Source organism: Stenotrophomonas sp. 2YAF26, from assembly GCF_052114625.1.
GTDB lineage: Bacteria > Pseudomonadota > Gammaproteobacteria > Xanthomonadales > Xanthomonadaceae > Stenotrophomonas > Stenotrophomonas indicatrix.
The window spans coordinates 1-57671 of record NZ_JBFRFC010000009.1; the positions used below are offsets into that span (position 1 = coordinate 1).

Below are 57671 nucleotides of genomic sequence, written 5' to 3' on the forward strand. Positions count from 1 at the left end.
CCTCAGCACTCGGCTGTTGCCTTTGCTCTTGCTCTTCTTCTTTTTATTACTGCGGTGGCGGCCGCAGGGAACTGTCAGGGGCCGGGCGGGTGGGCTGGACGGGGGTGTCAGCCACATGGATGCGGCTGCCAAGCCTCCAGGGACGGATTCACGGCGTCCCCCGACCAGCCCACCCGCCCGGCCCAATTACATGATCCCGCTTCTACGAACCCCCACCGCAGAGGGGGCTCAGCCCGTTGGCCGGGAAACCTCAGTAGCCCGCCGCCTGCCCATCCTTGCGGCTCTCCGATGCGCCGTAATACACGCCCGTTTCCGGATCACGCAGGATCGCCTGATAACCACCATACGGACCATCGGCGAACACCACCCGGTGCCCCTTGCGCATCAACGCACGCACCGTCTCGTACGGGAACCCGGTTTCCAGGTTGACCTCGCCACCATCGGTCATCGCCGTCGCCTGCCCGGTCGGTTCGGTCGAACCCTCGTGCTGGATGCGCGGCGCGTCGCCGGCTTCCTGCAGGTTCATGCCGAAATCCACCAGGTTCATCACGATCTGCGCGTGCCCCTGTGGCTGCATCGCACCGCCCATCACGCCGAAGCTGGCATACGGCTTGCCGCCCTTGGTGATGAAGGCCGGAATGATGGTCTGGAACGGACGCTTGCCTGGTGCGTAGCCATTGGGATGATTCTTCTGCAGCACGAACATCTCACCGCGATCCTGCAGGATGAAGCCCAGCCCCGGCGGTGCCATGCCGCTACCCATGCCGCGGTAGTTGGACTGGATCAGCGACACCATCATGCCGTCGGCGTCGGCCACGGTCATGTAGATCGTGTCGCCCTCTTCCAGCTGCTTGGGCGTACCCGGCTGCACTTCCTTCAGCGCCTTGTCCATCGAGATCAGCGCGCGACGCTGCGCGGCGTACTCCTTGGAAATCAGCTTCTGTACCGGTGCAGGCTGGAACGCCATGTCGGCGTAGAAGCGCGCACGATCGGCGAAGGCCAGCTTCTTTGCTTCCACGAACAGATGCACGTGCTCGGGTGAGCCGAACGGAATCTTCGAGAAGTCGTAGCCTTCCAGTACGTTGAGGATCTGCAGCGCGGCGATGCCCTGGCTGTTGGGCGGCAGCTCCCACACGTCGTAGCCGCGGTAGTTGCTGCTGACCGGCTCGACCCACTCGCCATGATGGTCGGCCATGTCCTGGTAGCTCAGGTAGCCGCCGTTCTTCTTGAAGTAATCGCCGATGGTGTGGGCGATGTCGCCCTTGTAGAAGGCATCACGGCCGCCGTCGGCAATCTTCTGCAGGGTGTCGGCAAGGTTGGGGTTCTTCCACATCTCGCCCTTGCGCGGCGCGTGGCCATCGATCGTGAACTGTTCCTTGAAACCCGGATACTGCGACAGCTTCGGCACCGAGCGATCCCAGTAATAGGCAATCACTTCGGCAACGGGATGACCGTCGCGCGCGTAGCGGATGGCCGGGGCCAGGTTGTCGGCCATCGGCTTGCGGCCGAAGCGCTCGTGCAGCGCGAACCAGCCATCAACCGCGCCCGGCACCGATACCGGCAGCGGGCCGGTCGGGGGGATCTCCTTCAGGCCACGACGCTGGAACTCGGCCAGGGTGAGTGACTTCGGCGAACGGCCCGAGCCGTTGTAGCCGTAGAGCTTCTGCGTCTTCGGGTCCCACACGATGGCGAACAGGTCGCCGCCGACGCCATTGCCAGTCGGCTCCATCAACCCCAGCGCTGCGTTGGCAGCAATGGCGGCATCGACGGCCGAGCCACCGGCCTTCATCACGTCCAGCGCGATCTGGGTAGCCAGCGGCTGCGAGGTGGCGGCCATCGCATGCGGGGCGATCACCTCCGAACGGGTGGAGAAGGTGTGGCCGGTAATGCGGTCGGCGGCCTGGGACAGCATGGGCACGGCAGCCAGCACGGCAGCCGCCAGCAGGGAACGGGCAAGACGTCGGGACACGGTAGGGTTCCGAATGGAAGGGTGGTGACCCGATCTTCGCTGCTGCGGCGATCAGGGGCTATCGGGCATAGGTCATGGACGACAGTCCTTTGGTGGGTGCGGACCTTGGTCCGCACTGCTTTCGGCTTCGATGACTCCGGCGCGGACCAAGGTCGGCACCTACCAAGGCGAAATCACCCGGAATCCGCGCAAAAAACCTGATGAAAAGAGTGAATTCGGGTTCACCGAAACACTTTCAGCAGCAACCATCTTTGTGCCACAAGCGATTGCACTGCATGCAGCGGAAACTGACGGGAATAGTGCTGCGAGGGTTGACACAGCGGAAATGGCTGTGGTTTTCTCGATCACATGTTGCATCACAACACACCACCGCGAACCCACATCGAAGCCGCCGATACCGGCGCCGCCTCGCTGCGTTCGATTCTTGTGCTCGTACTTATTACCCAACCAACAGGTGCGGGACGAGCCAGCGTGTAAGCAACAAACACACCGGAACTCTTCAAAAACCCGCACCCGCCCAGGTGCGGGTTTTTTCATTTCAGGACCTGGTTTCAGACGCAACCACCATGACCACCGCCTCCTCCACAACCTGGACCTGCTGCACCACGAACTCTCGTGGTGGCAGTACCTGTGCGATGCGCGGCGCTGCCCTCCCCACTTTTCCCTGACCGGCCGGTACGTCGCTTCGACTGCCGGCCGTCTTTTTTCTTCCCACCCGCAAGGAACCTCCCCCATGAGCACCAACGAACTGCCCCAGACCAAGATCGCCGTCATCGGCTACGGCAGCCAGGGCCGCGCGCACGCGCTGAACCTGCGTGAATCCGGCTTCGATGTGGTGGTAGGCCTGCGTCCGGGCGGCCCCACCGAGGTCAAGGCACAGGCCGATGGCTTCACCGTGAAGGCACCGGCCGATGCGGTGAAGGATGCCGACCTGGTCGCGGTGCTGACCCCGGACATGGTGCAGAAGAAGCTGTACGAGGACGTGCTGGCGCCGAACATGAAGCAGGGTGCGGTGCTGCTGTTCGCGCATGGCTTGAACGTGCACTTCGACATGATCAAGCCGCGCGACGACCTGGACGTGGTGCTGGTCGCACCGAAGGGCCCGGGTGCGCTGGTCCGTCGCGAATATGAAATCGGCCGCGGTGTGCCGTGCATCTGGGCGGTCTACCAGGACAAGAGCGGCAAGGCAGCTGAGTACGCGCTTGCCTATGCAGCCGGCCTGGGTGGCGCGCGCGCCAACCTGATCCAGACCACCTTCAAGGAAGAAACCGAAACCGATCTGTTCGGTGAGCAGGCGGTGCTGTGCGGCGGTGCTTCGGCACTGGTGCAGGCTGGCTTCGAGACGCTGGTGGAAGCCGGTTACCAGCCGGAAATCGCCTACTACGAAGTGCTGCACGAACTGAAGCTGATCGTCGACCTGTTCTACGAAGGCGGCATCTCGCGCATGTTGGAGTTCATCTCCGAAACCGCGCAGTACGGCGACTACGTCAGCGGCCCGCGGGTGATCGACGCCGGCACCAAGGAGCGCATGAAAGAAGTCCTGAAGGACATCCAGGACGGCACCTTCACCAAGAACTGGGTGGCCGAGTACGAAGCGGGCCTGCCGAACTACAACAAGTTCAAGCAGGCCGACCTGGAGCATCCGATCGAGAAGGTAGGCAAGGAACTGCGCGCCAAGATGGTCTGGTTGCAAGGTCAAGCCGCGTAACAACGCGGCACCCCCACCCGCTCTGCAAGGTTCCCCCATGAACTCTCCCACACACCGCAGCGCGCCGCCCAACGGCGCGCGCTGGCTGACCCAGGCGCTGGAGGCCGAGGGTGTCCGTACGCTGTTCGGCTACCCGGGCGGCACCATCATGCCGTTCTACGACGCGCTGGTGGATTCGTCGCTGAAGCACATCCTGGTGCGCCATGAGCAGGGCGCGGCACTGGCCGCCAACGGCTTTGCGCGTGCCAGCGGCCAGGTCGGCGTCTGCGTGGCGACGTCCGGGCCGGGCGCGTCGAACCTGGTCACCGGCATCGCCGATGCGATGCTCGATTCGGTGCCGATGGTCTGCATCACCGGCCAGGTGGCCACGCCACTGCTGGGCACCGATGCGTTCCAGGAACTGGATGTGTTCGGTTTGACGATGCCGATCGTCAAGCACAGCTGGCTGGTGCGCAGCGTCGATGATCTGCCGCGCGTGGTGGCCGATGCCTTCCGCATCGCCCGCGAGGGCCGTCCCGGCCCGGTGCTGATCGACCTGCCCAAGGATGTGCAGCTGGCCGATGCCAGCCACCTGCCGGCGCATGTGCCGGCCAACGTGGAGCCGCCGCCGGCCGCTGCCGACGCCGCCATCGCCGAGGCCATCGCCGCATTGGCCGCTGCCGAAAAGCCGGTGGTCTATGCCGGTGGTGGCATTGCCCTGGGCGATGCCGTGCAGGACCTGCGCGCGTTCGTCGAAGCCAGCGCCATCCCCACCGTGATGACCCTGCGTGGGCTGGGCGCGCTGCCTCCGCAGCACCCGCAGTCGCTGGGCATGCTGGGCATGCATGGCACCCGTGCGGCCAACATGGCCGTGCAGGAGAGCGATCTGCTGCTGGTGCTGGGTGCACGTTTCGATGATCGGGCGACCGGCAAGCTGGCCGAGTTCGCACCGTTTGCCCGCGTGGTGCACATCGATGCCGATGCGTACGAGATCTCCAAGCTGCGCAGCGCCGATGTCGCCGTGCCCGGCAACGTCGGCCACGCCATCCGCGCCCTGCGTGCGGCCTTCCCCTCCCCCAAGGCCCACCAGGACGCATGGCGCAAGCGCTGCGCACAGCATCGCGATCGCTTCGCCGCACGCTACGACGCACCCGGCCAGCACATCTACGCGCCGGCGCTGCTGAAGCGCCTGAGCGAACTGGCGCCGGCCGATACGGTGGTGGCCTGCGACGTCGGCCAGCACCAGATGTGGGTTGCGCAGCACTGCCGCTTCACTCATCCGCGCAACCACCTGACCAGCGGTGCGCTGGGCACGATGGGCTTCGGCCTGCCGGCGGCGATGGGGGCGCAGTTCGCCTGCCCCGAGCGCACCGTGGTGCTGGTCTCCGGCGATGGCAGCTTCATGATGAACGTGCAGGAGCTGGCGACCATAGCCCGCTGCCGCCTGCCGGTGAAGATCATCCTGCTGGACAACAGTTCGCTGGGCATGGTGCGGCAGTGGCAGGAACTGTTCTTTGCCGAGCGTTACAGCGAGATCGATCTGTCCGACAACCCGGACTTCGTCGCCCTGGCCAAGGTGTTCGGCATCGCGGCCACGCGCATCGATGCACGTGATGACGTCGAAGGCGGCCTGGCCGCGCTGCTGGCCGAACCCGGCCCGGCCCTGCTGCACGTGGCCATCGATGCACGCGCGAACGTGTGGCCGCTGGTGCCGCCCAATACCGCCAACAGCACCATGCTGGAAAGCAACCCCGCACATGCACGCCAGGAGATCCCCAATGCAATACCGGCTTGACCTGGTGCTGCAACCGGCCGAGGGCGCGCTGCTGCGCGTGATCGGCATGGCCGAACGTCGCGGTTTCGCGCCGCGCGCGATCACCGGTGCGCCGGTGGCCGCCGATGATGGTCGTTGGCACCTGCAACTGGTGGTGGACAGCCAGCGCCCGCCGGAAACACTGTGCCGGCAGATGGAAAAGATCTACGACTGCGTTTCGGTGCAGATGACCGCACTGGAAGGAGTATCCGCATGAACGCCCGTACCGTATTCACCACGGTGCCGGTACGGAGGCGTCTTCTTCGCCGCGCGTGCCCGCACGCGGTGGTCGGCAACACCCTGCTGGTGGCCCATGCCGGCCGCTGATGCCAGCAAGGAAAGCGATGTCGGCGACGTAACCGTTGCCGACGTACTGGCTGCGCAGGCCCGCCTGCGCCGCTTCCTGCCGCCCACTCCGCTGCACCATGCCGAGCGCTTCGGCACCTGGCTGAAGCTGGAGAACCTGCAGCGTACCGGTTCGTACAAGGTACGCGGCGCGCTGAATGCCCTGCTGGCCGCCCGCGAACGTGGCGATACCCGGCCGGTGATCTGTGCCTCCGCCGGCAATCACGCCCAGGGCGTGGCCTGGGCTGCTTATCGCCTGGATGTTCCGGCCATCGCCGTGATGCCGCATGGCGCACCGGCCACCAAGATCGCTGGCGTCGCCCACTGGGGCGCAACGGTGCGCCAGCATGGCAACAGCTATGACGAGGCCTATGCGTTCGCCGTCGAACTGGCGCAGCGTCATGGCTATCGCTTCCTGTCCGCGTTCGACGATGCCGATGTCATCGCCGGCCAGGGCACTGTCGGCATCGAGCTGGCCGCACATGCGCCCGACGTGGTGATCGTACCGATCGGCGGTGGCGGCCTGGCATCCGGCGTCGCTTTGGCGCTGAAGTCGCAGGGCGTGCGCATCGTCGGTGCGCAGGTCGAGGGCGTTGATTCGATGGCCCGCGCGATCCGCGGCGACGTGCGCGAGATCAATCCTGTGCCGTCGCTGGCCGATGGCGTGCGGGTGAAGATCCCCGGGTTACTGACCCGCCGCCTGTGCACGTCGCTGCTGGACGATGTGGTGATCGTGCGCGAAGCCGAGCTGCGCGAGACCCTGGTGCGGCTGGCACTGGAAGAACACATCATCGCCGAAGGCGCAGGTGCACTGGCCCTGGCCGCCGGGCGTCGCGTCGCCGGCCGCCGCAAGTGTGCGGTCGTCTCCGGCGGCAACATCGATGCCGGCGTGCTCGCCGGCCTGCTCACCGATATCCGCCCGCGTCCGCCACGCAAACCGCGCCGACGCCGGGCAGAAACTCCGCGCTCGCCCAGCAAAGCGGTCGCTACCGTTTTCCCAACGCCTACCCCTTCCCCCCTGCAAGCCGTCGCACCCGCTGTCGAGGAGATTTCCCTGTGAACACCATCGAACGAATTACCACCCCGCGCATCCGCATCTTCGACACCACCCTGCGTGACGGCGAGCAGTCCCCCGGCTGCAGCATGAGCCCGCCGCAGAAGCTGGTGATGGCGCGTGCGCTGGACGAACTGGGCGTGGACATCATCGAGACCGGCTTCCCGGCCAGCTCGCAGTCCGACCGCGAGGCGATGGCCCTGATCGGCCGCGAACTGCGCCGCCCGAGCCTGAGCCTGGCGGTGCTGTCGCGCTGCCTGCAGGCAGACATCGAGACCTCGGCGCGCGCACTGGAAGCGGCGGTCAACCCGCGCCTGCATGTGTTCCTGTCGACCAGCCCGCTGCACCGTGAGCACAAGCTGCGGATGACGCGTGAGCAGGTACTGGAATCGGTACGCAGGCACGTGTCGCTGGCACGCTCCTACATCGATGACGTGGAGTTCTCCGCCGAGGACGCCACCCGTACCGAGCTGGATTACCTGATCGAGGTCTCCCGCGTGGCGATCGCTGCCGGCGCCACCACCATCAACCTGCCCGACACCGTCGGCTTCACCACGCCGGAAGAAATCCGCACGATGTTCCAGCAGGTCATCGCCGGCGTCGCCGATGTGCCGAACGCAGGCAACGTGATCTTCAGCGCACACTGCCACAACGACCTGGGCCTGGCCGTGGCCAACTCGCTGGCCGCCATCGAAGGCGGCGCGCGCCAGGTCGAATGCACCGTCAACGGCATCGGTGAACGCGCCGGCAACTGTTCGCTGGAAGAAATCGCGATGGTGTTGAAGGTGCGCCAGGCCTTCTACGAGCAGGACACCGCCATCGACACCCCGCGTATCGTCGGTACTTCGCAGCTGCTGCAGCGCCTGGTCGGCATGCCGGTACAGCGCAACAAGGCCATTGTGGGTGCCAATGCCTTCGCCCATGAATCGGGCATCCACCAGCACGGCATGCTGCGCCACCGCGGCACCTACGAAATCATGCGTCCGGAAGACGTGGGCTGGGAGGACTCGCAGATGGTGCTGGGCCGCCACAGTGGCCGTGCTGCCGTCGAAGCGCGCCTCCGCGCCTTGGGCTTCTGGCTGGAGGAAGACGAGCTGAAGCTGGTGTTCGAGCAGTTCAAGGGCCTGTGCGAGCAGCAGCGCGTGGTCACCGATGCCGACCTGCAGACGCTGATGCAGGGCGGCTCCAACGCACAGGGCTACCGCCTGGCTTCGATGACCATCAGCGATGTCGGCAGCCGTGCCAATGCGCTGGTCGAACTGTCCGACCCGGACGGCAACCGCGTGGCCGAGACCGCGCAGGGTGATGGCCCGGTCGACGCACTGTTCGGCGCCCTGTCGGCCGCCACCGGCGTGCAGCTGATGCTGGACAGTTACCACGTGCACAGCGTCGGTATCGGTGCCGACGCGCGTGGCGAAGCCAACCTGAGCGTACGCCACGAAGGCGTGGAGTACGACGGCACCGGCACCAGCAAGGACATCATCGAAGCGTCCGCGCTGGCCTGGCTGGACGTGGCCAACCGCCTGCTGCGCCAGCGCCAGGCCAACGCCGGCATCAGTACTGAATCACCTGCCACCGCCATTGCCTGAGGAATGTGAGATGAGCGCCTTCGACACCGCAACCACCACCAGCAGCGCTGGCCAGCAGTGGAATGCCCAGGACTATGCGATCGATGCCGGCTTCGTGCCGACCCTCGGTGGCGCCGTAGCGCGTCTGCTCGACGCGCGGGCCGGCGAGCGCATCCTCGACCTGGGCTGTGGCGATGGCGTACTCACCACCGAACTGGCCCTCAGCGGCGCACACATGCAGGGCGTCGATGCCTCGCCGGAAATGGTGATCGCCGCACGTGCACGAGGTGTCGATGCGCAGGTGATGGACGGCCACGCCCTGGCCTTCGATGGTGCGTTCGATGCGGTGTTCAGCAATGCAGCCCTGCATTGGATGCCCGACCCGGACCGCGTGCTGGAGGGCGTGCGCCGCGCCCTGCGCCCCGGCGGGCGCTTCGTCGCCGAGTTCGGCGGCCATGGCAACGTGGCCACGATCGTTGCTGCCGTGCAGGCCGCGCGCGTCGCCCATGGCCATGGTGCCAGCGCATTCCACTGGTACTTCCCCAGCGCTGATGCCTACGCAGACCGCCTGCGCCAGCATGGCTTCCAGGTGCAGCTGATCGAATGCCTGCCGCGACCGACCGCGCTGCCGACCGGCGTTGCCGGCTGGCTGCGTGTGTTCGCCGCTCCGCTGCTGGACGACCTGCCGGCCGAGACGCGCGCCACGGTGCGCGATGCCGCTACGGCCCTGCTGGCCGACCTGCCGCGCAATGCTGCCGGCCAGCCACTGGCCGACTACGTGCGCCTGCGCGTGCTCGCGCGGCGCCGCTGACCTGCCCCTGTTACTTTCTCTCTCTTCGATGTCCGCTACTCCGTACTCCTGCCAGGCAAACGCATGACTTCCGCACCCCGCACCCTGTACGACAAACTGTGGGACGCCCACGTGGTGGTTCCAGAAACCGACAGCGCGCCCGCCGTGCTGTATATCGACCTGCACCTGATCCATGAAGTGACCTCGCCGCAGGCCTTCACCGAGCTGCGCGAGCGGGGCCTGAAGCCGCGCCGTCCGGATCGGACCAAGGCCACGATGGACCATTCCACGCCGACCCTGCCGGCCGCTGCCGACGGCACGCTGCCCTACGCCAGTGCCGCCTCCGAAGCACAGGTCGCGATGCTGGCGCGCAACTGCGCCGAGCACGGCATCGAACTGTTCGACATGGCCTCGGACAACCGCGGCATCGTCCACGTGATCGCACCGGAACAGGGCTTCACCCAGCCGGGCATGACCATCGTCTGCGGCGACAGCCACACCTCCACCCACGGCGCATTCGGGTCGCTGGCCTTCGGCATCGGCACCAGCGAAGTCGGCCATGTACTGGCCACGCAGTGCCTGCTGCAGCGCAAGGCGAAGACGCTGGCGATCACCGTCGATGGCAAGGTCGCGCCGGGTATCGGCGCCAAGGACGTGGTCCTGCACATCATCGGCGTGATCGGCGTCAATGGTGGCACCGGGCACGTGATCGAGTTCCGCGGCAGCACCATCGAAGCGATGGACATGGAACAGCGCATGACCCTGTGCAACATGTCGATCGAAGCCGGTGCACGCGCCGGCATGGTCGCGCCCGACCAGGTGACGTTCGACTTCGTCGCCAATACGCCGCGTGGCCCCAAGGGCGCCGACTTCGACGCTGCCGTTGCCCGCTGGACGCAGCTGCGCAGCGATGAAGGCGCGCGCTTCGACAGCGAGGTGCACATCGATGCCGCCGATATCCGCCCGACCCTGACCTGGGGCACCCACCCCGGCACCGCCATCGCGGTGGATGCGCCGATCCCGGCGGCTAACGATGCCGCCGCGCAGAAGGGCCTGGATTACATGCACTTCCAGGCGGGACAGACGCTGGCCGGCACGCCGGTGGACGTGGTGTTCGTCGGCTCCTGCACCAATGGCCGGCTGAGCGACATGCGCGAAGTGGCACAGGTGCTGCGCGGCCGTCGCGTCGCCGAGCGCGTGCGCATGCTGGTGGTGCCTGGTTCTGAGATCGTCAAGCGCCAGGCCGAGGCCGAAGGCATCCATGAGATCGTGCGCGCGGCCGGTGCCGAATGGCGCGAACCGGGCTGTTCGATGTGCATCGCCATGAATGGCGACCTGGTCGCCCCCGGCCAACTGGCGGTCAGCACCAGCAACCGCAACTTCGAAGGCCGCCAAGGCCCGGGCTCGCGCACCCTGTTGGCCTCGCCGATGAGTGCTGCCTGGGCCGCGGTGCAGGGCCACGTTGCCGATGCCCGTGAACTGTTCGCCCAGGAGGTGGCCTGATGAGCGGCTTCCGCACCCTGAGCTCGGCCAGCGTGGTGCTGCGCCAGACCAACATCGACACCGACCAGATCATTCCGGCGCGGTTCCTGTCCACCACCGAACGTGCTGGCCTGGGCCGCAATGCGTTCAACGACTGGCGCTGGCAGGCCGATGGCTCGCCCGTGGCGGACTTCGCCTTCAACCAACCGCACAATGCCGGCCGCAGCATCCTGCTGGCCGGGCGCAACTTCGGCTGCGGCTCATCGCGCGAACATGCGCCGTGGGCACTGACCGATCTCGGCCTGCGTGCCATCGTCAGCAGCGAGATCGCCGACATCTTCCGCGGCAATTCGCTGAAGAACGGCCTGCTGCCGATCGTACTGGACGAGGCCGACGTGCAGCTGCTGATGCAGCGCCCTGACGATGAGCTGACCATCGACGTTGCGGCGCGCGAGCTGCGCACGCCCGATGGCCGCGTCTACTCCTTCCCGTTGGACGGCTTCTCGCAGACCTGCCTGCTGGAAGGCGTCGATCAACTGGGTTATCTGTTGGGCCGTGTCCCTGAAATCGAACGTTACGAGAGTGAGCATGCACGCTGAAATTGTTGTCCTGCCCGGTGATGGCATCGGCCCGGAAGTGGCCGCCGCCGCGGTCGCCGTTCTGAACGCCGTCGCCAGGCGCTTCAACCACACCTTCACCTTCAGCGAGCACGACATCGGTGGCATCGCCATCGACCGCCATGGCGAACCGCTGCCGGCATCGACCCTGGCCGCCTGCCAGGCCGCCAACGCTGTGCTGCTGGGAGCCGTGGGCGGGCCGAAGTGGTCCGACCCGAACGCCAAGGTGCGCCCGGAACAGGGCCTGCTGGCGATCCGCAAGGCGCTGGGCCTGTATGCCAACCTGCGCCCGGTGCGCACCCATGAAGCCGCACTGCACGCCTCGCCGATCAAGGCCGAGCTGCTGCAGGGCGTGGACTTCGTGGTGGTGCGCGAGCTGACCGGCGGCATCTACTTCGGCGACAAGACCCGCGATGCCGACAGCGCCAGCGATCTGTGCCGCTATACCGTGGCCGAGATCGAGCGTGTGCTGCGCAGTGCCTTCCGGCTGGCGCAGCAGCGTCGCGGCAAGGTCACGTCGGTGGACAAGGCCAACGTGCTGGAAACCTCACGTCTGTGGCGTGACGTGGCCGCGCGCATCGGCCGCGAGGAATTCCCGGACGTGGCGCTGGAACACCAGCTGGTCGATTCGATGGCGATGCACCTGCTGGCCAAGCCGCGCGAGTACGACGTGATCGTGACCGAGAACATGTTCGGCGACATCCTCACCGATGAAGCCTCGATGCTGGCCGGTTCGCTGGGGCTGCTGCCTTCGGCCTCGCTGGGCGAGCCGGGTGCGGTGGGTATCTACGAGCCGATCCACGGCTCGGCCCCGGACATCGCCGGCAAGGGCATCGCCAACCCGTACGCGACGATCTTCAGCGCGGCGATGCTGCTGCGCCATTCGCTGGGGCTGGAAGCCGAAGCCGCAGCGGTGGAAGCGGCGGTGCATGCGGTGCTTGACGATGGCGTGTTCACGGCAGACCTGGCGACGAAGGGCACGGCGGTGAGTACGGCGGCGGCTACCGACGCGGTGCTGGCCAAGCTGGGCTGAAGCAGGCGGGTGCCGGGACATGCCCGGCACCCTTTGCATGTCAATCGGTAGCAGCGAGCCCTGCCCGGCGTGCTGCTGATCGCCCGGCATGAGATCCGCTCAGCGCGAAGTGCTGCGCGCGTAGTCGCTGGCGCAACCGGCAACAACGCGACCTTCGTCGGTGCGCATCACGATGTGCTGCGGGATCCAACTGCCACCGCTGAAAGCAACCGGAGGCAACAGGCGCTGCCAAGCGTCCTTGCCGACCGCGTGCGAGGTGTCCATGCCCGCTTGGGCAAGCACTGGCGCCACTGCAACGCCACCGAGATCCGCGCCGAAGAAACCACCGAACGCCAGCGCAATCGTGTGCGTGGAAACGCCGTACGCCTGGATGGGCGCCTGCAGCCCGATCAGCAGCAGGTGCAGATCATCATCACCAACGGTGTAGTTCACCTCGTTGACCGAACGGACATCCTGCGGCCATTCGAACTGCGGCTTTTCGGAAAGCCGCTGCCAGAACGCCTGCAGCCGGCGCATGCTGCCTTCGTCGGCGCGGCAGTGGATGGCATCCTGCAGGTCCTGGACGTCAACAGCCGGTACCTGAGGTACGGCTGCCTTGCTATCTTTCGTGGAAGGCGCGCAGCCCAGTCGATAGCCGTCGCCCGCACTGCGCACGATGATCGACGTGGTGGGCGCCGACCACAATTCGAACGGCTCCCGCAGCGAGCTCGACTGCAGCCGCAAGCCGTGCGCAGCGACGATACGATCGCGCTGTGCCGGGTCGAGCGCAACCGAGAACCCGAACGCATCAGCAAACAGCCGCGGCACTTCGACACCGTGGACCGTCATCGACTGTGGCGGAGTGATGACGGTCACCCGGTGATCGTCATCCTCACCCTCCTGCTCGAATCGCCAGTCGCGCAGGTACGGCGGTCGTTCCGCAGCGTCGGCATAGCGTGCCGCACGCAGTCGGCTGACGACGGCCTGCTGGACGTCCGCACTCGCGCCGCACTCAAGTACGTCCCGCAGGCCGTGCTGGAACAGCAGAGCATCGGCGTCAGCCGGCTGCGCAATGGCAGAGCCGCTGCAGGCGATCAGCAGCAGCGCCGAGGCGCAGGTCGTGCGGAAGAACATGGCAGGCGCTCCGGCCCTGGAACTGGCCGCTATTGTGCCCGTGAACGCCCTGAAGCTGTCCACTTGGGGATCAACAGTAGATCCACGCCATGCGTGGATGAAGCCAGGAGCATCCACGCATGGCGTGGATCCACGGCACGAACTCAAGCCTCGCGTGTCTCTACTTTGTGGTGTAACCACCGTTTACGAGGATGGTCTGCCCGGTCATCCACCAGCCGTCGGTCACCAGGAAGCGGATCCACGGCACGATGTCGGCGATGTCGGTCAGGCCGGTACGGGTGAATGCCGACAGCGCCGCGGCGGTCTTGTGATACGCCTGCGCATCGGCACTCTCGGCCGGATAGAAGAACGGCGTATCCATGGGCCCGGGACCGATCGCAGTCACCGAAATCCCACGCTCGCCAAATTCCTTCGATGCTGCGCGGGTGAAGTGTTCCACTGGCGCCTTGGTGCCGGCGTAGCTGGAATAGAACGGCGTGAACGCACCGAGCAGCGACGTCACCAGCGTGCAGATGCGGCCACCGTCGTTGACATGGCGTCCGGCCTCCTTGAGAAAGAAGAACGCCGTCTTCGCGTTGACCGCGCTCATCTGGTCGTACTCCGCTTCGCTGATCTCCAGCATCGGCTTCTTCAGCACTTTGCCGACAGTGTTGATGGCGATGTCAGGGCGACCGACGGCGGCAACCGCGTCGGCGAACAGCCGCTCCATCGCTGCGGCCGAGGTCAGATCGGCCTGCAACGCCACGGCCTTGGCACCTGCGGCCTGCACGGCTGCAACGGTCGCCTCGGCATCGTCCTGTGTAGCGGCGCTGTTGTAGTGGATGACGATGGCCTTGGCGCCCTGCTCGGCGAAGTCACGGGCGATCAGCCCGCCGAGGTTCTTGGCACCGCCGGCGATCAACACGGTCTTGCCCTGGATACGGTGGTCGGTCATGGCATCGGTCCCGGAAAGGGGCTGCCGGACTGGCAACCCTGTGCTGACGACGATATCGTGCAGAAATCGCGGATAAAGCCCGCAACATTGACTTAACTTTCCAGAGCGGGCGAACAATGGACCGGATCGAGCGTTTCCGCATCTTTGCCAGGGTGGTGGAGTGCACCAGCTTCACCCGCGCCGCCGACCAGCTCGGCCTGCCCCGCTCCACCGTCTCGGCGGCCGTGGCAGAACTGGAACAGCGCCTGGGTACGCGCCTGCTGCAGCGCTCCACCCGCAGGGTCTCCACCACCCACGATGGCGACACCTTCTACGCGCGCTGCCTGCGCCTGATCGCCGAAATGGAAGATGCCGAGTCGCTGTTCCGCACGGACGACGCGCAGCCGAGGGGCTTGTTGAAGATCGATGTACCCAGCCGGATCGGCCGCCGCATCATCGCCCCGGCCCTGCCGGACTTCTTCGCACGGCACCCCCAGGTCGAGCTGGACCTGGGCATGACCGATCGCGCGGTGAATCTGATCGAGGACGGCTGCGATGCGGTGCTGAGGGTGGGCCAGCTGGGTGACTCCAGCCTGGTGGCCCGCACGCTGGGCCAGCTGGACTTCGTCAATGTTGCCGCGCCGGCGTACCTGCACGCGCACGGCGTACCGCAGCACCCCACCGACCTGCAGCAGCACCGCGCGGTGAACTATGCGTCGCCGACCACGGCGCGGGTGGAGCCGTGGGAATGGCAGGACGGCGCGCAGCTGCGCACGCTGCCGATGCCCGGCTGGGTGCGGGTGAACAGCGCCGAGGCGTCGATTGCCTGCTGCGTAGCAGGGCTGGGACTGCTGCAGATTCCACGCTACGACGTGCAGGCCGAACTGCAAACCGGTGCGCTGGTGGAAGTGATGCCCCAGTACGCGGCGCAGCCGCTGCCGGTGACCCTGTTGCTGCCGCACCGGCAGCATCGCGCGCAACGTGTGCAGGTGTTCCTGGATTGGCTGGTGCCGCTGATGCGTGAGCGGCTGCAGTTGCAGGGGTGATCGGCCGGGCGGCTGCCCGGCGCCCGCAGATGCAACTGCAACTACAAAAGCCAGAGCGGCTCTGGGTTGTTGCTTGGTTGGCGGGGAGGGGGGCAGCTGGCGGGACACGCCGCAAGTACGTCCCTGTAGGCTCGGCCACGGCATCCATGCCGTGGACGGTCCCGCCAGCTGCCCCCTCCCCGCCTTCGACAATTTCCCGATGACGGTTGGTGGATCCACGCCATGCGTGGATGAGGTGTATCGGAAAGCAAGAAGGGGTCGGATCCGTTTTCCAATGGAAAACGGATCCGACCCCAACCMTCAGCACGCGGCTGTTGCTGTTGCTGTTGCCGTTGCTTTTCGCTCTTCTTCTTTCTCTTCCTGCGGTGCAGGCCACAGGACACTGTCCGTGGCCGGGTGGGCAGGTGGGCTGGGGGCGTAAGCGCCATGGATGGCGCGCCCGAGCCTACAGGGACGTACTTGCGGCGTCCCCCAGCCCACCTGCCCACCCGGCCCAACAAGCGATCCCGCTTCTGAACCCACCGCAGAGGGGGCTCAGCCCGGTGGCCGGGAAACCCGGGGCATCACGCCCCGGATTCATCCGGCTTGACCCGGAACCACGCCGCGTACAACGCCGGCAGGAACACCAGCGTCAGCACCGTGCCCACGATCAACCCACCCATGATCGAAATCGCCATCGAGCCGTAGAACGCACTGCGCGACAGCGGAATCATCGCCAGCACCGCCGCCAGCGCGGTCAGCACGATCGGGCGGAAACGCCGCACCGTCGCATCGATGATCGAATGCCAACGGTCATGCCCGGCATCGATGTCCTGCTGGATCTGGTCGATCAGGATCACTGAATTACGCATGATCATGCCGGCCAGCGCGATGGTGCCCAGCAGCGCCACGAAGCCGAACGGCGCGCGGAACAGCAGCAGGAACAACGTCGCACCGATGATGCCCAGCGGTGCGGTCACCAGCACCATCGCCGCACGCGAGAAGCTGCGCAGCTGCAGCATCAGCAACGTGGCCACCACGATCAGGAACAGCGGCATGCCGGCCTTGATCGAGTTCTGCCCGCGTGCCGAATCCTCCACCGAGCCGCCGGTTTCCAGCAGGTAGCCGCTGGGCAGCTCGCCGCGGATGCCATCCAGCGTCGGCACGATCTGCTGCACCACGTCCAGCGGCTGCATGCCATCGCTGATGTCGGCACGCACGGTCACCGTCGGCAGGCGGTTGCGGTGCCAGATGATGCCGTCCTCGAAGGCGTATTCCAGCCGCGCGACCTGCGACAGCGTCACCGCGGTACCACTGCTGGTCGGGATCGCCAGGCTGCCGAGCAGATCCAGCTGCGCGCGCTCGTTGTCCGGGCCACGCAGCAGCATCTCGATCTGGCGATTGCCCTCGCGATAGGTGCTCACGCTCATGCCCGACAACGAGCTGCTGAGGAACTGGCTGACCTGGGCACTGCTGACACCCAGTGCGCGTGCACGGTCCTGGTCGATCACCAGCCGCACCACCTTGCTCGGCTCGCTCCAGTCCAGGTTCACGTTCATCACGTGCGGGTTCTCGCGCACCTTGGCCTCGACCTGGCGTGCAATTGCCTGCACCTGTGCGATGTGTTCGCCGGACACGCGCATCTGCACCGGATAGCCGACCGGCGGCCCATTCTCCAGGCGCGTCACGCGCATCTGCACATCGGGGAACTGCTTTATCACTTCCTTCAGCATCCAGTCGCGGGTCGATTCGCGGGCCTTGGCGTCTTCGGTGAGCACCACGAACTGGGCGAAGTTGGTCGCCGGCAGCTGCTGGTCCAGCGGCAGGTAGAAGCGCGGCGAACCGGTACCGACGTAGGCCACGTAGTTACTGATGCCTTCGCGGCCCTTCAGCAGCTTCTCCAGTTTGTCGGCCTGTGCCTGGGTCGCGGCCAGCGATGCACCTTCGGCCAGCTCGATGTCCACCATCAGTTCCGGGCGGGTCGAATCGGGGAAGAACTGCTGCGGCACGAAGCGGAACAGCATCAGCGAGCCGATGAACAGGGCGATGGTCGCACCGATCACCCACCAGCGATGGCGCAGGCAGGTATCCAGGAACGACCGGAAGCGGGTGTAGAACGGCCGCTGGTACGGATCGTGGTCGTGTGCATGTTCCTTCGGTGCGATCCAGCGCGCCAAGGCCGGATGCCGGTCGGCCCACTGCAGGCGCTTGGCGCGCCAGCGGCCGGCCAGACTGTCCGGCTTCGGCAGCTGCGGATTGAACAGGTCCGGCAGCATCTTGTCGCCCAGGTACGGGATGAACAGCACTGCGGCAATCCACGACACCACCAGCGCGATGGTCACCACCTGGAACAGCGAGCGGGTGTATTCACCGGTGCTCGATGCAGCAGTAGCGATGGGCAGGAAGCCAGCAGCGGTGATCAGGGTACCGGTCAGCATCGGGAAGGCCGTGGACTCCCAGGCGAAACTGGCCGCGCGCAGGCGGTCGTAGCCCTGCTCCATCTTGGTGGCCATCATCTCCACCGCGATGATCGCATCGTCCACCAGCAGGCCCAGTGCCAGCACCAGTGCACCCAGCGAGATCTTGTGCAGGCCGATGTCGAAGTAGTGCATGACGAAGAAGGTCATCGCCAGCACCAGCGGAATGGTCACGCCCACCACCAGGCCGGTACGCAGGCCCAGCGAGAAGAAGCTGACCAGCAGCACGATCACCACCGCCTCGGTGAGCACCTGCACGAACTCGCCCACCGACTCTTCCACCGCATGCGGCTGGTCGGACACCTTGCGCAGCTGCATGCCGGCCGGCAGGGTCTTCTGCAGGCGTTCGAACTCGGCATCCAGGGTGGCACCCAGCTTGAGGATGTCACCGCCGTCCTTCATCGCCACCGCCAGGCCGATCGCATCCTGGCCCATGAAGCGCATCTTCGGCGAAGAGGGATCGGCAAAGCCGCGCTTGACCTCGGCGATGTCGCCCAAGTGCAGCGTGCGTTCGCCCGCCTGGATCGGGAACTTGCGGATGTCCTCGATCGAATCGAACTGGCCGGTCACGCGCAGCTGCACGCGGTCGGTCGGGGTTTCAAAGAAACTGGTGGCGCTGATCGCGTTCTGGTCAGCCAACGCCTGCTGCACCTGCTGCAGCGATACGCCCAGCGTGGCCAGCTTGGTGTTGGACAGCTCGATCCACACCTTCTCGTCCTGCAGGCCGACCAGGTCGATCTTGCCGACGTCGGGCACGCGCTGCAGCTCCAGCTGGATGCGGTCGGCATAGTCGCGCATCACCGCGTAGTCGAAGCCTTCGCCGGTCAACGCGTAGATGTTGCCGAACGTGTCGCCGAACTCATCGTTGTAGAAGGGACCGACGATTTCCCTCGGGAGCGTCGCGCGGACATCGCCCACGCGCTTGCGCACCTGGTACCACAGGTCGGGGATCTGCTTGGAGCGCAGGCTGTCGCGCGCCATGAAGATCACCTGCGATTCGCCCGGCCGCGAGTACGAACGGATGAATTCGTACTCGCCGGTGTTCATCAGCGCTTTTTCGATCGGCTCGGTCACCTGCCGCGAGACCTGCTCGGCGGTGGCGCCCGGCCACATCGTGCGTACCACCATCGCCTTGAAGGTGAAGGGCGGATCTTCAGACTGGCCCAGGTGCTTGTACGACCAGGCACCGATGACGGCGAACGCCAGCATCGCGAACAACACCAGCGCACGGTTGCCCAGCGCCCATTCGGAGAGATTGAAGCGGCGCACGGGTCAGTGCCCCTTGCCTGCGGCCGGCGCCGGCTTGGCAGCCGACGGTGCCAGCACCGGGCGGTTCTGGCGGTCGACCGGCGTCACCACCTGGCCTTCGCGCAGCAGATGGCCGCCGGCAGCGACCACCCAGTCCGACGCGCCCACGCCGGACACGACCGGCACGGCCTGCGCGCCGTAGGCACCCACCTGCACCGGCGTTGCCTTCAATGCACCATTGGACGGATTGACCACCCACACGCTGGCCTTGCCATCACTGCCGCGCAGCACGGCCGCCAGCGGCAGCTGCAACGCACCACTGCGCCCGGCGGTGGCGAACACCCGCGCACTCTGGCCCAGTTCCACTTCGCTCAGTGCTTCCGGCGCCAGGCTGACCCGCGTGGCATAGGTGCGCGCCTGTGCATCGGCGGCCGGGGCGATCTCGCGCAGGGTGCCCGGCAGCAGCTGGCCCGGGCGGTTCCACAGTTCCACCTGCACCGACTGGCCGACCTTGTAGTCACGGATGCTGCTTTCCGGCAGCGCGATCAGCACCTCACGGCCACCATCGGCGGCCAGGGTGAACACCGTCTGCCCAGCGCTCACGACCTGCCCGGCTTCGGCCTGGCGGCTGGCAATCACGCCATCGGCGGGCGCGCGCAACTGCGCGTACTCGGCCTGGTTGCGGGCCACGGCGAGGTTTGCCCGGGCGGCGTTGGCCTGGCCCTGCGCGGCCTTGAACGCCGCCGTCTGCTGGTCCAGTGCCGAGCGGCTCACCAGCTGGTCTTCAGCCAGCTTGGCGTAGCGCTTCTGGTCATCGCGGGCGCGCACCAGGTCTGCTTCCGCCGCCGCCAGCTGCGCCTGCGACGCCGCCGCCTGCGAGGCATAGTCGGCCGCGTCCAGCTCAGCCAGCAGCTGGCCCTTCTTCACCCGCTCGCCTGCGTCGACGTGACGCTTGACCAGATTGCCGCCAACCCGGAACGACAGGGGGCTTTCCTGGCGGGCACGCACCTCGCCGGGGTAGGCGGCCGCGGCTTGTCCATCCTGCGTGGTGGGATGCACCACCAGCACCGGGATGGCCGCCACCGGCTCGACGGCCTGCTTGCCGCACGCTGCCAACACCACGACCAGTACGCCTACGCCCAACCAACGCATGTTTTTCATGAGGTACAGGACCTGAAAAGAAATCCGGGGGGAACGCGCCGGCAACATACTGTTGCAACGCGGACATTAGTGAACCAGCCGGTATAGTATAAATATCGAACCGCTTGGTCTAGTATTAGCGGGATGAGTTCTCCCACTTCCCGAAAGCCGTCGGCCAAGCCCGCTGCCAAGGCTGCCGGTCCCGGGCGCCCCAAGGATCTGGGCAAGCGCGCGGCGATACTCGAGGCAGCCAAGACACTGTTCATCGAACAGGGCTACAGCGGCGTGAGCATGGACAGCATCGCGGCCCAGGCCGGCGTCTCGAAGCTGACCGTATACAGCCATTTCGGCGACAAAGAGACCCTGTTCTCCGAAGCTGTGCAGTCCAAGTGCATCGAGATGCTGCCCGACGCGCTGTTCGTGGCCGACGTGGAAGGCCCCCTGCGCGACCAGTTGCTGGGCATCGGCATGGCGTTCTTCGAGATGATCACCTCCGACGCGGCCCTGTCGATCCAACGGGTGATGATGGCCCCGGAGACCGACGAACGCCTGCGCGAACTGTTCTGGCAGGCGGGGCCCCAACGCACCTGCGAGGCGCTGGCCGACTTCATGCGCATGCGTGCCGAGCGCGGCGAACTGGACATCCCCGACTGCTACATCGCCGGCCAGCAGTTCCTGACCCTGGTGAAGGGCGAAGTGCACATGCATATGATGTGCGGCATGCCACTGTCACCCGTCGAGACCGATGCTGCGATCCATGTGGCCGCCAGTGTGGATTTCTTCCTGCGCGCCTACGCGCCGCGGGGGGCTGGGAACGCTGGATAACCAAAACTGAACGAACCGGAGGTCGCGATGACTTCCGGCACTGCGACCCCGGCCACCCCGCAGCTGATGCTCTGGGCGCGCCGCCGGCCTCCGGCACCGGTAAAATGGCCGGCCCACTGCGCTGGATTTGAACCTCATGACGATTGATTACGCCCACGCCCGCGAACTGATGGTGGAACAGCAGATCCGTCCCTGGGACGTGCTGGACATCAAGGTGCTCGACGTCCTGGCCCGCCTGCCGCGCGAGGCCTTTGTCGCCGACGCGCACCGGGCGCTGGCCTATGCCGATGTCGAACTGCCGATCGGCAACGGCCAGAAGATGATGAAGCCGGTCATCGAGGGCCGTACCCTGCAGGCACTGGATCTGCAGCCGGGTGACGAAGTGCTGGAAATCGGCACCGGCAGCGGCTTCCTGTCGGCCTGCATCGGCGCGCTGGCGCGCGACGTGCTGAGCCTGGAAATCGATCCGGAACTGGCCGCCGCTGCGCGCGCCCGCCTGGATGCCACCGGCCTGGGCACCAACGTGCGCGTGGAAGTGGCCGATGGCCTGGCCTGGCAGACCGAACGCCGCTTCGACGTGATCTGTGTCACTGGCGCCGTCGACGTGGTGCCGTCACAGTTTGCTTCGTGGTTGCGTCCGGGTGGTCGCCTGTATGTCATCCAGGGCCGTTCGCCGGCGATGGAAGCACTGCTGGTGAAGGCCGATGGCAGCACCGAGTCGCTGTTCGAGACCGATATCGATTACCTGCGTGGTGCCGCCCCGGCCCCCCAGTTCCACCTCTGAGTCCAAGGAAGCCGCAATGATCCGCCGATCCCTCGCTGTTGCGCTGGCCACTGCTCTGCTGCCGTTGTCCGCCCATGCCGCCGACCTGCTGCAGGTCTATGAAATGGCGCGCAATGGTGACCCGCAGCTGTCCGCCGCCGAATCCACCCGGCTGTACGACAAGGAAGGCGCCGTGCAGGCGCGTGCTGCCCTGCTGCCGCAGATCAATGGCCGGGCCCAGTTGAACCGTTCGCGCAGCGAGCCGAATGCCGACGCCAACTCCGGCTCGTTCACCAGCAAAAGTCGCAACTATACGGTCGATGGCACCCAGACGCTGTTCAATTGGACGCAGATCAACAACCTGCGTTCGCAGCGCGAGCTGAGCAAGGCGGCTGATTTCACCCTCGACTCGGCCAACGACAACCTGATCGTGCGCACCTCGGCGGCCTACTTCAACGTGCTGGTGGCGATCGAATCGCTGAACGCAGCACAGACCAACGAAGCGGCCGCGAAGAAGCAGTTCGACTTCGCCGACAAGCGCCTGGAAGTGGGCCTGGCGCCGATCACCGACGTGCACGAAGCACGCGCCCAGTACGACCAGGCGCGCGCCAACGCGATCGTTGCGCAGAACACGCTGGCCGACAACTACCAAGCCCTGACCGAACTGACCGGCCAGCCGGTGATGAACCTGAAGGGCCTGCCGGCCGATTTCCGTCCGGAAGTGCCGGCCAACCGCGGCAATCTGGACCAGCTGGTTCAGCAGGCGACCACGCAGAATCCGGCGCTGAAGGCGCAGGAGCTGAAGGTCGGTGCCGCCGAAGCCGGCGTGCAGGCCGCCCGTGGTGGCCACTACCCGACCCTGTCGCTGGGCGGCAGCTGGGGCAAGAGCGCGACCTGGGGCGACAGCGTCGGTGCCGGTTCGCTCTCACCCGATGCACGCACCAACAGCATCGGCCTGACCCTGAGCGTGCCGATCTTCTCTGGCGGCGCCACCCAGTCCGGCGTGCGCCAGGCGCTGGCCCAGCGTGACATCGCCCAGGATGGTTTCGAGCAGCAGAAGCGTGCCCTGGACCGCAATACCCGCAACGCCTACCAGACCCTGGTGCAGGGCATCAGCGAAGTGGAAGCCCGCCGCCTGGCCGTGGTTTCCGCACAGAGCGCCTACGATGCCTCGCAGGTCGGCCTGGAAGTGGGTACCCGCACGGTGCTGGACGTGATCCAGAACCAGCGCATCCTGTTCTCCGCACAGCTGGATTACGCGCAGGCCCGCTACAACTTCCTGCAGAACCGCCTGCTGCTGAGCCAGGCCGTGGGTGGCCTGGATGTCGCCGAGCTGCAGGACATCAACCGCCTGCTGACCCAGGACGCGGGCAACCCGTCCACGACCACGAACTGAGTCGGCGCCACCGGTCTGATCGAAAAGCCACCCTCGCGGGTGGCTTTTTTTTGGCTCGCCACGCCGGCAGGTCTACCTGGAACACCAGACATATCGGTGGACGAGCCTGCCGCCCAGCAACACAAGCAGGACCATCAGCACCGGTACGAAAGTGCGGGCCATGACGGCCGGCAACAAGCACAGTGCGGTCGCCACAGGTGCGAGCACCATCGGGAGGAGCCTGCGCTCGTCGGTCGCCGCCCTTGCCTGGCATTGGCTGCGGGCAACGCCGGCGCACATGGCGGCCAGTACCAGCAGGCCTGCAGGCCCCGGCAGCTGTGGAAGCCAGCTCTCGGCAGCAACAACGCCAATACCGCGCCCAGCACGGTCAGTGCAAGCGTCAGCAACAAGCGTGCGTTGGCGCCCGCATTGCCGCACGCCGACGGGCAGACCTCCAACCCCAACCGCGCGGCCAGCAACAGCAACACGATCTGCAGGGCCGCCAGCCCCGCGCCGCCCGCCAACGGCAACAGTGGCAGCAACCATTGCAGCTGCGGCACACCCTGCAATGCCACCGACAGCGGTCGCGTGCTGGCCAGCGCGGCAAACTCGACCAGGCCCGACTGCAACGCAGCCAGTACCATCAGCCACACCATCGCCAACAGCACCGCTGCGCCGGCAGCTCTGGAAATCTGCGAACGAGCGCGCGGGACCGTGCCGCAGAATCCCGCCAGCAGGCCTGCACCGAGCAGCACACCGAGCAATGCCACGCTCGCTGCAAGCACGCCGCCCAACCCAAAGCGATAGGGCGCGATGGCCGAGGGCAGCCACGGAATCCAATGGGCGTAGTGCACATGGCGAGCCGCCAGCAACAACAGCAGCAAGCCAACGCCCAGCTTCACCGTCAGCAATGCACAGGCCAGCAACAGCGCGCGCGGGATCCGCAGCAAAGCGGTGGCCGCCCCCAGCAGCAACAGCATGATCGACGCCGCCATCGGCAACGGCATCCACTGTGCGGGCACGGCATCGATGACCTCCGCGGCTGCGTACAGATGGCGTGCCATCGATTGCGCCAGGCCTGCGGTGGTCGCCGTCAGTTCCAGCAGCAGGGCGATCACCAGTACATCCGCAAGCGGCTTGCCCCACGCGGCACGGAGCAGACCGTGCAGACCGGAAGGATTCGGCACGCGCCGCATCGCCACACGCAGGCAATACAGCATCGGCAGCGTGCCCAACGCCGCCAGCAACAGGCTGAGGACGATGGCGGGCCCGGCCTGTGCCGCCGTGTGCTGGCCGACCAGCGCGACAACGCTGCCGCCCATCAGCAGGGTCAGCGCCACCACCAGCAGATGGTCGGTGCCCAGCCCTCCGGTCTTCGCACTGCCCCGCAGCGCGCCTCCGTTGTCGGCAATCATTCAAAGCTCCCTTGATGTCGTCCAAGCGTGGTCGACAGCAGGCTGGCAGCCTGATGGGGAAAAGCGGAATCGGAATCGGCGCCGTAGGCACCATGATGTGACAGCCTGCACGCAGCCGACGGCACAAGCGGTCCGGCTACGACAGATTCAACACCGTCAAGCAGACTTAATGCAGGCGATCACGACAGAGCCACCTGGGAAGACGCCTGGCGGCAACACGCGGGCTCAGGCCAGCGGAGGCGGCAAATGCGGAGCCACCAGCTGCAGCGTCCGTTGCAGCGCGCCGCGACCATTGCTGACCAGCGTGCAACCCGCGCGGGCCATGTCCTCACGCGCCTGCGCGTCGTCGAGCAGGTGCAGCAGCAGATCACCCACCGCCTGCACGTCCTCACCGATCAGCAGTGCGCCGGCCTCACGCATGCGCCGCGAGATCTCGGCGAAGTTGTGCAGGTGCGGGCCAGTCACCGCTGCGGTGCCCATTGCCGCAGGCTCCAGCAGGTTGTGGCCGCCGATGGCCTGCAGGCTGCCCCCGACGAAAGCGACCTGGGCGCAGCCATAGAACGGCATCAGTTCGCCCAGCGTGTCGATGACGAATACATCGCTGCCTGCCGCTGGCCACTGCTGCGCGCGCCGCGTCGCCACGCTCCAGCCCTGCTCGCGGGCCAGCGCCTCCACCTTGGGGAAGCGCTCCGGGTGCCGCGGCGCCCACAGCAGCAGCAGGTCCGGATGCTGCTGGCGCAGGCGGCGGTGCAGGTCGATCACTGCCTGCTCTTCGCCGTCATGTGTGCTGGCCGCGATCCACACCGGGCGCGTGGCAGGCACATGGGCATGGAACTGTTCGATGAAGGGCTGCACGTCCGGCGTGGCGATGTCGAACTTCAGGTTGCCCAGTGCCTGCACCTGTTCCGGCGCCGCGCCCAACTGCACGAACCGCGCAGCGTCATCCTGCGACTGTGCGGCCACGCAGGTGACCGTGCGCAGCGCACGCCGGATCAACGCCGCCAGCACGCGGTAGCCGCGCAGCGATCGGGCCGACAGGCGCGCATTGAGGATGTAGACCGGAATGCGACGGTCGCGGCAACCGAACAGCATGTTCGGCCACAGCTCGGTTTCCAGGATCAGCGCCAGGCTGGGCTGGAAGTGCCCCAGGAAACGGTTGACGCTGCCCGGCACGTCGTACGGCAGGTACACGTGGTCCAGCGCATCGCCCCACAGCGCGCGCACCCGTTCCGAGCCGGTCGGGGTGATGGTGGTGATGACCCAGCGGATATCCGGCCGCTGCTCGCGCAGCGCATTGACCAGCGGCGCAGCGGCGTTGACCTCGCCCACCGAGACCGCATGCAGCCAGACCCGCGGCTGGCCGCTCGGCTGCGGATAGGACGCATACCGTTCATCCCAGCGCCGGAAGTATTCACGGACCCGGAAGCCGCGCCAGACCAGGTGGTACACGGTGATCGGCAGCAGGAGGTACAGCACGGCCGAGTACAGGCCACGCAGGATCCATTCGACAGGGTCTTTACGCATGCGGCAAGGATACGGGAGCCCCCCGGGAAAGACACGCGGCCGGGTTGGTAGAATGGCGGCATGTCCGATGCCACCACCGCCGTCCGTCCGTCGCTGCGTGATCCACGCAACTGGCCGATGTTTGCCGTCATGTTCACTGCCTTCGGGATCGCCCGGCTGCCGTGGATGCTGCAGCGCGCGCTCGGCCGCGGGGTCGGCTCGATCGCCTGGCGCCTGGCCGGCAGCCGCCGCCATGCCGCCGAGGTCAACCTCAAGCTGTGCTTCCCCGAGAAGGACGAGGCCTGGCGCAAGCGCCTGGTGCGCGACAGCTTCGATGCGCTGGGCGTCGGCATCTTCGAATGCGCGCGCTCCTGGTGGGGCAGCATCGACAGCATCCGCCCGCAGGTCCACATCGAAGGGCTGGAACACCTCAAGCAGATGCAGGCCGAAGGCCGCGGCGTGCTGCTGGTTTCGGGCCACTTCATGACCCTGGAGATGTGCGGCCGCCTGCTGTGCGACCACGTCGACCTGTCGGGCATGTACCGCAAGCACAAGAACCCGGTGTACGAGTGGGCGGTGAAGTTCGGCCGCCTGCGCTACGCCAAGGCGATGTACGCCAACGAGGACATCCGCGCGACGGTGCGCCACCTGAAGAAGGGCGGCTTCCTCTGGTACGCGCCCGACCAGGACATGCGCGGCAAGGACACCGTGTTCGTGCCGTTCTTCGGCCACACCGCATCAACCATCACCGCAACCCACCAGCTGGCGCGGATGACCGGTTGTGCGGTCATCCCCTACTTCCATCGCCGCGAAGGCGGGAAATACTTCCTGAAGATTGGTGCGCCGCTGGAGAATTTCCCCAGCGAAGACGTCGAGGCCGATACCGCGCGGGTCAACCAGGCCATCGAAGAGATGGTGCGCGAGGCACCGGACCAGTACCTGTGGATCCATCGCCGTTTCAAACGCCAGCCCGGTGGGCGGAGCGATTTCTACAAGTGACGGGTGGTAGGGAAGGAACGTCCCATCCACGCATGGCGTGGATCTACTCGGCGGCTGGTTTCATCCACGCATGGCGTGGATCTACTGGGAATGCCGATCGGCAGCCAGCCGCCGATCAGTAGATCCACGCCATGCGTGGATGTTCTCTCTTCCGATGCCGGAATCTACAACGGCCAACGACACCAGGCGTGAGGGTAGTCCCCCACCCCACCAGCCAATCCGGCCCGCACCGGATTGCCCAGGATGTACATCGCCTTGTCATGAAGGGATTCATCGGTACGCACCGCATGGTCCTGATAGCCGTGCTGCCAGAGCGGCCCTTTTCGTCCCGATATCCGGTTCAGCTGCCGGCTGCTGCGTGATTTCAGCAACGCCATGCACTGGGCCAGCGTTCCCTTCTGCAGCTCCATCAACCAGTGCAGGTGGTCGGGCATCACCACCCAGGCGAGGCTGTGGCTGATGCCGCTGCGTTCGACGAAGCGCAGCGCGTCCACCAGCACAGCGACATTGCCTGCGTCGGAGAAGAATGGCTCCCGGCCGTGTGTTGTCGTGGTCAGGGAATAGACATTCCCTGTGCGGGAGTAGCGACCGTAGCGAAGTCTGGGGCTTGCCATGGGGATAGACTGCGGCTTGCCCGGTCATCCCGGCATTGGCGGACCACCCTGCGGCCAGTCGGGAAAAGCCGCGACACCGGCCAATGTTCACGAGAATGCCCATCCACGCATGGCGTGGATCTACTGCTCCCCCGCCAGACACGTCCCTGTAGATCCACGCCATGCGTGGATACGACCAGCCACCCCACACAATCCAGTAGATCCACGCCATGCGTGGATAGGCCCCAACCCGCACACGCAAGTAGATCCACGCCATGCGTGGATACGCCCAACCACCCCGAGCAATCCAGTAGATCCACGCCATGCGTGGATGCGGAGATTACCCGGCGCCCGGCTGATCATCCGGTTCACGCGCCAGCAACGTGCCGACGAACAGCGCGGCGAGCAGGACGGTCAAGCCGCCCCAGAACGCGGAATAGAACGCCAGGTGCGTATTGAGCGGGAACACGGTGACCGCCAATGCCAGCATCGCCGGGCGTGCACGTTCGCGCGCCGGGGCCGGGGCGAAACGCCATGCCCGCCATGCCTGTGCCACCGCCGCCAGCCACAGCAACAGACCCAGCACGCCGGTCTCGGCAAGAATCTCCAGCACGATCTGGTGGGCGTGCAGCGCCGGCATCGTGCCCCACACCGCCGGCCCTTCATCCGCAACGCAATGGGGATAGGCATCGCGGAAGCCACGAGCGCCGACACCATTGATCGGATGCGATTCGATCATGCAGGCCGCCGCACTCCAGATGCGGGTACGGCCGGACAGCGCCTGTTCGACCCCGTCATCGCCACCTTCCCAGGCCATTGCCGTGCGCGCCACACGCTCTCGCAACTGCGGCACGCTGGCGGTCAGTACGCCCGCCGAGAGAACACCCACCAGCGCCAGCAGGCCCAGCCGCTTCCATCCCAGTTGGCGCACGCCGCTGTAGACAACCACCAGGCCGAAGGTGATCCATGACGCTCGCGAGCCGGCCAGCAGCAGCACCACGCCCACCGCAGCGACGGCCAGCAGCCAGCCCGCATTGCCGAAACGGCGCGCCACTGGCAACAACAGGAACGGCGAAAGACTGGCCAGCACCTGGCCGAACTTCAGGTTGCACGGTCCCAGCGCTCCGCTGAGACGATCAGCCAACGCGGCTTCTTCAGCCGGGCACAATGCGTGGCCGCTGATGGCCAGCTTGATCTGCTGCAGCGACCAGAACCAGGGGCTGGTGCCTGCCAGTGCCTGCACCAGCGCGTCGAGCGTCCACAGGCCGGTGATCACCGCCAACCCACCCAGGGTCAAGCGCCGCCGCTGCGGCGTGGCCACGGCGATTGCCACCAGCCACATGAAAGGCAGATAGCGCAGCCCCGCCGCCGCCTTGGTCCACGACGCCGCCGGGTCCACGGCATCGAACGCCGAGAACGCCTGCGGCAACCAATAACCAAGGAAAAGGATCGATGTCAGCGCCCACGCTGCCGGGCTCAGCAGATGCGGTCGATGCTGCACCCGGCGGATGACCATGCGTGCCGCGGCGTACAACGCTCCCAGGCCCAGCACCGTTTCGGCGATGCCTGGCAGCGGCCACAACGCAACGTAGGCCAGCACCCACCAGGGCGCCCAGCGTCCGGCGCGCTCATCGCGCAGGGGCTGCGTGGCGTCAGCCAGCGAGGTCGGCATAAAGGCGGAGGGTATCGCGCTGCATGGCCTGCAGGGTAAACGGGATACGGCCCGGCAGCGATGGCGGCTGTGCCAGCAGGGCCAGCGCACGTTCACCCAACAGCTGCGCATTGCCCAGCGGCACGGCGCCACTGGGCTGCAGCTGCTGCAGCAGTTCGCCGACCCCACCATGGTTCCAACCCAGCACCGGACGGCCGACCGACAACGCTTCGACCACGGTGCGACCAAAGGCTTCCGGTTTGTCCGACAGCTGCAGCACCAGATCGCTGGCGGCGTACGCCTGGGCGATGCGCGCAGTCGGCGTGCTGACGTGCACCGCCCCGGTCACGCCCAGTGCGGCCGCCTGCTTGCGCAGCTCTGCCACATAGGCTTCCCGGCCAGGCTCGTCGGTGCCCAGCATCCACAGCTGCGCCGGCACCCCGGCTTTGCGGACATCGGCAAGCAGCTGCAACGCGTGGGCGTGGCCTTTCAACCGGGTGCCGCGCCCCGGCAACAGCAACAGCGGTCCATCGACCTGGGCCAGCCACGGGTAGTCCGCCGCCAGCGCCAGCCGGGGACGCCGATCAGCGCGTGCCACGCGCGGGAACTGGCTGACATCCACCCCGCGCGGGATCACCTGCAGCCTGTCGTGCGGCACCGTCGGGTAGTGCGTGTGTACGTAGTCGCGCACGCTGTTGGAGACACAGATCACGCGTTCGCCGCTGGTCATCACCGCGCTGTAGCGGCTGGGCGAATTCAGCCCATGCACGGTAGTCACCCAATGCGGCCGCTGTGCCGGCTGCATCGCACGGATCGCGTACAGCCCCAGCCACGCCGGCAGGCGCGAACGGGCGTGGACGATGTCGGCGCCCACTTCGGTGAACAGGCGACGCAGGGTAGGCAGATGGCGCAGCGTCAGCAGCGACTTGCGGCCGATATCCAGGGTCAGGTGCTCGGCACCGCTGTCGAGCAGCGGCTGCACCAGGCGACCACCAGCGGACACCACCAGCGCGCGATGGCCGGCAGCKACCAGGGCCGCGGCGATTTCAAGGGTCGAGCGCTCGACACCGCCGGAGTGCAGCGCCGGCAGCAACTGCACCACGGTCAATCGGCGCATCGAGGGGGCAGCCGTTTAGTCGGCCAGTACGAACACGGCACCGCAGTAAGCACACTGCGCTTGCCCGTTGGGTTCGTCTTCGATCGGCAGGTACACCCGCGGATGCGAGTTCCACAGCGCCATTTCCGGGGTCGGGCAGCTCAGCGGCAGATCGCTGCGGTGCACGGTGTAGCGCTTTTCGGCGTTGGCGGGCGCGGTGGCGGTATGGCTCATGGCGGATGTCGATGAACGGATTGCGAGGCCTGCGATTCTAGCATCTGGGCCCGGCAAACACCGTGCGCTGCGTGGCCGCTGCGCGCGGCGGCCCGCTTGCAGCCTTCGCCGGTGCAGCCGCGTGCGACCGTCCTGCACCTCCCGCGCCGCCGTCGCCCTGCCCCCATCGGCGGGAAATCCCAGGCAGACCAGTCAGTTCCGCGCGGAATCGGTCGTCGTTCGAATTTCCCGCATTTGGATCGAACTAAATGGCACTTGTCAGGGCGCTGCCGGCTGTTGCAGCATCGGCAGCGATCCATTCCTGACCCGATCGCATGGCCCGCCCCCCACCGGACCTGCATCGCCCCCCGACTGCCCTGCGGCGGACGGGGCGATGCTGTCCGTGGTGTTCGCCGATGCGGGTTCTGCCTGCCGCCTGCCCTACCGGGAGACCCTGCATGACCCTGTCCGATCCGCGCCGCGCCCTGCTTCCGCTCGCCCTGGCCCTGGCCTGTGCGACCACTGCGACGCCGGTGCTGGCGCAAGGGCTGCAGACCTCCTTCGAGCCGGGCGAACCGGCACCGGCCAGGTCCGCTGACGCGCTGTCCGTCGAGGTCGGCAGTGGTCCTGCCGCGCCGTACGCGGCCAAGCGCAACGTCGGCTACAGCGGCCTGCATGCGTTGCATTACAGCGCCAGTGGCGGCCAGGCGCGCCGCGAACTGTTCAAGACCGATCTGCCCATCGACACCGACACCACGCTGTCCTGGCTGGTACTGCCGGAGATCGTCGGCAAGGACACCGTGGCCTCCACCTATGTCTCGCTGGACCTGCTGCTGGACGATGGCAGCCGCGTCTCCGCCAGCGGCGCGCGCGACCAGCACGGCGTAGCGCTGGGCGCACAGGCGCAGGGCGATTCGAAGACGCTGTACCCGCAGCAGTGGGCGCGCAAGGCGGTCAGGCTGGGCGACATGCCGGCGCTGAAGGGCCGCCGCGTGCTGGCCATCGAGCTCGAGGTGGCCAGCGCCAATGGCGCGCCTGTGTCGGGCTGGATCGACGACGTGCGCCTGGACGCGCAGCCACGGCAGGCGCCGCAGCGCGTCTCTGACTGGGTTCTGACCACGCGCGGAACCCAGGCCAACGGCACCTTCTCGCGCGGCAACAACTTCCCGGCCACTGCGGTACCGCACGGTTTCAACTTCTGGACGCCGGTGACCGATGCCGGCGCACTGAACTGGCTGTACCGCTGGAACGAGCAGAACGATGCGAAGAACCGGCCGCAGCTGCAGGCGTTGGCGCTGAGCCACCAGCCCAGCCCGTGGATGGGCGACCGCCAGACCTTCCAGGTGATCCCCTCCGCCACGCGCGGTGTGCCCGAAGCGGACCGCAGCAAGCGGGCGTTGTCCTTCGACCGCACGCAGGAAAACGCGCGCCCGTACCGCTACGACGTGCGCTTCGACAACGGCATCGCCGCGTCCATCGCCCCCACCGACCATGCCGCGCTGTTCCGCTTCGAGTTTCCCGAAGGTGGCGACGCCAACCTGCTGTTCGACAACGTCGATGCCCGCGGCGGACTCACCCTCGATGCCGCCACGCAGACGTTGACCGGCTACACCGATACCCGCAGCGGCCTGTCCAACGGCGCTACCCGCATGTACGTGGTCGCCAGCTTCGACAGGCCGTGGCGCAGCAGCGGCCAGATCGGCACCGGCCGCCCGACCGGCTACATCAAGTTCGACCCAGGCAGCGAGCGCCGGGTGACGATGCGCATCGCCACCTCGTTGATCTCTGTCGAGCAGGCGCGGCACAACCTGGCACTGGAAATCGCCGCCGCCGATACGCTGGAAAGCGTGGCCGGACGTGCACAGGATGCGTGGGATGCGCGCCTGGCCCGCTTCGACATCGGCAATGCCAGTGACGACCAGAAGACCACGCTGTACTCCAGCCTGTACCGGCTGTACCTGTACCCCAATTCCGGCCACGAGAATGCGGGCACCGCCGCCGCGCCCGAGTGGCGCTATGCCAGCCAGGCCAGCGCCGCCGATGACAACACCGACGGCAGCGCGACGCGCAGCTTCGCACCGGTGCGCGACGGCAAGGTCTTCGTCAACAACGGCTTCTGGGACACGTTCCGCACCACCTGGCCGGCGTATGCGCTGTTCAACCCGGATGATGCCGGGCAGCTGGTACAGGGTTTCATCGAGCAGTACCGCGCCGGTGGCTGGGTCGCGCGCTGGTCCTCGCCGGGCTACGCGGACCTGATGGTCGGCACCAGCTCGGACGTCGCCTTCGCCGATGCGTGGCTGAAGGGCATCGGTGGCTTCGATCCGGAAGAGGCCTACGCCGCAGCGCTGAAGAACGCCACCGTGGTGCCACCGGACCGCCACGTCGGCCGCAAGGGCATGGATCGCTCGACGTTCCGCGGCTATGCCAGCGCCGACGTGCATGAAGGCATGTCGTGGACGATGGAAGGTGCGCTCAATGATTTCGGCATCGCCAACATGGCCGATGCCCTGGCCAAGCGCGCGACGACACCGTCCGCACGCGAACGCTACGCCACCGAGGCCGACTACTTCCGTCACCGCGCCGGCAGCTACGCGACGTTGTTCGATCCGGCCGCCGGCTTCTTCCAGGGACGCAGGCCCGATGGCAGCTGGCGCCTGCAGGCCAAGGACTACGACCCGCGCGTGTGGGGCCACGACTACACCGAATCCAATGGCTGGACGTTCGCCTTCACCGCCGCCCAGGATGGCGAAGGCCTGGCCGCGCTGTACGGTGGCCGCGACAAGCTGGCCGCCAAGCTCGATACCTTCTTCGCCACCCCGGAAACCGCCGACGCCGCATTCGCCGGCTCCTACGGCGGCACCATCCATGAGATGACCGAAGCGCGCGACGTGCGCATGGGCATGTACGCGCACAGCAACCAGCCGGCACACCACATCCCGTGGATGTACCTGTATGCCGGGCAGCCGTGGAAGACCCAGCAGCATGTGCGCGAGATCCTGTCGCGGCTGTATGTCGGCAGCGAGATCGGCCAGGGCTACCCGGGCGACGAGGACAACGGCGAGACCTCGGCGTGGTACGTGATGGCCTCGCTGGGCCTGTATCCGCTGCGCATGGGTGCACCGGAGTACGTGATTGGTTCGCCGGCGTTCCAGCATGCGCGCGTCGAGCTGCAGGGCGGCGCGGCGTTGACCGTCAATGCACCGCAGAATTCGCCGGAGAACGTTTACGTGCAGTCGCTGAAGATCAACGGCAAGCCGTGGACCAAGACCTGGGTGCCGCACGAAGTGATCGCCAGGGGTGCAACCCTGGACTTCGTGATGGGCCCGCAGCCGTCACGCTGGGGCAGCGGCGTCGATGATGTTCCGCGCTCGCTGACCGCGCGCGGCCAGCGCCCGCAGTTGCTGCACGATCTGCTCGGCAATGGCGCGCAGGCGGCACTGGCTGATGGCCGTGCCCTGCCCGCGCTGATCGACGACGATGCCAACACGGCCGTGCCGCTGGGCGGCGGCGTGACCATCGCACTGAGCCACGTGGGCGATGGCGTACCGACGATGTACACGCTGACCAGCGGTGACGGCACAATCCGTGGCGGTGAGTGGACACTGGAAGCGCGTGCCGGCAACGGGCGCTGGGTAACGCTGGACCAGCGACGCGGCGAAGATTTCACCTCGGCGCGGCAGACCCGCCCGTTCCGTATCGCCTCGCCCTCACGCTACGCCGAGTACCGTCTGCGCCTGGCTGCGCCGGGGCGCCTGCAGCTGGCCGAGATCGAACTGTTGGCGCCCTCCCCCCTACAATGACGTCCATGCGCCTACGTTTGCTCCCCCTCGCTCTTGCCGCCCTTGTATTTCCCAGCCTCAGCCACGCACAACCGCAGACCCAGGCCTTCGATGGGCAGGTCAGCCGTGACGGGGTGACCCTGTACTACCAGGATGCCACCGGCGCGCTGGCCGCACCGGTGCGCARGCGCATCATCGATACGTTCTACTTCGCTTACCTGCGCGAGCGTGCGGACTTCCGCCCGGCCGCGCCGAACGAGGTGCGCATCGTGATCGATCCGGCGTACAACGGCGTCGCCTTCGTCGGCGACAAGGACAAGGCCAGCACGATCACGATCAATCCGGGCTGGCTGGTCCAGCACCCGGATGACATCGATCTGGTCACCCACGAAGCGATGCACATCGTGCAGGGCTACCCCAGCTATGGCGACAAGCGCGTGCCGGGCTGGCTGGTGGAGGGCATTGCCGACTACGCCCGCGATCGCTACGGCATGAACAACGCCGCTGCCGGCTGGGCGTTGCCGGACAAGCTGAGCCAGGGCCAGACGGTGGAAAGCGGCTATCGGGTAACTGGTGCCTTCCTGAAGTGGGCCGAAGCGGCGCACCCGGGACTGGTGCTGGCACTGGACAAGGATCTGCGCGACGGGCGCTATGCGCCGGCGCTATGGCAGAAGCACACTGGCAAGACCCTGCCGGCGCTGTGGGCGGAGTATGCCAAGCCGCGCTCCCCGGCCCCTGCGCCGCCGCCCGCGCGGCGCGCGAAGCGGCGGTAAGCTCGACGTTGCCGGGGCGATGCCCCGGCCTTCAACGCGACTGCACGAAGCCGGCGTACAGCGCGAACAGCTGCTGGAAGTACCGCTTGCTCACTCGACTGCGCATGACACTGCTCCGCCCATGGAAAGTTGGTCGGGCCCAGGGTGGGAAGGCCGGTCCGGTCCCTTCCCACGGCCAGGCCGCGTAGGCGTATTGGGCCGCAGCGAGGTTGCAGGGCGATTACCGGGCGGCGTAGCGGGTGTGGCAGGCGCCTGCGGGTAGAGCCGGCCGCTGGCTGGCTGTCGCGGTGTACCTGGACATGATGGCGGTTGCCGGCCAGCGGCCGGCACTACCGTTTCCGCGTTGCGAAAACAGAAACGCGCCCCGTGGGGCGCGTTTCTGCAGATCGCATCGGAACGAAGGCTTATACCTTCTTTTCCGCTTCGATCTGCTTGCGGATCTGCGCATCGACCGCGGCGATGGCGGTCATGTTCAGGATCCGGCGCGAGGTCGCGCTGGTGGTCAGGATGTGCACCGGCTTGTTGACGCCCATCAGGATCGGACCGATCGCCACGCCATCGGTGAACACGCGCACCAGGTTGTAGGCGATGTTGGCCGCTTCCAGGTTCGGCAGCACGAACAGGTTGGCACGGCCCTGCAGGGTCGAGCCCGGCAGCAGCTTTTGGCGCAGGGCTTCATCCCATGCGGTGTCGCCCTGCATTTCGCCGTCCACGTTCAGACGCGGGTTGCGCTTGAGCAGCAGCTCGCGCACCTGGCGCATCTTCAGCGCATCCTTCGAATCGTGGCTGCCGAAGTTGGAGTGCGACAGCAGTGCCACCTTCGGTTCGACGCCGAACAGCTTCATGCGATACGCGGCCTGCAGGGTCGCTTCGCACAGCTGCTCTGCGGTCGGGTCTTCCTGCACGTGGGTATCCACGAAGAAGAACACACCCTGCTGGTTGATCACGCCGGTCATCGCCGAGGTCGAGGTGACCTTCGATTCCAGCGGCAGCACGCTGCGCACGTAGCCCAGCTTCTTGTGGAAGCGGCCGACGATGCCGGTCAGCATCGCATCGGCTTCGCCACGGGCCACCATCACCGCAGCGATCAGGGTCGGGCGCGAACGCATCAGGTTCTTGGCGGCGGCCACGGTGACGCCACGACGGCCGGTCAGGCCGTGGTAGTACTGCCAGTATTCGTTGAAGCGCGGGTCGTCATTGATGTTGGTGACTTCAATGTTCTCGCCGATCTTCAGGCGCAGGCCGAGGCGCTCGATGCGCGATTCGATCACTTCCGGGCGGCCGATCAGGATCGGATGTGCCAGGCCGTCGTCGACCACGTTCTGCACCGCCTGCAGCACCACTTCTTCTTCGCCTTCGGCATACACCACGCGCTGCTTGTCGCTGCGCGCGCGGTCGTAGACCGGCTTCATCATCAGGCTGGTGCGGTAGACGAACTGCGACAGCTTCTGCCGGTAGGCTTCCATGTCGGCGATCGGACGGGCGGCCACGCCCGAATCCATCGCGGCCTGGGCCACGGCGGCCGACAGTTCCACCAGCAGGCGGCGGTCGAACGGACGCGGGATCAGGTATTCGCGGCCGAAGCTGGGGGTCTCACCGCCATAGGCAGAGCCCATGTCGGTGGCGGCGCGGCGGGCCAGCGCGGCGATCGCGCGCACGCAGGCGATCTTCATTTCCTCGTTGATCGCGGTCGCACCGACGTCCAGCGCACCGCGGAACAGGTACGGGAAGCACAGCACGTTGTTGACCTGGTTCGGGTAGTCCGAACGGCCGGTACCGATGATCGCGTCCGGACGCGCGGCGCGCACCAGTTCCGGCATGATTTCCGGGGTCGGGTTGGCCAGGGCGAAGATCACCGGGTCCGGTGCCATCGTCTTGACCATCTCGGCGGTCAGGATGCCCGGCGCCGACAGGCCCAGGAAGATGTCCGCGCCATCGACGATCTCGGCCAGGGTGCGCTTGTCGGTGTCGCGCGCATAGCGCAGCTTTTCCGGGTCCAGGTCGGTACGGCCGGTGTGGATCACGCCTTCGCGGTCGAAGGCCAGGATGTTCTCCGGCTTAAGGCCCAGCTGCACCAGCATGTTCACGCAGGAAATGCCGGCCGCGCCCATGCCCGTGGTCGCCAGCTTCACTTCTTCGATCTTCTTGCCGGTGATCGCCATGGCGTTCAGCACCGCAGCACCGACGATGATCGCCGTGCCGTGCTGGTCGTCATGGAACACCGGGATCTTCATGCGCTCGCGCAGCTTGCGCTCGACGATGAAGCACTCCGGTGCCTTGATGTCTTCCAGGTTGATGCCGCCGAAGGTCGGCTCCAGCGAGGCGATGATGTCGACCAGCTTGTCCGGGTCGTTCTCGTCCACTTCGATGTCGAACACATCGATGCCGGCGAACTTCTGGAACAGCACGCCCTTGCCTTCCATCACCGGCTTGCCGGCCAGCGCGCCAATGTTGCCCAGGCCCAGCACCGCGGTGCCGTTGGAGATCACCGCCACCAGGTTGCCGCGGGCGGTCAGCTCGCTGGCCTGCTGCGGATCGGCCTTGATCGCTTCACAGGCGTACGCCACGCCCGGCGAATACGCCAGCGACAGGTCGCGCTGGGTCAGCATGGGCTTGGTAGCGGAAACCTTGATCTTGCCGGGCGGAGACATCCGGTGGTAATCGAGGGCGGCCTGTTTGAAATCTTCGTTGGACATCGATGTGGGTTACATGAATGGGCAGAAGGGACAGGGGATCATACCCCCGTTGGAGCGGTCGGACCTGTCGCTATGCTGTCGCAGTGATGCTGCGACCGCACAATTCCATGGCGTATGCGACGTTACCAGAGCACAGCTTCGGCGCTGGCGATGACAGCCGTGGGACGCCTTGAAACGCTGCGGGGCCGTGCCACTGTCGTGACCGGCCCCGCAGTACCACACACCCGGATCAGCCCTTGGCGGGCAGCGCCTCGGTCATCGCCAGCGGCACGGCATCGACCGGCGGCGGCAGTTCGCTTTCGCGACCATCCAGCGCCAGCTTCAGGCGGTCGCGGTCCAGCGCACCTTCCCAGCGCGAGACCACCACCGTGGCCACCGCGTTGCCGATGAAGTTGGTCAGCGAGCGGCACTCGCTCATGAAGCGGTCCACGCCCAGGATCAGCGCCATGCCGGCCACCGGCACTTCCGGCACCACCGCCAGGGTGGCGGCCAGGGTGATGAAGCCGGCACCGGTGACGCCGGCAGCGCCCTTGGAGCTGAGCATCGCCACCAGCAACAGCGCGATCTGGTGGCCCAGGGTCAGCTCGGTGTTGGTGGCCTGGGCGATGAACAGCGCGGCCAGGGTCATGTAGATATTGGTGCCGTCCAGGTTGAACGAGTAACCGGTGGGGACCACCAGGCCGACCACCGACTTGCTGCAGCCGGCACGTTCCATCTTCTCCATCAGCGACGGCAGCGCCGACTCCGACGACGAGGTGCCCAGCACCAGCAGCAGCTCGGCCTTCAGGTAACGGGCCAGCTTGAACACCGAGAAGCCACACAGACGGCAGACCACGCCCAGGATCACCGCAACGAACAGGAACGCGGTGAGGTAGAACGAGCCGACCAGCCAGGCCAGGTTGACCAGCGAGCCGACGCCGTACTTGCCGATGGTGAAGGCGATGGCACCGAAGGCACCGATCGGCGCAGCCTTCATCAGGATGTGCACCAGCTTGAACACCGGCGCGACCAGCGCTTCCAGGAAATTCTGGATCGGCTTGCCCTTCTCGCCCACCGAGGCCAGCGCGATGCCGAACAGCACCGCCACGAACAGCACCTGCAGGATGTTGCCGTCAACGAAGGCGCTGATCAGCGTCTTCGGAATGATGTCCATCAGGAAGCCGACCAGGGTCAGGTCGTGCGACTTCTCGACATAGCTGTGCACCGCGGTCTGGTCCAGCTCGGCCGGGTTGATGTTCATGCCGGCGCCGGGCTGCACCACGTGCGCCACGATCATGCCGACGATCAGCGCCAGCGTGGAGAAGAACAGGAAATACGCCATCGCCTTGGCGAACACCCGGCCCACCGTGCGCAGGTGGGTCATGCCGGCGATGCCGGTGACGATGGTCAGGAAGATCACCGGGGCGATGATCATCTTCACCAGGTTGATGAAGGCATCGCCGAGCGGCTTCATCTTCTCGCCGATCAGCGGCTCGTAATGGCCGAGGACAGCACCCAGGACGATCGCCACGATCACCTGGAAGTACAGCTGGCGGTAGAGCGGCAACGGCTTGCTGGGCATCGGCGCAGCGGTCGGGATGTGCATGGCGGACTCCGGAAGGGGCGTTTTCAGGCACGTACGGCCCCGGAAGTGCACGGGAACCGTTACCGTGGAAACTGACCGCACGCCCCTTGATTACAGCCGCGGGGTGCGACCAATGGACGCCTTTGTACGCGCCACGCACCGCCACGCAGATAACCTATTGGTACTAGCCCCCCGGTTCAGGTGGCTGCGCTGCCTACACTGGCGCCGCACCGCTGATCGCGGGGATGCCGGTGGCCCGACCTGAACGGCCGGGCGCGTCATTGCGAAAGTTCCGGCCATTGCGGCCGTTGTTGTCCTGTCCACACGCAATCTGAGAGAGCCGCACCATCATGCGCCCGATTCCCACCTTGCTCGCCCTTTCCCTGGCGGCGCTTCCCGCCTTCGCTTCGGCTGCCGATTTCGACAACTGGCCGACCAAATACGCCTTCGGCGACGGCACGGAACTGGCCGCCACCGCCAACATCGCCTACGACTACAACGACTTCACGTCCGCCAGCGGCATCGAGGATGACGACGCGGTGCGCCGCAAGGAATTCGGCGCGACCCTGAAAAAGAAGGGCGTGTACGATGCAATGGTCTACTACGACTTCCAGGCCGATACCTGGCTGGACGTGTTCGTGCGCTTCGAGAGCAAGGCGTTCTTCGGCCGCGATGTCGGCCGCTTCCGCTTCGGCTACATGAAGACCCCGGTCGGCCTGGATGCCAACACCTCCTCGCGCGCCGGCAGCTTCCTGGAAACCGCGCTGCCCGTGCAGGCGTTCTACGCAGGCCGCCGCACCGGCGTGGAATGGGTGCTGGAGCGTCCGCAATACCTGCTGCAGGCCGGCGCCTATGGCGGCAAGGACCTGCAGGGCGACAACCCCGGCACCACCCAGGCGGTGCGCGCGGTGTGGACGCCGGTGAAGGCACCGGGCGACGTGATCCACCTGGGCCTGGCCTATTCGCAGGAAAATCCGCGCGGTTACCACGATGGCCGCGACGTGCACCACGAAGCCAGCGCGCGCCTGCGGGCCCGTCCGGAAGCCGGCCTGACCGATATCCGTCTGGTCGATTCGGGGGCCTTGGTCACCGCCGACCAGATCCGCCGCACCGGCCTGGAAGGTATCTGGATCCGCGGTCCGTTCTCGCTGCAGGCCGAAGCGCTGCAGGCCACCGTCACCCGCAATGATGGCAAGCCCGACTACACCGGCCACGGCCAGTACGCGATGGCCAGCTGGGTGCTGACCGGCGAATCGCGCCCGTACAACGCCGGCGCCGTTGCCAACATCAAGCCGGCGCACGACTACGGTGCGGTGGAACTGGTGGCCCGCTACAGCCGCCTGGACCTGGACGACGGCAGCATCCTCGGTGGCCGCCAGCACGACCTGACCCTGGGCGCCAACTGGTACCTGACCAGCCACTTCAAGTTCCAGGCCAACTACGTGAAGGTCGACGCCAGCCGTCGCGGTGTGCGCAGCACCCCGGAGATCTTCGAACTTCGCGCGCAGATGCACTTCTGATCCCTTCCACGTGTCAGATCCCGGCGGGCGTGCATGCCACGCCCGCCGGCCCTGCGTAGACTGCCGCCATGTACTGGCTCAGCCGACACCGCCTGCAGTTGCTGACCGTTCTGGTGATGGTGGCCGGCACCGTGCTGTGCGCGGCCGCCGCAGGCCACTATGCCTGGCGTCGCGCGCTGGGCACCGAAAGCGCGCAGGTGCAGCGCCAGCTGCAGCTGTATGGCCAGGGACTGCAACAGCGCATCGACCGGTTCGGCACCCTGCCGCAGGTGATGGCGCTGGATCCGGACCTGCTGCAAGCACTGCAGGTGCCGCCCTCGCCCGCCGAGCGGCAACGCCTGAACCTCAAACTGCAGCGCGCCAACCAGGTCACCCGCACCTCGACACTGACCCTGGTCGGTCGCGATGGCGTGGCCGTGGCCGCCAGCAACTGGGACCAGCCGACCAGCAACGTCGGCGAGGATTACAGCTACCGCCCCTACTACCAGCAAGCGCTGGCCCATGGCCGTGGTCGCTTCTACGGCATCGGCATGACCACCGGCGTGCCCGGCTACTTCATGTCCGAGGCCATCCTCGATGCCGACAGCCAGCGCATCGGCGTGATCGTGATCAAGATCGAGCTGTCGGCACTGGAACAGGAATGGTTGAACAGCCCGGACGTGGTGCTGACCAGCGACAACCACGACGTGGTGTTCCTGGCCAACCGCGATGCCTGGCGCTACCGCCTGCTGCGCCCGCTCGGCACGGAGGAACGCAACGAGATGCGCGCGGCGCGGCAGTATGCCGACCGCTCGCTGCAGCCGCTGCGCGTGCGCACCGAAGATGTGCTGGCCGATGGCGGCCGCATGGTGCGCCTGCTCGACCCGGCACTGCCGCAGGCGATGCTGTGGCAGACCCTGGCGCTGCCCGACGAAGACTGGAGCCTGCACCTGCTGCACGACGCCAGCGCGGCCACCAGCGCCGGCCGCGGCGCGGCAGTGGCCGGCGCCGCCGCTTGGCTGGCGCTGGGTTTCCTGCTGCTGTTCGTGCAGCAACGGCGTCGCCTGTCCAAGCACCGCCAGCGCAGCCGGCGTGAACTGGAAACCCTGCTCAAGCAGCATGCACAGGAACTGCGGACCGCCCAGGACGGCTTGCTGGAAGCCGCGACCGATGCCGACGTTGGCTTGAGCCGCAGCCTCGAACATCTGCCGCAGGGCGTGGTGGTGATCGACAAGGAACAGCGTCTGGTCGCGTGGAATTCGCGCTATCTGGAGCTGTTCCGCTTCCCGGCGGGGCTGGTGCGGGTGGGCCGTCCGATCGAGGAACTGTTCCGCTTCAACGCACGTCGCGGCCTGTTGGGGCCCGGCCCGATCGACGAGGCCATCGAACGCCGCCTGACCCACCTGCGCAGTGGCCGCCCGCACATGCGCGAGAGCGAGAAGGACGACGGCACGGTGCTGGAGATCCGCGGCAACCCGTTGCCCGATGGCGGCTTCGTCACCAGCTATGCCGACATCACCAGCTACAAGAACGCCGCGCGCGAATTGCGTTCGCTGGCCGATGCGCTGGAACACCGCGTGGCCGAACGCACCCAGGATCTGGACGAAGCCCGCCGCGAAGCCGAGCAGGCCAACCGTTACAAGACCCGCTTCGTCGCCTCGGCCGTGCACGACCTGCTGCAGCCGCTGAATGCCGCGCGCATGTTCGTGTCGGTGCTGCGCGGCAAGCTCACCGACCCCGAACAGCAACAGACCAGCGACCACATCGACGCCGCCTTGGCTGCACAGGACGCGATCCTCAACAGCCTGCTGGACATCGCCCGGCTGGAGTCAGGCAGCCTGCCCACGCGCGTGCAGGCCTTCCGCCTGGGGCCATTGCTGCAGGCGCTGGCACGCGAATCCGGCATTGGCGCGCAGGCGCGCGGTCTGCGCGTGGACTGGGTAGATACCGATGCGGTAGTGGTCAGCGATGAAGCACTTCTGCGCCGCATCCTGCAGAATTTCCTGTCCAATGCCGTGCGCTACAGCGAACGCGGCCGCGTGCTGCTCGGCTGCCGGCGCCGCGATGGCCTGCTGTGGATCGAAGTACACGACCAGGGTCCGGGCATTCCCGATGCCCTGCAGGGCGAGATATTCGAGGAGTTCCGGCGCCTGCACGATGGCCAGCAGCGTGGCGCTGGACTGGGCCTGGCAATCGTGGATCGCATCGGTCGCCTGCTCGGTCATCCCATCGCGCTGCGCTCGCAGCTTGGCCAGGGCAGCGTGTTCGCGGTGGGTGTTCCGTTTGGCGAGGCCAGCGCCATTCCGGCCACTGCACCCGCGCCCGTCGTTGTGCAGGAGCCGGCTGCAGACAATCCGCTGCGTGGGCGTCGGGTGTGGGTGATCGACGACGATCCGCACGTGTGTGCGGCCAGCCGCGCGCTGCTGGAACGATGGGGCTGCGAGGTGGTGCTGGCCGATGGCCCACAGGCGGCGCTGCAGTTGGCCAGTGCGGGCGCGGTTCCGGAACTTGTGCTGCTGGATGTACGCATGGGCGATCACCACGGCCCAGTGTTGTACGAGACGCTGGCGGAGCTTTGGCAGGCGCGGCCGCCGGTGGTGCTGGTCACCGCCGAGCGCGATGCCGGGCTGCGCGAGATGGCCGCTGAGCGCGGCTGGGGGATGATGGCCAAGCCGGTGAAGCCGCCGGCGCTACGGGCGTTGATGAGTCAGTTGCTGATCCGCCATCGCGGGTGATTTCCAGCCAACGGCGCAGCCCCTCGTGGGTGTTGGTTGATCGCGGAAAGCCGGGTTACTGAGGGCTGGCCGGGTGGGTGGGTACTGCGGGGACGCCGTGAACCCGTCCATGGGGGCTTGGCCGCGGCATCCATGCCGCGGACACCCCGCACTACCCACCCACCCGGCCGCTGACAGGTTCCGGGTGTTCCCCACCCACGGAGAAGAAAAAGAGGATCAAAAGCGGGTCGCAGCGCTGCGCTTGCTCACAAGCCGAGCGTGGCTCGGCTCTACAGGAGGCAATGCGGCCGACCAAGCCGCTTTTGCTTTTGATCTTCTTTTTCTTCTCCGTGGGTGGCAGACCACCGGAATCTGTCAGAGGTCGGTCGGGTTGGGTTCGCGGGGGTGTCAGCCGCATGGATGCGGCGGCCAAGCCTCCAGGGACGGATTCACGGCGTCCCCCGCGAATCCAACCCGACCGACCCACCACGGCTTTTGCTCTCCGCGACCAACCAACACCCACGAGGGGCTACGCCGTTGGCTGGAACTACAACCCGATGCCTGCGTCGCCTTCCGGCTCCAGCGCCTTCACCAGCACTGCCGCCTGCGTGCGGCTGTGGCATTCGAGCTTCTTCAGGATCGCGGTGACATGCACCTTCACCGTGTTCTCGGCCAGGCCCAGCGTGTAGGCAATCTGCTTGTTGAGCAGCCCGTCGGCCAGGCACAGCAGCACCCGGAACTGCTGCGGCGTCAGCTGCGCCAGGCGGCTGGCCAGCAACGCGTCGGCCTCGGAACGCTCGGCCGCCATCGCCGGAAACCACAGGCCACCGTCGAGCACCGCCGCCACCGCTTCACCGATGGTTTCGGCAGGCGCGGACTTGGGAATGAAACCCGCCGCGCCGAACTGCTGCGCGCGGCGGATCACCCGCGGGTGGTCGTTGGAGGACAGAATCACCACCGGAATGTCCGGGTGCGAACCGCGCACGTGCAGTAGCGCGGAGAATCCATGTGCGCCCGGCATGGTCAGGTCCAGCAGCACCAGATCCACATCGGGCTGTGCGTCCAGCGAAGTGGCCAGTGCTTCGGCGCTGGCGACCTCGCGCACCTGCGCCAGCGGCAGACTCTGCCGCAACGACTGCACCACCGCCGAACGCAGCAGCGGATGGTCATCGGCGATCAGGATGGTGTATTCGCTCATGCGGCCATTGTACGGGCAGCAAACTGCCTCCGCCGGGCATGGCCCGGCGCTACCGGAGCACCAGTACGGGCGCTACCGCCCCGCCGGCTCCACGCTGCTGCGCCATGCATCCAGGAACTGGCGGCGCTTGAGTGCATCCAGGTAGACCAGCAGGCCGGGGCCGAGCTGGATCGGGCGACGGCTGCGGCCAGGGGCATCCCCGCCGCCTGCATCGCTGCGCACGATCGGCATCAGCCGCGCTTCCCGCGCGAGCACCTGCTGGCCGCGCGGCGACAGCAGGTAGTCGAGGAAACGCCGCGCTTCCTGCGGGTGCGCGCCGGTACGCGGAATCACCGCCGTACGCAGTACCACCAGCGTGTAGTCTTCCGGCTCGACGATGGCCAGCGGTGCGCCCGCATCGATACGCGCCTGCGCATACGAGCCCAGCACGTTGTAGACCAGCGACAACTGGCCGCTGGCCACCTGGTCCAGCAGCACCCCGGTACGCTCCTCGCGCACCACCGCGTTGTCGCCCAGCGCACCGAGCAACGCGCCGGCGATGCTGCCGCGCTGGGCGTCCTGGGTCGCCAGCAGGTAGCCCACGCTGCTGCGTTCGATATCGTAGGTGCCAACCTTGCCGCGCAACGGCGCCCCCTCCGCGCGCAGCAGGTCCAGCAGCTGTCGACGCGTGTGCGGCGCTTTCGCCGCCGGCAGCCTGCCGGTGTTGTAGACCATCACCACCGGTTCGTAGCTGATGCCGAATGCCTCGCCACGCCATTGCGCCCACGCTGGCAGCGCCTGGGTCTGCAGCGAGCGGTGTGGCAACGCGTGGCCGTCGTTGACCAGCTTGGTCTGCAGGTCCATGCCGCTGGAGATCAGCAGGTCCGGCGACGCAGGCCCGCTGCGGTCGCGCAGGTAACGCGCGTACAGGTCCTGGGTGATGATGTCTTCGTACACCACCTCGCTGCCCGGATGCAGCCGCTGGTAGTCGGCGATGACCTCGGCGAAGACCTCGATATCGGTAGTGCCGTGGATGCGCAGCTGTGCGGTGGCGGCGCCCTGGGCGGGGAAGCGGCGTACATCGCCAGGCGCGGCGAGGACCGGCACCGCCAGCAACAGGGCAACAACAACGACGAACAGGCGGATCATGTGCTGCTCCGGGGCAGGCGGATGGTGGCGACCAGGCCACCCTGCGGTCGATTGCTGAGATCGATCTGGCCGCCATGGCTGTCGACCACCCGCTTGACGATGGCCAGGCCAAGGCCTGCACCGCCGGAGGGTGCGCCCTCGCCGCGTGCGAAACGCTCGAACACGCGTTCGGCATCGGCGGCGGCGATGCCGGTGCCGTGGTCGGCGATGGTCAGCACGGCCTGCCCACCTTCAGCGGTCAGCGCGATCTGCAAGGGACCATCGCCGCCGTACTTCAGCGCGTTGTCGACCAGATTCTTGATGGCTTCGCGCAGCAGCAGCGCGTCGCCATGCACCTGCACCGGCTCGGCCGTCATCGCCAGCTGCACGCGCGGGGCGGGCCCTGCCTGCGGCAGCGCTTCATGCAGGGCCTGGTGCACGGTCTCGGCCAGGTCCACGGTGGCGAAGCGCTGCAGATGTGACCGATGGATCACGCTGGCATCGCTGAGCAGCTGGTTGAGCAGCCGGCTCATGTGGGTGGCGTTGCGCTCGATCGCCTGCAGGCTGCGCCGCATGTCTTCCGGATCGTCGTCGTCCAGCGCCAGCTGTGCCTGCGCGCGCAGCGCGGCCAAGGGCGTGCGCATCTGGTGCGCGGCCTCGGCCATGAACGCACGCAGGGTTTCATTGCTGCTGGACAGGCGCTCCATGAAGCGGTTCAGCGCCGTCACCATCTGATCCATCTCGCGTGGCACGCGCGCATCCAGCGGTTTCAGGTCGGACGGCTCGCGGCGTGACAGTTCGCGCTCGACCCGCACCAACGGCCGGAACGCGCGGTGCACGCCGAATGCCACCAATGCCAGCAGCAATCCCGAGAGCACGCCGATGGCCAACAGCGCGCGGGTGACCAGCTCCTGCGCCACCGCTTCGCGCGCACGCCGGGTCTGCCCCACCTGCACCTGCACCTCGCCCTGCGCGGAGGCCGCGGCAAAGCTGCGGCCGACCACGACGAAACGCACGGTTTCACCGCTGTAGGCCGCATCGAACAACTGCGGTTGCGTGCCCGGCCGCCGCGGCGACGCAGGCAGGTCACCGTAGCCGGTGATCAGGTTGCCGCGGCTGTCGGCGATCCGGTAGAACACGCGGTCTTCCGGCGCCATCGCCAGAAGGTCCAGCGCGGCATACGGAAGGTCCACCTGCCACTGGCCATCGACCAATGCCACCGAATCGGCGATCGACAGGGCCGAAGACACCAGCAGATGGTCGTAGGAGCGGTTGGCGGCGCGTTGGCCGTAGTCGCGTGCAGCGAACAGCAGCGCCACCGCGAACACCGCCAGCAACGCGCCCAGGTACAGCAGCAGGGTGCGCCGCAGCGACCCGGGGGCGGCACTTGCGCTGCGCGCGTCAACCATCGGCATCGGCCGGGCCGTCGCTGGCTTCAAGCAGATAGCCGACACCACGCACCGTGGTGATGCGCAGCGGCGCGCCCGCCAGCTTTCTGCGCAGGCGACCGATGTACAGCTCGATGGCATTCGGCCCGGCTTCGTCATCGAAGCCGAACAGGCCATTGCCGATCTCATCCTTGCCCACCACCTGGCCCAAGCGCCCGACCAGGATCTCCAGCAAGCGATACTCGCGGTTGGGCAGCTCGATCGGCTCGCCATCCAGGGTCACCCGGTGCGCAGCGTTGTCGAACTGGAAGCCGCCGATCTGCACCACTTCGCTGGCTTGCCCGCGTGCACGTCGCAGCAGCACGCGGCAGCGCGCTTCGAATTCACGGAAGTCGAACGGCTTGCCGAGGTAGTCGTCAGCACCGACATCGAGTGCCTGCACGCGATCTTCGATGCCATCGCGTGCGGTCAGCATCAGCACCGGTGTGCTGTCACCACGCTCGCGCATGCCGGCCAGCACCCGCAGCCCATCCAGTTTTGGCAGGCCGATATCCAGCACCACCAGATCAAAACTCTGGTAACGCAGCACGCTGGCGGCGGCCAGGCCGTCGGCCTGCCAGTCCACCGCGTGACCACTGCGGCGCATGCGACGGATGATCGCATCGGCCAGGTCCGGGTTGTCTTCGACCAGCAGCAGGCGCATGGGCACAACAGTGGGAGGGGAAGCGAATGCTACCGCATGGCGCCGGACCTGCCCGTCGGCCCCATGCCCGGCGGCCTTTACGCTGCACCGCACAAACCGCTGACAGGACGATGACAGCTTGCGCGACACAGACTGCGGCCGCGCACCGTCCGGTGCCCACGATTGCCGCGCGCCTGGCGTGCACCTGGGAGGGTTTGTGGAATTGAGCATTGCCTGGCGGCGTCCTGCCGCCATGATGGCCCTGGCTGCGCTGGCCGCGCCGGCCTTCGCCGAAGACGAGCGTCCGGTGACCGCCACGGTCGGCGGCCGCCTGCACCTGGACTTCGCCACCTTCGACAACGACAACCGGGGCACGCCGAACAAGGACGACACCGAAATCCGTCGCGCCTGGGTTGACGTTTCCGGCAAGTTCTTCGTGGTCGACTACAAGCTGGAAGCCGATTTCTCCGGCGACCGCGTCGAGGCCAAAGACGTCTACCTGAGCCGCAGCTTCGGCGATGCCGGCCGGCTCACCGTGGGCCAGTTCAAGCAGTATTTCTCGCTGGACGACCGCACCGGTTCCAACTACGGCAGCTTCCTGGAGCGCGGCAACGCCGGCACCACGCTGGCGCCGCTGTATCGGCTGGGCGCGTCCTGGCAGGCCAATCCGGGCGATTTCACCTGGGCAGCCAGCGTGTACAGCCTGGAAAGCATCGATGCCTGGCAGGTCAAGGGCCGCGCCGCCGGTGGCCGCGTCACCTGGGCACCGGCCCCCAGCGAGGGCGACGTGTTGCACCTGGGCCTGTCGCTGGCCCGGGAGGCCTACGACAACCCGGGTGGCAACGGCACCCCGGGCCTGAAGATCCGCCCGCGTCCGGCCGGGCATCTGTCCGACGAAAGCCGCCTGACCCTGGTCGATTTCTCCGCTGGCCGCGATACCGACGTCAACAAGTGGTCGCTGGAGTATGCGCAGGTGCGCGGCCCGCTGTCATGGCAGGGCGAATTCAGCGGCGCAACCTTCGATGATGGTGCCCAGCGCGGTGATGTGATGGCCGCCTACGGCATGCTCAGCTGGTTCGTCACCGGCGAGAGCCGTGCCTACGACCGCAAGACCGGCCGCTTCGCCCGGGTCAAGAACATCCGCCACAAGGCCGGTGCCTTCGAAGTGGCCCTGCGCTACGACCAGATGTGGGGCGCACAGCACCTCGATGGCCAACCCGAGCTGCGCCGAGGCAGCACCGAAGGCTGGACGCTGGGCGGCAACTGGTACCTGCGTGACAACCTGCGCTTCATGCTCAACGTGATCGAAAGCCGCAACCGCGACCGCTTGGCTGGCACCACGGTGGACCGCACGCGCGCGGTCACCGGACGCCTGCAGTTCGACTTCTAAACGCGTTCTTCCCGGGCGCGCACGCTCCCGGCCCCCTTCCACGTCCCACGTCCTGTTTCCTCTAGGAGTCCGCAGATGATGCTGAGCATCCTCGGCTTTGGCATGGTCATTACGTTCATGTACTTGATCATGAGCAAACGACTGTCGCCACTCGTTGCCCTGATCACCATTCCCATCATCTTCGCCCTGATCGGTGGCTTCGCTGCCGGCATCGACGAAATGATGCTGGAAGGCATCAAGAAGATCGCGCCGACCGGCGTGATGCTGATGTTCGCCATCCTCTACTTCGGCGTGATGATCGATGCGGGCCTGTTCGATCCGCTGGTGCGGATCATCCTGCGCTTCGTCAAGGGTGACCCGATGAAGATCGTGTTCGGTACCGCCGTGCTGGCGATGCTGATCTCGCTCGACGGCGATGGCTCGACCACCTACATGATCACCGTGTCGGCGATGCTGCCGCTGTACCAGCGACTCGGCATGAACGCGCTGAACATGACCTGCGTGACCATTCTCGCCGGTGGCGTGATGAACCTGACCCCGTGGGGTGGCCCGACCGCGCGCGCTGCCACCGCCCTGCACGTGGACCCGGCCGATGTGTTCGTGCCACTGATTCCGTCGATGGTGATCGCCTGCGCTGGCGTGCTGCTGCTGGCCTGGTACCTGGGCCTGAAGGAGCGTCGTCGCCTGGGCGTGGTGACCCTGCCCAAGGGCGGCAGCTGGATGGACAACAGCGTGTCCGACGACGGCAACACGCTGCCGACCGTGGAAGATGCCGAAGACACCAAGCGCCCCAAGCTGCTGTGGGTGAACCTGGTGCTGACCCTGGCCTTGATGAGCGCCCTCATCATCGGTGTGCTGCCGATGCCGGTGCTGTTCATGATCGGCTTCGCCATCGCACTGGTGATCAACTACCCGAACCTGGCCGAACAGCGCCGCCGCGTGGTCAGCCATGCCGGCAGCGTGTTGTCGGTGGTGGCGCTGATCTTCGCCGCAGGCATCTTCACCGGCATCCTCAACAACACCGGCATGGTCGAGGCGATGTCGCACAGCTTCCTGGCGATCATCCCAGACAGCTGGGGCCCGTACCTGGCGGTGATCACCGCCGTGGCCTCGATGCCGTTCACCTTCTTCATGTCCAACGACGCGTTCTACTTCGGCGTGCTGCCGATCCTGTCCGAGGCGGCCGGCAACTACGGCATCACCCCGGTGGAAATGGCCCGCGCGTCGCTGGCCGGGCAGCCGGTGCACCTGCTCAGCCCGCTGGTGCCTTCCACCTATCTGCTGGTGGGGCTGGCCAAGGTTGAATTCGCCGACCACCAGAAATTCACCCTGAAGTGGGCGATCGCCATTTCGCTGCTGCTGATGATCGGCGGCCTGTTGTTCGGGCTCTATCCCTTCACGGCCTGATTTCCTTACCAAGGAGCGTTCTGCAATGACTCTTCGCATCGCCTACGTCACCAGCGGGATGGGCAGTGTCGGCACTGCCATCTGCCAGAGCCTGGCCCGTTCCGGCCATACCGTGGTCGCCGGCTGCGCGCCCAACTCGCCGCGCAAGGCCAACTGGCTGCGCGAGCAGCGCGAACAGGGCTTTGATTTCATCGCCTCCGAAGGCAACGCCACCGATTGGGCGTCGACCACGGCGGCCTTCGCCAAGGTACGCGCCGAGGTCGGCGAGGTGGACGTGCTGGTCAACAACTCCGGCGGCAGCCGCGACCTGCTGTTCCGGCAGATGACGGTGGAGGACTGGAATGCAGTGATCGCCTCCAATCTCAATTCGCTGTTCAACCTGACCAAGCAGGTGGTCGATGGCATGGCCACGCGTGGCTGGGGCCGCATCATCAACATCGGTTCGGTCAGCGCCCACAAGGGCCAGATCGGCCAGGTGAACTACGCCACGGCAAAAGCCGCGATGCACGGTTTCAGCCGTGCGCTGGCCGCTGAAGTCGCCTCGCGCGGGGTCACCGTCAACACGCTGTCGCCGGGCTACATCGCCAGCCAGGCGATCAGCAGCTTCCCACCGGACGTGCTGGATCGACTGGCCGCGTCGGTACCGGTGCGGCGCCTGGGTCGCCCGGAAGAAGTGGCCGGCCTGTGTGCCTGGCTGGCTTCGGATGAAGCCTCCTACGTGACCGGTGCCGACTATCCGGTCAACGGTGGCCTGTACATGGGCTAGCCCTCTCCGCGCAGGGCGTGGGTCTGCTTCCCTCCCCCGATGGATTCACGCCCTGCGCGGCTTCTCCCACGACGCCGTTCGTTGGTTTTCCGTAAACAAGGTTTCATGTTCCGTTCGCATAGTGGCCATGCGCCGCGCCCCCCGGGCCGGTGACCATCCCCCATGCAATGGACCATCATGCAGACCCGATACCTGACGATCGCCGTGGCGATCGCGCTTTCCGCCGCCAGCGCCCACGCCGCTGAAGCCATCGACGCCACCGCCGATACCGCGCTGAGCGCGCAGACGCTGGATACGGTCTCGGTCATCGGCCAGGGCGAGACCCGCCAGGTGCAGCGCATCACCACCGTCGACAAGCAGGTGCTGCCGCCGGGTACCAGCGGCCAGAAGATCCTCGACCGCCTGCCGGGCGTGTCGGTGCAGTCCAACGATGCCTTCGGTGCGAATGAAGAATCGCAGACCATCAGCCTGCGCGGCTTCGACAAGAGCCGCCTGGGTTACACGCTGGACGGCATCCCGCTGGGCGACAACAGCTACGGCAACTACAACGGCCTGAGCATCGCCCGTGCACTGATCGCCGAGAACCTGGCTGGCGCCGAGCTGTCGCAGGGCATCGGCTCGCTGGGCGTGGCCTCGACCAGCAACCTTGGCGGCACCATCCAGTACTTCTCGATGGACCCGTCCACCGAATTCGGCGGCCGCGCCAGCATCACCGTCGGCGATGACAACCAGCGCCGCGGCTACCTGCGGGTGGACACCGGCGACATCAACGGCTTCTCGGCCTACGTGTCCGGCGTGCACCAGGACCAGGACATGTGGGCCGCGCCGTACCAGAACCAGACCACCCGCCAGTTCAATGCCAAGGCGGTATGGAACGTGGGCGACAACCGCTTCGGTGCCTTCGTCGCCACCTCGCGCGCCAGCCAGGCCAACTACGCCTACCTGTCCAAGGACATGCTGGCGCGCGGCCTGGGTTATGACTGGAACATCTATGCACCGGACTGGGATCGCGCCGTCGCGGCTGCATACTGCGCACCGGGCACCTACAACAAGGCACGCTGTGCGTTCAGCGGCGGCGTCAACAGCATCGACGATGCCTACTACCAGAGCCGTGCGCTGCGCGACGACAACCTGTATTCGATCGACGCCGACATCCGCCTGGGTGAACAGGGCCGCCTGAAACTGCTGGGCTACCACCACGAAAACCGTGGCCAGGGCCACTGGTGGGCACCGGGCCAGCCGTCCTACCCGGGCACCGACAGGATGCTGCCGATCTCGATCCGCAGCACCAACTACACCATCAACCGCGATGGCGTGACCGCTGCGCTGTCGTGGACGCTGGGCATCCACGAACTGGAAGCCGGTGTGTGGTACGAACAGAACGACCATAACGTCTCGCGCAACTTCTACTACATCAGCGGCCCGTTCCTGGACGACCTGTACCTGCAGAACCCGGACCGTCGCCTGTTCAACCAGGACTTCGACATCCGTACCCGCCAGTTCTATGTGCAGGACCGCATGCGCTTCCTCGACCAGCGCCTGACCGTGGACGTGGGCATCAAGAGCCCCAACACGCGCATGACTGCCAAGGCCCAGCCGGGCGTGGAAACCAGCATCGCCTCGGGTACGCTGACCGCCAAGGAATCGGTGCTGCCGCAGCTGGGCGTGGGCTTCAAGCTCAACGCCAACAATGAAGTGTTCGCCTCGTACGCCGAGAACATTGCTGCCTTCGTCGGCGGCGGCAGCGGTGGCCCGCTGCAGGTGTCGCCGGAATCGTTCGCGGCCAGCGCCGGCCTGGAGCCGGAGAAGTCCAAGAGCCTGGAAGCTGGTTTCCGTACCTTCGGCGAGAAATACCAGGCGTCGATCGCGGCCTACAACGTGAAGTTCGACAACCGTCTGCTGTCGTTGAACCCGTGCTCGAGCATCGAGGTAGGCACGCGTCCGGAGTGCGTGACGCGCTTCATCAACGTCGGTTCGGTGAAGAGCCATGGCGCAGAGCTGACCTTCATCCTCAAGCCGGTCGATGGCCTGCAGTGGTACAACGCGCTGTCCTGGAACAAGACCACCTACGAGGATGACTACACCTCGGGCGGTGCGATCGTGCCGGTGGCCGGCAAGATCACGGTGGATACGCCGCAGCGCATGGCGTCCAGCGAGATCAGCTGGAATCGCGATGGCTTCTTCGCCAGCCTGCGCGCCAAGTACACCGGCAAGCGTTACTACACCTACACCAACGACCAGTCGGTGCCGGGCGTGACCACCTTCGATGCCGGCGCCGGCTACGACTTCGGCCCGGGCATGGGCCTGCGCAACGTGCGGGTGTCGTTGAACGCGACCAACCTGACCAACAAGCGCTATGCGGGCCAGCTGAGTTCGTTCGCACCGACCGATCCGAAGGGCACGCGGTATGCAATCCATGCGAGTGCGCCGCGGCAGGTCTTCATGACGGTGGCGGCGGAGTTCTAAGTCGAAAGCGGGCGCTGCGGCGCGGGGATGCCGCAGCGGGGCGAGGTGGGACGGGCCGAGGCAGGACACGCCGCAAGTACGTCCCTGTAGGCTCGGTCGGCGCATCCATGCGCCTCACGGTCCTGCCTCGGCCCGTCCCACCTCGCCCGACAGTTTCCCGCGCCGGCGCGGTGGCAATGGAAAGCAGAGCAGAAACAAAGCGCCGGGCATTGCGCGGCGCTTTGCTTTTCAAGCTCTTCAAGCGCAATCCCTTCGGCGAGACTGCTACCGCGCTCGCAGGACACTGTCTGGAGGAGGCGGGGCACCCTGGCCAGGACCGTTGGCGCCATGGATGGCGCCATCGAGCACCATGGAGGGGCTTTTGCGTGTCCTGGCCAGGGTGCCCCGCCTCCTCCCAGCCGATAGCAGGCAGGCGCTGGAGGATCCGCCAACGCATTTCATTCCGGCGCCAGCTGGTCCATCCGGATGCGGTTGGCGAACAGCGAGAACGCCAGCATGCCGGCCAGGCCGTTGGCCCGGCTCATCCAGTGCGGTAGCCAGCGCGGTGGCTTCAGCACACCCGATTCGAACAGCGGGGCGAACGCGATCGCATCGGTCAGGCTCATCTTGCCGGCGAACAACCAGCGGCAGACCTGCAGGCGATCCTCGGCCAGCATGTGGCGGAAGAAGGTATGCACCGACACCAGACCGCGCAGGTACACCGTGTCCTTGGTGAAGGCCAGGCCCCCACTCGGCGGCACACCGCGGAATACCCGCTGCGCCGAGGCGAAGCTCTCTTCCGGGTTCTGCCCGGCATCGCAGAAGTAGCGGAACACCTCGATGAAGTCCGCACCTTCGCGCGCCATCGCGATCGCCTCGGTACGCAGGCTGATGCGCTTCAGGCGCTCGATGTCGATGCTGCCGGTGATCTGCTCGGCAAACGTCGCCAGTCCTTCCTGGGTGGCCGTCACCCGTGGCGAGGACAGCGCCAGGCTCGGCAGCACCGGCTGCGCGCGACCGTTCAACGCCGTCAACGAATGCACCAGCGCTTCATGATGGAACAACTGCGCGCGATCGTAAGCGCTGAAACGCGCGCTGGTGCGCAGGCGGATGCGGGTCGGTCCGGCAGCCGCCTTGGAAACCAGCTCCGGGTCCAGCTGCACCTGGATGATGCGTGATTCGAAGAACGCGTCGAGGTCATTCTGCAGCTGCAGCTGCAACGCGATCGCCGATACCGGCACCTGCTCTTCCGGTGCCAGCAGTTCGTGATCCAGTTCGGCGGCAATCTGGATGAAGTGGCGCGCCGCATCGCGCGTGCTCGGTCCGTTGCCCGGCAAAGGCTGCTCGGGCGACCCGAACAACTGCATCGAACAGGCATCCACGGCCGCGGTACCGAGGCCTTCCAGCAGCTGCGCTGCCAGATCCCAGCTCTGCGCGGACTGCTGCACGTAATGGCCCAGCGGATGGTTCTCGTCACACTCGGCAGCGAGCGCGGCCAGCGCGCGACGCTCGTCGCTGAAATCCAGCTTCGGGTAGTCGACCACCGGCAGCGTCGGCTGGCCACGGGCCACGCTGTCCAGGAAGGGTGCCTGCAGTGTCGCCGGCCAGCTGGTCAGGCCCAGCAGGCGGATGCCTCCTACGGCCTCGACCAGGCGCGCATCGAGCGCTGCATGGTGGGCCACGTCACGGTCCAGCGTCGCGGTCGGTTCCATGGGTGGACTATAACGCCCTGCCCGCGCGTTGGTAGGTGCCAACCTTGGTTGGCACAGATATGCATGCGCGGAAAGCATCCACGCATGGCGTGGATCTACTGGGCTGCCCCTGCCGTGACAGTGCCAACCAAGGTTGGCAGCCACCATTCTCCAGCCTTAGCGCCGGCGCGGCTTGCCCGCCGGACGGAACTGCTGGCCCTTGCCCTTCCTGCCGCCGCGTTCCTGAGCGGTCTCGGCCTGGCGCACGGCCAGCTTGGCGGCGGCGGCGGCCACTTCTTCCTTCAACTTGAAGTAGTTCTGCAGCCGGCTCTCTTCGATCTCGCCGGCATCGATCGCCGCACGCACGGCACAGCCGGGTTCCTGCTGGTGCATGCAGTCGCGGAAGCGGCACTGCGCGGCCAGCGCTTCGATATCGGCGAAGCCACCTTCGGCCAGCGTCTCTTCGCCGGTCGGCTTCAGTTCGCGCATGCCCGGCGTATCGATCAGGCAGGCGCCCATCGGCAGTGGCATCAGTGCGCGGTGGGTGGTGGTATGGCGGCCGCGCGAATCGTTGGCGCGCACCGTATTGGTCTTCATCCGCTGCTCGCCCAGCAGCGTGTTGGTCAGCGTCGACTTGCCCGCACCCGACGAGCCCACCAGCACCACCGTCCGGCCGGGACCCAGCCACGGCTCCAGCACTGCAACACTGTCGGCATCCAGGCCATTGATCGCATGCAGGGCGATGCCCTGCATCTCCAGTTCTTCCAGCACCGCCAGCGCATCTTCGCTGTACTCGGTCTGGTCGGCCTTGGTCAGCACCACCACCGGTTCGGCACCGCCACCGCCCACCAGCAGCAGGTAGCGTTCAATACGGCGCGGATTGAAGTCCGCGTCCAGGCCACAGACGATGAAGACGGTATCGATGTTGGCCGCGATCACCTGCTGGTGGTAATGCTCACCGGCGGCGCCACGCTTGATCGCGGTACGTCGCGGCAACAGGGCAACGATGCGGATGCCATCCAGCAGCACCCAGTCGCCCACCGCCGGCCGTTCGTGGCTGGGGAAGCGCGGGCGCTGCCACTCCGGCAGCGATTCGGCCTTGATCGATGCCTCCGGGCCATCAGCCACCACATAGTGGGTGCGATGCTGCTCGATCACCCGCGCCGGGTGGGCCTGCGGGTGTGCGGCCATCACAGCCTGCCAGTCGGCCTGCTGCGGCGGGCCCGGCCAGGGCCAGCCAATGGTCTGCAGAGCGGTGAAATCGGGGGTCTGGGTCATCGCCGCCATTCTACCTGTGTGGTGCCGCCCAGCCCAATGTTGGCGGGCCCTGCGGCCCTTGCCATGCGCTGCAGCAATTCCGCTACCATGGAAGCCCCATGCCTTTTGCGGCCCACCGCCCATGTCCACTCCCTCGCCCAAACCCCTGGTCATCCGCGAGCGCCTTTCCGAAGTGCGCTACGAAATCCGCGGAGAACTGGCACGGCGAGCCCGGGAGCTGGAAGCGCAGGGCCACAAGCTGATCAAGCTCAACATCGGCAATCCCGGCGCTTTCGGCTTCCGTGCACCGGAACACCTGCAGCGCGCGATCGCCGATGACATGGGCCGCACCGATCCCTACACCCATCAGCAGGGCCTGCCGGTCGCCCGCGAAGCCATCGCCGCCGCGTACGCCCGCCGTGGCGCACCGGATGCCCACCCGGACCGCGTGTTCGTCGGCAACGGCGTCAGCGAGCTGATCGACCTGTCGCTGCGTGCGCTGCTCAACCCGGGCGACGAAGTGCTGGTGCCCTCGCCGGACTATCCGCTGTGGTCGGCCTCGACCATCCTCAACGACGGCCGCCCGGTCTACTACCGCTGCGCCG

Annotated in this window: 42 protein-coding genes (1 of these 42 running past the window's edge); 23 read left to right on the plus strand and 19 right to left on the minus strand. The window is 66.7% G+C overall.

Annotation, left to right across the window (positions count from 1 at the left end):
- Window positions 1-250: 250 nt before the first annotated feature.
- Entirely contained in the window at window positions 251-1912 is a 1662-nt protein-coding gene (gene ggt, locus AB4Y98_RS11220; RefSeq protein WP_442244415.1) for a gamma-glutamyltransferase, read from the minus strand.
- A 790-nt stretch (window positions 1913-2702) separates the two neighbouring features.
- Here ggt and ilvC point away from each other — a divergent pair.
- From ilvC to leuB, 9 genes are all read left to right on the plus strand, one after another.
- Entirely contained in the window at window positions 2703-3677 is a 975-nt protein-coding gene (gene ilvC, locus AB4Y98_RS11225) for a ketol-acid reductoisomerase (RefSeq protein ID WP_442244362.1), read from the plus strand.
- Window positions 3678-3714: 37 nt separating this feature from the next.
- Window positions 3715-5451, plus strand: a complete 1737-nt coding sequence (gene ilvG / locus AB4Y98_RS11230; RefSeq protein WP_363731752.1) for an acetolactate synthase 2 catalytic subunit — start codon at window positions 3715-3717, stop codon at window positions 5449-5451.
- Complete coding sequence (locus tag AB4Y98_RS11235) at window positions 5435-5686, plus strand: ACT domain-containing protein (protein ID WP_089236730.1); 252 nt, start codon at window positions 5435-5437, stop codon at window positions 5684-5686. Before ilvG ends, AB4Y98_RS11235 begins: the two co-directional genes overlap by 17 nt.
- A 96-nt stretch (window positions 5687-5782) precedes the next feature.
- Window positions 5783-6874, plus strand: coding sequence for a threonine dehydratase (locus tag AB4Y98_RS11240; RefSeq protein ID WP_442244363.1), 1092 nt, complete (start codon window positions 5783-5785; stop codon window positions 6872-6874).
- The gene (locus tag AB4Y98_RS11245) at window positions 6871-8457 is read left to right on the plus strand and encodes a 2-isopropylmalate synthase (protein ID WP_363731748.1); all 1587 of its coding nucleotides are present in this window, start codon (window positions 6871-6873) and stop codon (window positions 8455-8457) included. The genes AB4Y98_RS11240 and AB4Y98_RS11245 overlap by 4 nt, the downstream gene beginning before the upstream one ends.
- A gap of 10 nt (window positions 8458-8467) precedes the next feature.
- Complete coding sequence (locus tag AB4Y98_RS11250; RefSeq protein ID WP_363731746.1) at window positions 8468-9247, plus strand: class I SAM-dependent methyltransferase; 780 nt, start codon at window positions 8468-8470, stop codon at window positions 9245-9247.
- Window positions 9248-9310: 63 nt separating this feature from the next.
- Window positions 9311-10729, plus strand: a complete 1419-nt coding sequence (leuC, locus tag AB4Y98_RS11255; RefSeq protein ID WP_279208690.1) for a 3-isopropylmalate dehydratase large subunit — start codon at window positions 9311-9313, stop codon at window positions 10727-10729.
- Window positions 10729-11307, plus strand: a complete 579-nt coding sequence (gene leuD, locus AB4Y98_RS11260; protein WP_032977269.1) for a 3-isopropylmalate dehydratase small subunit — start codon at window positions 10729-10731, stop codon at window positions 11305-11307. The genes leuC and leuD overlap by 1 nt, the downstream gene beginning before the upstream one ends.
- Window positions 11297-12358 (plus strand): 3-isopropylmalate dehydrogenase, encoded by a 1062-nt coding sequence (gene leuB / locus AB4Y98_RS11265; protein ID WP_442244364.1) that lies wholly within the window; start codon window positions 11297-11299, stop codon window positions 12356-12358. The genes leuD and leuB overlap by 11 nt, the downstream gene beginning before the upstream one ends.
- 99 nt (window positions 12359-12457) lie before the next feature.
- Here the strand turns inward: leuB and AB4Y98_RS11270 are convergent, their stop codons facing one another.
- Window positions 12458-13471 carry a hypothetical protein gene (locus AB4Y98_RS11270; RefSeq protein ID WP_442244365.1) on the minus strand — a complete coding sequence of 338 codons (1014 nt, stop codon included), beginning with the start codon at window positions 13469-13471 and terminating at the stop codon, window positions 12458-12460.
- A 160-nt stretch (window positions 13472-13631) separates the two neighbouring features.
- Window positions 13632-14405 carry an SDR family oxidoreductase gene (locus AB4Y98_RS11275; RefSeq protein ID WP_176019666.1) on the minus strand — a complete coding sequence of 258 codons (774 nt, stop codon included), beginning with the start codon at window positions 14403-14405 and terminating at the stop codon, window positions 13632-13634.
- Between the two features lie 116 nt (window positions 14406-14521).
- Here AB4Y98_RS11275 and AB4Y98_RS11280 point away from each other — a divergent pair, with 116 nt between their 5' ends.
- Window positions 14522-15430 carry a LysR family transcriptional regulator gene (locus AB4Y98_RS11280; RefSeq protein WP_442244366.1) on the plus strand — a complete coding sequence of 303 codons (909 nt, stop codon included), beginning with the start codon at window positions 14522-14524 and terminating at the stop codon, window positions 15428-15430.
- 563 nt (window positions 15431-15993) lie between these two features.
- On the opposite strand, the gene AB4Y98_RS11285 is transcribed toward AB4Y98_RS11280, so the two are convergent.
- Entirely contained in the window at window positions 15994-19155 is a 3162-nt protein-coding gene (locus tag AB4Y98_RS11285) for an efflux RND transporter permease subunit (protein ID WP_442244367.1), read from the minus strand.
- A gap of 3 nt (window positions 19156-19158) precedes the next feature.
- Window positions 19159-20295 (minus strand): efflux RND transporter periplasmic adaptor subunit, encoded by a 1137-nt coding sequence (locus AB4Y98_RS11290; protein WP_442244368.1) that lies wholly within the window; start codon window positions 20293-20295, stop codon window positions 19159-19161.
- A gap of 123 nt (window positions 20296-20418) precedes the next feature.
- Here AB4Y98_RS11290 and AB4Y98_RS11295 point away from each other — a divergent pair, with 123 nt between their 5' ends.
- The 3 genes from AB4Y98_RS11295 to AB4Y98_RS11305 all read left to right on the plus strand — a co-directional run bounded on the left by AB4Y98_RS11295 (window position 20419) and on the right by AB4Y98_RS11305 (window position 23258).
- A complete protein-coding gene (locus tag AB4Y98_RS11295) occupies window positions 20419-21099 on the plus strand; it encodes a TetR/AcrR family transcriptional regulator (protein WP_442244369.1) in 681 nt (226 codons plus the stop codon).
- A gap of 136 nt (window positions 21100-21235) precedes the next feature.
- Window positions 21236-21883, plus strand: a complete 648-nt coding sequence (locus AB4Y98_RS11300) for a protein-L-isoaspartate O-methyltransferase family protein (RefSeq protein WP_032975442.1) — start codon at window positions 21236-21238, stop codon at window positions 21881-21883.
- 16 nt (window positions 21884-21899) lie between these two features.
- Window positions 21900-23258, plus strand: a complete 1359-nt coding sequence (locus AB4Y98_RS11305; protein ID WP_442244370.1) for a TolC family outer membrane protein — start codon at window positions 21900-21902, stop codon at window positions 23256-23258.
- Window positions 23259-23392: 134 nt separating this feature from the next.
- Here AB4Y98_RS11305 and AB4Y98_RS11310 read toward each other — a convergent pair whose 3' ends face one another.
- Window positions 23393-24652 (minus strand): amino acid transporter, encoded by a 1260-nt coding sequence (locus AB4Y98_RS11310; RefSeq protein ID WP_442244371.1) that lies wholly within the window; start codon window positions 24650-24652, stop codon window positions 23393-23395.
- 225 nt (window positions 24653-24877) lie between these two features.
- A complete protein-coding gene (gene waaA, locus AB4Y98_RS11315) occupies window positions 24878-26176 on the minus strand; it encodes a lipid IV(A) 3-deoxy-D-manno-octulosonic acid transferase (RefSeq protein WP_223496485.1) in 1299 nt (432 codons plus the stop codon).
- A gap of 60 nt (window positions 26177-26236) precedes the next feature.
- Here waaA and AB4Y98_RS11320 point away from each other — a divergent pair, with 60 nt between their 5' ends.
- Window positions 26237-27154, plus strand: a complete 918-nt coding sequence (locus AB4Y98_RS11320; RefSeq protein ID WP_229979791.1) for an LpxL/LpxP family Kdo(2)-lipid IV(A) lauroyl/palmitoleoyl acyltransferase — start codon at window positions 26237-26239, stop codon at window positions 27152-27154.
- Window positions 27155-27318: 164 nt separating this feature from the next.
- On the opposite strand, the gene AB4Y98_RS11325 is transcribed toward AB4Y98_RS11320, so the two are convergent.
- From AB4Y98_RS11325 to AB4Y98_RS11340, 4 genes are all read right to left on the minus strand, one after another.
- On the minus strand, window positions 27319-27768 hold the full coding sequence (locus tag AB4Y98_RS11325) for an REP-associated tyrosine transposase (protein ID WP_312111507.1): 450 nt from the start codon (window positions 27766-27768) through the stop codon (window positions 27319-27321).
- Between the two features lie 319 nt (window positions 27769-28087).
- Entirely contained in the window at window positions 28088-29419 is a 1332-nt protein-coding gene (locus AB4Y98_RS11330; protein ID WP_312786901.1) for an O-antigen ligase family protein, read from the minus strand.
- Window positions 29400-30515 (minus strand): glycosyltransferase, encoded by a 1116-nt coding sequence (locus tag AB4Y98_RS11335; RefSeq protein ID WP_442244372.1) that lies wholly within the window; start codon window positions 30513-30515, stop codon window positions 29400-29402. The genes AB4Y98_RS11330 and AB4Y98_RS11335 overlap by 20 nt, the downstream gene beginning before the upstream one ends.
- Before the next feature lie 15 nt (window positions 30516-30530).
- The gene (locus AB4Y98_RS11340) at window positions 30531-30728 is read right to left on the minus strand and encodes a zinc-finger domain-containing protein (protein ID WP_025874129.1); all 198 of its coding nucleotides are present in this window, start codon (window positions 30726-30728) and stop codon (window positions 30531-30533) included.
- 437 nt (window positions 30729-31165) lie between these two features.
- On the opposite strand from AB4Y98_RS11340, the gene AB4Y98_RS11345 reads away from it, so the two are divergent.
- Window positions 31166-34510 carry a GH92 family glycosyl hydrolase gene (locus AB4Y98_RS11345; RefSeq protein ID WP_442244373.1) on the plus strand — a complete coding sequence of 1115 codons (3345 nt, stop codon included), beginning with the start codon at window positions 31166-31168 and terminating at the stop codon, window positions 34508-34510.
- Window positions 34507-35262 (plus strand): basic secretory protein-like protein, encoded by a 756-nt coding sequence (locus tag AB4Y98_RS11350; RefSeq protein WP_442244374.1) that lies wholly within the window; start codon window positions 34507-34509, stop codon window positions 35260-35262. Before AB4Y98_RS11345 ends, AB4Y98_RS11350 begins: the two co-directional genes overlap by 4 nt.
- Before the next feature lie 404 nt (window positions 35263-35666).
- On the opposite strand, the gene AB4Y98_RS11355 is transcribed toward AB4Y98_RS11350, so the two are convergent.
- Together AB4Y98_RS11355 and AB4Y98_RS11360 are read right to left on the minus strand one after the other, a co-directional pair.
- Complete coding sequence (locus AB4Y98_RS11355; RefSeq protein WP_442244375.1) at window positions 35667-37958, minus strand: NADP-dependent malic enzyme; 2292 nt, start codon at window positions 37956-37958, stop codon at window positions 35667-35669.
- Window positions 37959-38187: 229 nt separating this feature from the next.
- Window positions 38188-39543: a dicarboxylate/amino acid:cation symporter gene (locus AB4Y98_RS11360; protein ID WP_312787127.1), complete on the minus strand. Its 1356-nt coding sequence runs from the start codon at window positions 39541-39543 to the stop codon at window positions 38188-38190.
- Window positions 39544-39872: 329 nt separating this feature from the next.
- Between AB4Y98_RS11360 and AB4Y98_RS11365 the strand changes: the two genes are divergently transcribed.
- Entirely contained in the window at window positions 39873-41042 is a 1170-nt protein-coding gene (locus AB4Y98_RS11365; protein WP_442244376.1) for an OprO/OprP family phosphate-selective porin, read from the plus strand.
- A gap of 68 nt (window positions 41043-41110) precedes the next feature.
- Complete coding sequence (locus tag AB4Y98_RS11370) at window positions 41111-43756, plus strand: hybrid sensor histidine kinase/response regulator (protein WP_442244377.1); 2646 nt, start codon at window positions 41111-41113, stop codon at window positions 43754-43756.
- A 526-nt stretch (window positions 43757-44282) separates the two neighbouring features.
- Here AB4Y98_RS11370 and AB4Y98_RS11375 read toward each other — a convergent pair.
- From AB4Y98_RS11375 to AB4Y98_RS11390, 4 genes are all read right to left on the minus strand, one after another.
- Entirely contained in the window at window positions 44283-44933 is a 651-nt protein-coding gene (locus AB4Y98_RS11375; protein ID WP_394198298.1) for a response regulator, read from the minus strand.
- 72 nt (window positions 44934-45005) lie between these two features.
- Window positions 45006-46061 (minus strand): ABC transporter substrate-binding protein, encoded by a 1056-nt coding sequence (locus tag AB4Y98_RS11380; protein WP_442244378.1) that lies wholly within the window; start codon window positions 46059-46061, stop codon window positions 45006-45008.
- Window positions 46058-47449: a sensor histidine kinase N-terminal domain-containing protein gene (locus tag AB4Y98_RS11385; RefSeq protein ID WP_442244416.1), complete on the minus strand. Its 1392-nt coding sequence runs from the start codon at window positions 47447-47449 to the stop codon at window positions 46058-46060. The genes AB4Y98_RS11380 and AB4Y98_RS11385 overlap by 4 nt, the downstream gene beginning before the upstream one ends.
- Window positions 47442-48131: a response regulator transcription factor gene (locus AB4Y98_RS11390; RefSeq protein ID WP_025874118.1), complete on the minus strand. Its 690-nt coding sequence runs from the start codon at window positions 48129-48131 to the stop codon at window positions 47442-47444. The genes AB4Y98_RS11385 and AB4Y98_RS11390 overlap by 8 nt, the downstream gene beginning before the upstream one ends.
- A gap of 232 nt (window positions 48132-48363) precedes the next feature.
- On the opposite strand from AB4Y98_RS11390, the gene AB4Y98_RS11395 reads away from it, so the two are divergent.
- The 4 genes from AB4Y98_RS11395 (at window position 48364) to AB4Y98_RS11410 (ending at window position 54139) form a co-directional block, all read left to right on the plus strand.
- Window positions 48364-49500, plus strand: a complete 1137-nt coding sequence (locus AB4Y98_RS11395) for an OprO/OprP family phosphate-selective porin (RefSeq protein ID WP_442244417.1) — start codon at window positions 48364-48366, stop codon at window positions 49498-49500.
- A 78-nt stretch (window positions 49501-49578) separates the two neighbouring features.
- Window positions 49579-50907 carry a CitMHS family transporter gene (locus AB4Y98_RS11400; RefSeq protein WP_442244418.1) on the plus strand — a complete coding sequence of 443 codons (1329 nt, stop codon included), beginning with the start codon at window positions 49579-49581 and terminating at the stop codon, window positions 50905-50907.
- Between the two features lie 25 nt (window positions 50908-50932).
- Window positions 50933-51673 (plus strand): acetoacetyl-CoA reductase, encoded by a 741-nt coding sequence (gene phbB, locus AB4Y98_RS11405; protein WP_025874115.1) that lies wholly within the window; start codon window positions 50933-50935, stop codon window positions 51671-51673.
- Between the two features lie 177 nt (window positions 51674-51850).
- The gene (locus AB4Y98_RS11410; RefSeq protein WP_442244379.1) at window positions 51851-54139 is read left to right on the plus strand and encodes a TonB-dependent receptor; all 2289 of its coding nucleotides are present in this window, start codon (window positions 51851-51853) and stop codon (window positions 54137-54139) included.
- A gap of 437 nt (window positions 54140-54576) precedes the next feature.
- On the opposite strand, the gene AB4Y98_RS11415 is transcribed toward AB4Y98_RS11410, so the two are convergent.
- Window positions 54577-55830, minus strand: coding sequence for a flavohemoglobin expression-modulating QEGLA motif protein (locus tag AB4Y98_RS11415; protein ID WP_088100922.1), 1254 nt, complete (start codon window positions 55828-55830; stop codon window positions 54577-54579).
- Between the two features lie 156 nt (window positions 55831-55986).
- Window positions 55987-57096 carry a ribosome small subunit-dependent GTPase A gene (gene rsgA / locus AB4Y98_RS11420; protein ID WP_205406199.1) on the minus strand — a complete coding sequence of 370 codons (1110 nt, stop codon included), beginning with the start codon at window positions 57094-57096 and terminating at the stop codon, window positions 55987-55989.
- A 112-nt stretch (window positions 57097-57208) separates the two neighbouring features.
- Here rsgA and AB4Y98_RS11425 point away from each other — a divergent pair, with 112 nt between their 5' ends.
- Window positions 57209-57671 carry the 5' portion of a pyridoxal phosphate-dependent aminotransferase gene (locus AB4Y98_RS11425; protein ID WP_132824242.1) on the plus strand. The gene runs 812 nt beyond the window's last position, so only the first 463 of its 1275 coding nucleotides appear in the window; its start codon is at window positions 57209-57211; its stop codon lies off the right edge, out of view.

Coding starts and splice junctions, on each gene's coding strand:
- leuB (WP_442244364.1), top strand. CDS start 11,297: ATGCACGCTGAAATTGTTGTCCTGCCCGGTGATGGCATCGGCCCGGAA.
- AB4Y98_RS11400 (WP_442244418.1), top strand. CDS start 49,579: ATGCTGAGCATCCTCGGCTTTGGCATGGTCATTACGTTCATGTACTTG.
- rsgA (WP_205406199.1), bottom strand. CDS start 57,096: ATGGCGGCGATGACCCAGACCCCCGATTTCACCGCTCTGCAGACCATT.
- AB4Y98_RS11235 (WP_089236730.1), top strand. CDS start 5,435: ATGCAATACCGGCTTGACCTGGTGCTGCAACCGGCCGAGGGCGCGCTG.
- AB4Y98_RS11380 (WP_442244378.1), bottom strand. CDS start 46,061: ATGATCCGCCTGTTCGTCGTTGTTGTTGCCCTGTTGCTGGCGGTGCCG.
- AB4Y98_RS11390 (WP_025874118.1), bottom strand. CDS start 48,131: ATGCGCCTGCTGCTGGTCGAAGACAACCCGGACCTGGCCGATGCGATC.
- AB4Y98_RS11345 (WP_442244373.1), top strand. CDS start 31,166: ATGACCCTGTCCGATCCGCGCCGCGCCCTGCTTCCGCTCGCCCTGGCC.
- AB4Y98_RS11300 (WP_032975442.1), top strand. CDS start 21,236: ATGACGATTGATTACGCCCACGCCCGCGAACTGATGGTGGAACAGCAG.
- AB4Y98_RS11305 (WP_442244370.1), top strand. CDS start 21,900: ATGATCCGCCGATCCCTCGCTGTTGCGCTGGCCACTGCTCTGCTGCCG.
- ggt (WP_442244415.1), bottom strand. CDS start 1,912: ATGCTGTCCCAGGCCGCCGACCGCATTACCGGCCACACCTTCTCCACC.
- AB4Y98_RS11330 (WP_312786901.1), bottom strand. CDS start 29,419: ATGCCGACCTCGCTGGCTGACGCCACGCAGCCCCTGCGCGATGAGCGC.
- AB4Y98_RS11360 (WP_312787127.1), bottom strand. CDS start 39,543: ATGCACATCCCGACCGCTGCGCCGATGCCCAGCAAGCCGTTGCCGCTC.
- AB4Y98_RS11250 (WP_363731746.1), top strand. CDS start 8,468: ATGAGCGCCTTCGACACCGCAACCACCACCAGCAGCGCTGGCCAGCAG.
- leuC (WP_279208690.1), top strand. CDS start 9,311: ATGACTTCCGCACCCCGCACCCTGTACGACAAACTGTGGGACGCCCAC.
- ilvG (WP_363731752.1), top strand. CDS start 3,715: ATGAACTCTCCCACACACCGCAGCGCGCCGCCCAACGGCGCGCGCTGG.
- leuD (WP_032977269.1), top strand. CDS start 10,729: ATGAGCGGCTTCCGCACCCTGAGCTCGGCCAGCGTGGTGCTGCGCCAG.
- AB4Y98_RS11275 (WP_176019666.1), bottom strand. CDS start 14,405: ATGACCGACCACCGTATCCAGGGCAAGACCGTGTTGATCGCCGGCGGT.
- AB4Y98_RS11240 (WP_442244363.1), top strand. CDS start 5,783: ATGCCGGCCGCTGATGCCAGCAAGGAAAGCGATGTCGGCGACGTAACC.
- AB4Y98_RS11355 (WP_442244375.1), bottom strand. CDS start 37,958: ATGTCCAACGAAGATTTCAAACAGGCCGCCCTCGATTACCACCGGATG.
- AB4Y98_RS11395 (WP_442244417.1), top strand. CDS start 48,364: ATGATGGCCCTGGCTGCGCTGGCCGCGCCGGCCTTCGCCGAAGACGAG.
- AB4Y98_RS11310 (WP_442244371.1), bottom strand. CDS start 24,652: ATGATTGCCGACAACGGAGGCGCGCTGCGGGGCAGTGCGAAGACCGGA.
- AB4Y98_RS11340 (WP_025874129.1), bottom strand. CDS start 30,728: ATGAGCCATACCGCCACCGCGCCCGCCAACGCCGAAAAGCGCTACACC.
- ilvC (WP_442244362.1), top strand. CDS start 2,703: ATGAGCACCAACGAACTGCCCCAGACCAAGATCGCCGTCATCGGCTAC.
- AB4Y98_RS11280 (WP_442244366.1), top strand. CDS start 14,522: ATGGACCGGATCGAGCGTTTCCGCATCTTTGCCAGGGTGGTGGAGTGC.
- AB4Y98_RS11295 (WP_442244369.1), top strand. CDS start 20,419: ATGAGTTCTCCCACTTCCCGAAAGCCGTCGGCCAAGCCCGCTGCCAAG.
- AB4Y98_RS11365 (WP_442244376.1), top strand. CDS start 39,873: ATGCGCCCGATTCCCACCTTGCTCGCCCTTTCCCTGGCGGCGCTTCCC.
- AB4Y98_RS11375 (WP_394198298.1), bottom strand. CDS start 44,933: ATGAGCGAATACACCATCCTGATCGCCGATGACCATCCGCTGCTGCGT.
- AB4Y98_RS11320 (WP_229979791.1), top strand. CDS start 26,237: ATGTCCGATGCCACCACCGCCGTCCGTCCGTCGCTGCGTGATCCACGC.
- AB4Y98_RS11325 (WP_312111507.1), bottom strand. CDS start 27,768: ATGGCAAGCCCCAGACTTCGCTACGGTCGCTACTCCCGCACAGGGAAT.
- AB4Y98_RS11270 (WP_442244365.1), bottom strand. CDS start 13,471: ATGTTCTTCCGCACGACCTGCGCCTCGGCGCTGCTGCTGATCGCCTGC.
- AB4Y98_RS11385 (WP_442244416.1), bottom strand. CDS start 47,449: ATGGTTGACGCGCGCAGCGCAAGTGCCGCCCCCGGGTCGCTGCGGCGC.
- waaA (WP_223496485.1), bottom strand. CDS start 26,176: ATGCGTAAAGACCCTGTCGAATGGATCCTGCGTGGCCTGTACTCGGCC.
- AB4Y98_RS11415 (WP_088100922.1), bottom strand. CDS start 55,830: ATGGAACCGACCGCGACGCTGGACCGTGACGTGGCCCACCATGCAGCG.
- phbB (WP_025874115.1), top strand. CDS start 50,933: ATGACTCTTCGCATCGCCTACGTCACCAGCGGGATGGGCAGTGTCGGC.
- AB4Y98_RS11290 (WP_442244368.1), bottom strand. CDS start 20,295: ATGAAAAACATGCGTTGGTTGGGCGTAGGCGTACTGGTCGTGGTGTTG.
- AB4Y98_RS11410 (WP_442244379.1), top strand. CDS start 51,851: ATGCAGACCCGATACCTGACGATCGCCGTGGCGATCGCGCTTTCCGCC.
- AB4Y98_RS11370 (WP_442244377.1), top strand. CDS start 41,111: ATGTACTGGCTCAGCCGACACCGCCTGCAGTTGCTGACCGTTCTGGTG.